General features: G+C 64.2%; 46 protein-coding genes and 1 pseudogene (1 of these 47 running past the window's edge). 27 read left to right on the plus strand and 20 right to left on the minus strand.

Translation table 11 applies throughout. The features are described from left to right. Positions 1–170: 170 nt before the first annotated feature. The 6 genes from AC0L3K_RS07115 to AC0L3K_RS07140 all read left to right on the plus strand — a co-directional run bounded on the left by AC0L3K_RS07115 (position 171) and on the right by AC0L3K_RS07140 (position 6,139). The gene (locus tag AC0L3K_RS07115; RefSeq protein ID WP_007601366.1) at positions 171–659 is read left to right on the plus strand and encodes a c-type cytochrome, methanol metabolism-related; all 489 of its coding nucleotides are present in this window, start codon (positions 171–173) and stop codon (positions 657–659) included. A gap of 61 nt (positions 660–720) precedes the next feature. Next, entirely contained in the window at positions 721–1,830 is a 1,110-nt protein-coding gene (locus AC0L3K_RS07120; RefSeq protein WP_007601365.1) for an S-(hydroxymethyl)glutathione dehydrogenase/class III alcohol dehydrogenase, read from the plus strand. Between the two features lie 33 nt (positions 1,831–1,863). Beyond that, positions 1,864–2,427, plus strand: a complete 564-nt coding sequence (gfa, locus tag AC0L3K_RS07125) for an S-(hydroxymethyl)glutathione synthase (protein WP_473365664.1) — start codon at positions 1,864–1,866, stop codon at positions 2,425–2,427. A gap of 627 nt (positions 2,428–3,054) precedes the next feature. Further along, a complete protein-coding gene (locus tag AC0L3K_RS07130) occupies positions 3,055–3,507 on the plus strand; it encodes a (2Fe-2S)-binding protein (RefSeq protein ID WP_007601363.1) in 453 nt (150 codons plus the stop codon). A gap of 1 nt (position 3,508) precedes the next feature. Further along, positions 3,509–5,821 (plus strand): xanthine dehydrogenase family protein molybdopterin-binding subunit, encoded by a 2,313-nt coding sequence (locus tag AC0L3K_RS07135; protein WP_473365665.1) that lies wholly within the window; start codon positions 3,509–3,511, stop codon positions 5,819–5,821. Between the two features lie 57 nt (positions 5,822–5,878). Next, complete coding sequence (locus AC0L3K_RS07140) at positions 5,879–6,139, plus strand: hypothetical protein (RefSeq protein WP_354201189.1); 261 nt, start codon at positions 5,879–5,881, stop codon at positions 6,137–6,139. Between the two features lie 308 nt (positions 6,140–6,447). Here the strand turns inward: AC0L3K_RS07140 and AC0L3K_RS07145 are convergent, their stop codons facing one another. From AC0L3K_RS07145 to AC0L3K_RS07165, 5 genes are all read right to left on the minus strand, one after another. After that, positions 6,448–8,187 carry a methanol/ethanol family PQQ-dependent dehydrogenase gene (locus AC0L3K_RS07145; RefSeq protein WP_354201190.1) on the minus strand — a complete coding sequence of 580 codons (1,740 nt, stop codon included), beginning with the start codon at positions 8,185–8,187 and terminating at the stop codon, positions 6,448–6,450. Between the two features lie 116 nt (positions 8,188–8,303). Then, complete coding sequence (locus tag AC0L3K_RS07150) at positions 8,304–8,957, minus strand: QcrA and Rieske domain-containing protein (protein WP_473365666.1); 654 nt, start codon at positions 8,955–8,957, stop codon at positions 8,304–8,306. Between the two features lie 264 nt (positions 8,958–9,221). Next, entirely contained in the window at positions 9,222–9,686 is a 465-nt protein-coding gene (locus AC0L3K_RS07155; RefSeq protein WP_007601358.1) for a group III truncated hemoglobin, read from the minus strand. 137 nt (positions 9,687–9,823) lie between these two features. Beyond that, positions 9,824–10,675, minus strand: coding sequence for a 3-hydroxybutyryl-CoA dehydrogenase (locus tag AC0L3K_RS07160; RefSeq protein WP_007612992.1), 852 nt, complete (start codon positions 10,673–10,675; stop codon positions 9,824–9,826). A 262-nt stretch (positions 10,676–10,937) separates the two neighbouring features. Continuing rightward, positions 10,938–12,416, minus strand: coding sequence for an FAD-binding oxidoreductase (locus tag AC0L3K_RS07165; RefSeq protein ID WP_473365667.1), 1,479 nt, complete (start codon positions 12,414–12,416; stop codon positions 10,938–10,940). Positions 12,417–12,637: 221 nt separating this feature from the next. Between AC0L3K_RS07165 and hisC the strand changes: the two genes are divergently transcribed. Beyond that, positions 12,638–13,690, plus strand: a complete 1,053-nt coding sequence (hisC, locus tag AC0L3K_RS07170; RefSeq protein ID WP_473365668.1) for a histidinol-phosphate transaminase — start codon at positions 12,638–12,640, stop codon at positions 13,688–13,690. A 224-nt stretch (positions 13,691–13,914) separates the two neighbouring features. Then, complete coding sequence (locus AC0L3K_RS07175; RefSeq protein WP_007601350.1) at positions 13,915–14,613, plus strand: ABC transporter permease; 699 nt, start codon at positions 13,915–13,917, stop codon at positions 14,611–14,613. On the opposite strand, the gene AC0L3K_RS07180 is transcribed toward AC0L3K_RS07175, so the two are convergent. Then, entirely contained in the window at positions 14,587–15,396 is an 810-nt protein-coding gene (locus tag AC0L3K_RS07180; RefSeq protein WP_007601348.1) for an ABC transporter substrate-binding protein, read from the minus strand. The two genes, AC0L3K_RS07175 and AC0L3K_RS07180, sit on opposite strands and share 27 nt — an antisense overlap. A 173-nt stretch (positions 15,397–15,569) precedes the next feature. Here AC0L3K_RS07180 and AC0L3K_RS07185 point away from each other — a divergent pair, with 173 nt between their 5' ends. Together AC0L3K_RS07185 and AC0L3K_RS07190 are read left to right on the plus strand one after the other, a co-directional pair. Then, the gene (locus AC0L3K_RS07185; RefSeq protein WP_007601345.1) at positions 15,570–15,842 is read left to right on the plus strand and encodes a hypothetical protein; all 273 of its coding nucleotides are present in this window, start codon (positions 15,570–15,572) and stop codon (positions 15,840–15,842) included. 292 nt (positions 15,843–16,134) lie between these two features. Then, complete coding sequence (locus tag AC0L3K_RS07190) at positions 16,135–17,232, plus strand: hypothetical protein (protein WP_473365669.1); 1,098 nt, start codon at positions 16,135–16,137, stop codon at positions 17,230–17,232. Between the two features lie 17 nt (positions 17,233–17,249). Here the strand turns inward: AC0L3K_RS07190 and AC0L3K_RS07195 are convergent, their stop codons facing one another. Continuing rightward, a complete protein-coding gene (locus AC0L3K_RS07195; protein ID WP_473365670.1) occupies positions 17,250–18,566 on the minus strand; it encodes an alpha/beta hydrolase in 1,317 nt (438 codons plus the stop codon). Between the two features lie 277 nt (positions 18,567–18,843). On the opposite strand from AC0L3K_RS07195, the gene blaBJP reads away from it, so the two are divergent. Together blaBJP and AC0L3K_RS07205 are read left to right on the plus strand one after the other, a co-directional pair. Continuing rightward, the gene (blaBJP, locus tag AC0L3K_RS07200) at positions 18,844–19,728 is read left to right on the plus strand and encodes a BJP family subclass B3 metallo-beta-lactamase (RefSeq protein ID WP_473365671.1); all 885 of its coding nucleotides are present in this window, start codon (positions 18,844–18,846) and stop codon (positions 19,726–19,728) included. Positions 19,729–20,054: 326 nt separating this feature from the next. After that, the gene (locus AC0L3K_RS07205; protein WP_473365672.1) at positions 20,055–22,061 is read left to right on the plus strand and encodes a putative bifunctional diguanylate cyclase/phosphodiesterase; all 2,007 of its coding nucleotides are present in this window, start codon (positions 20,055–20,057) and stop codon (positions 22,059–22,061) included. 12 nt (positions 22,062–22,073) lie between these two features. On the opposite strand, the gene hutU is transcribed toward AC0L3K_RS07205, so the two are convergent. The 3 genes and pseudogenes from hutU to hutI all read right to left on the minus strand — a co-directional run bounded on the left by hutU (position 22,074) and on the right by hutI (position 26,389). Next, positions 22,074–23,741, minus strand: a complete 1,668-nt coding sequence (gene hutU / locus AC0L3K_RS07210; protein ID WP_473365673.1) for a urocanate hydratase — start codon at positions 23,739–23,741, stop codon at positions 22,074–22,076. A gap of 13 nt (positions 23,742–23,754) precedes the next feature. Continuing rightward, a pseudogene (gene hutH / locus AC0L3K_RS07215) lies at positions 23,755–25,167 on the minus strand (histidine ammonia-lyase); the annotation flags it as partial. Positions 25,168–25,174: 7 nt separating this feature from the next. Further along, entirely contained in the window at positions 25,175–26,389 is a 1,215-nt protein-coding gene (gene hutI / locus AC0L3K_RS07220; RefSeq protein ID WP_473365674.1) for an imidazolonepropionase, read from the minus strand. Between the two features lie 99 nt (positions 26,390–26,488). On the opposite strand from hutI, the gene AC0L3K_RS07225 reads away from it, so the two are divergent. From AC0L3K_RS07225 to AC0L3K_RS07250, 6 genes are all read left to right on the plus strand, one after another. After that, on the plus strand, positions 26,489–27,847 hold the full coding sequence (locus AC0L3K_RS07225; protein WP_473365675.1) for a formimidoylglutamate deiminase: 1,359 nt from the start codon (positions 26,489–26,491) through the stop codon (positions 27,845–27,847). Further along, positions 27,844–28,572, plus strand: coding sequence for a histidine utilization repressor (gene hutC, locus AC0L3K_RS07230; RefSeq protein WP_219678701.1), 729 nt, complete (start codon positions 27,844–27,846; stop codon positions 28,570–28,572). The genes AC0L3K_RS07225 and hutC overlap by 4 nt, the downstream gene beginning before the upstream one ends. 106 nt (positions 28,573–28,678) lie before the next feature. After that, positions 28,679–29,623 (plus strand): ABC transporter substrate-binding protein, encoded by a 945-nt coding sequence (locus AC0L3K_RS07235; RefSeq protein ID WP_473365676.1) that lies wholly within the window; start codon positions 28,679–28,681, stop codon positions 29,621–29,623. Positions 29,624–29,696: 73 nt separating this feature from the next. After that, positions 29,697–30,470 carry an ABC transporter permease gene (locus AC0L3K_RS07240; RefSeq protein WP_027519414.1) on the plus strand — a complete coding sequence of 258 codons (774 nt, stop codon included), beginning with the start codon at positions 29,697–29,699 and terminating at the stop codon, positions 30,468–30,470. Continuing rightward, the gene (locus tag AC0L3K_RS07245) at positions 30,467–31,252 is read left to right on the plus strand and encodes an ABC transporter ATP-binding protein (protein ID WP_354170523.1); all 786 of its coding nucleotides are present in this window, start codon (positions 30,467–30,469) and stop codon (positions 31,250–31,252) included. The genes AC0L3K_RS07240 and AC0L3K_RS07245 overlap by 4 nt, the downstream gene beginning before the upstream one ends. After that, positions 31,245–32,477, plus strand: coding sequence for a hydantoinase/carbamoylase family amidase (locus AC0L3K_RS07250; RefSeq protein WP_473365677.1), 1,233 nt, complete (start codon positions 31,245–31,247; stop codon positions 32,475–32,477). The genes AC0L3K_RS07245 and AC0L3K_RS07250 overlap by 8 nt, the downstream gene beginning before the upstream one ends. Before the next feature lie 1,009 nt (positions 32,478–33,486). Here AC0L3K_RS07250 and AC0L3K_RS07255 read toward each other — a convergent pair. Then, complete coding sequence (locus AC0L3K_RS07255) at positions 33,487–34,512, minus strand: glycoside hydrolase family 5 protein (RefSeq protein WP_473365747.1); 1,026 nt, start codon at positions 34,510–34,512, stop codon at positions 33,487–33,489. Beyond that, the gene (locus AC0L3K_RS07260) at positions 34,509–35,819 is read right to left on the minus strand and encodes an O-antigen ligase family protein (protein ID WP_007593052.1); all 1,311 of its coding nucleotides are present in this window, start codon (positions 35,817–35,819) and stop codon (positions 34,509–34,511) included. Before AC0L3K_RS07260 ends, AC0L3K_RS07255 begins: the two co-directional genes overlap by 4 nt. A gap of 226 nt (positions 35,820–36,045) precedes the next feature. On the opposite strand from AC0L3K_RS07260, the gene AC0L3K_RS07265 reads away from it, so the two are divergent. Beyond that, positions 36,046–37,182 carry a GNAT family N-acetyltransferase gene (locus AC0L3K_RS07265; RefSeq protein WP_473365678.1) on the plus strand — a complete coding sequence of 379 codons (1,137 nt, stop codon included), beginning with the start codon at positions 36,046–36,048 and terminating at the stop codon, positions 37,180–37,182. Between the two features lie 29 nt (positions 37,183–37,211). Here the strand turns inward: AC0L3K_RS07265 and AC0L3K_RS07270 are convergent, their stop codons facing one another. Next, entirely contained in the window at positions 37,212–38,435 is a 1,224-nt protein-coding gene (locus AC0L3K_RS07270; protein ID WP_473365679.1) for an FAD-dependent oxidoreductase, read from the minus strand. A 431-nt stretch (positions 38,436–38,866) separates the two neighbouring features. Here AC0L3K_RS07270 and AC0L3K_RS07275 point away from each other — a divergent pair, with 431 nt between their 5' ends. Further along, positions 38,867–40,213 carry a lipopolysaccharide biosynthesis protein gene (locus tag AC0L3K_RS07275; protein ID WP_473365680.1) on the plus strand — a complete coding sequence of 449 codons (1,347 nt, stop codon included), beginning with the start codon at positions 38,867–38,869 and terminating at the stop codon, positions 40,211–40,213. A 58-nt stretch (positions 40,214–40,271) separates the two neighbouring features. Here AC0L3K_RS07275 and AC0L3K_RS07280 read toward each other — a convergent pair whose 3' ends face one another. Beyond that, positions 40,272–42,365, minus strand: a complete 2,094-nt coding sequence (locus AC0L3K_RS07280; protein ID WP_473365681.1) for a GumC family protein — start codon at positions 42,363–42,365, stop codon at positions 40,272–40,274. A 282-nt stretch (positions 42,366–42,647) separates the two neighbouring features. Here AC0L3K_RS07280 and AC0L3K_RS07285 point away from each other — a divergent pair, with 282 nt between their 5' ends. Together AC0L3K_RS07285 and AC0L3K_RS07290 are read left to right on the plus strand one after the other, a co-directional pair. Beyond that, a complete protein-coding gene (locus AC0L3K_RS07285; RefSeq protein WP_473365682.1) occupies positions 42,648–43,823 on the plus strand; it encodes a glycosyltransferase family 4 protein in 1,176 nt (391 codons plus the stop codon). A gap of 46 nt (positions 43,824–43,869) precedes the next feature. After that, positions 43,870–45,402, plus strand: coding sequence for a glucosamine inositolphosphorylceramide transferase family protein (locus AC0L3K_RS07290; protein WP_473365683.1), 1,533 nt, complete (start codon positions 43,870–43,872; stop codon positions 45,400–45,402). On the opposite strand, the gene mdlC is transcribed toward AC0L3K_RS07290, so the two are convergent. From mdlC to AC0L3K_RS07320, 6 genes are all read right to left on the minus strand, one after another. After that, positions 45,399–47,006 carry a benzoylformate decarboxylase gene (gene mdlC / locus AC0L3K_RS07295; protein WP_473365684.1) on the minus strand — a complete coding sequence of 536 codons (1,608 nt, stop codon included), beginning with the start codon at positions 47,004–47,006 and terminating at the stop codon, positions 45,399–45,401. The genes AC0L3K_RS07290 and mdlC overlap by 4 nt on opposite strands. Positions 47,007–47,041: 35 nt before the next feature. Then, positions 47,042–48,490, minus strand: coding sequence for an aldehyde dehydrogenase (locus AC0L3K_RS07300; RefSeq protein ID WP_473365685.1), 1,449 nt, complete (start codon positions 48,488–48,490; stop codon positions 47,042–47,044). Between the two features lie 33 nt (positions 48,491–48,523). Further along, complete coding sequence (locus AC0L3K_RS07305; RefSeq protein ID WP_473365686.1) at positions 48,524–49,843, minus strand: MFS transporter; 1,320 nt, start codon at positions 49,841–49,843, stop codon at positions 48,524–48,526. Between the two features lie 88 nt (positions 49,844–49,931). After that, the gene (locus AC0L3K_RS07310; RefSeq protein WP_473365687.1) at positions 49,932–51,641 is read right to left on the minus strand and encodes an FAD-dependent oxidoreductase; all 1,710 of its coding nucleotides are present in this window, start codon (positions 51,639–51,641) and stop codon (positions 49,932–49,934) included. A 46-nt stretch (positions 51,642–51,687) separates the two neighbouring features. Next, positions 51,688–52,155: a MarR family winged helix-turn-helix transcriptional regulator gene (locus AC0L3K_RS07315; RefSeq protein ID WP_473365688.1), complete on the minus strand. Its 468-nt coding sequence runs from the start codon at positions 52,153–52,155 to the stop codon at positions 51,688–51,690. A 43-nt stretch (positions 52,156–52,198) separates the two neighbouring features. Further along, a complete protein-coding gene (locus AC0L3K_RS07320) occupies positions 52,199–53,122 on the minus strand; it encodes a LysR substrate-binding domain-containing protein (protein WP_473365689.1) in 924 nt (307 codons plus the stop codon). 108 nt (positions 53,123–53,230) lie between these two features. Here AC0L3K_RS07320 and AC0L3K_RS07325 point away from each other — a divergent pair, with 108 nt between their 5' ends. The 5 genes in view from AC0L3K_RS07325 to AC0L3K_RS07345 are tightly spaced (at most 20 nt apart) and all read left to right on the plus strand, a layout consistent with a single transcriptional unit that may run on beyond the window. Further along, the gene (locus AC0L3K_RS07325; protein ID WP_007593067.1) at positions 53,231–53,554 is read left to right on the plus strand and encodes a Dabb family protein; all 324 of its coding nucleotides are present in this window, start codon (positions 53,231–53,233) and stop codon (positions 53,552–53,554) included. Further along, positions 53,551–54,630, plus strand: coding sequence for a maleylacetate reductase (locus AC0L3K_RS07330; RefSeq protein WP_473365690.1), 1,080 nt, complete (start codon positions 53,551–53,553; stop codon positions 54,628–54,630). Before AC0L3K_RS07325 ends, AC0L3K_RS07330 begins: the two co-directional genes overlap by 4 nt. Positions 54,631–54,634: 4 nt before the next feature. Next, positions 54,635–56,008: an amidohydrolase family protein gene (locus AC0L3K_RS07335; RefSeq protein ID WP_473253356.1), complete on the plus strand. Its 1,374-nt coding sequence runs from the start codon at positions 54,635–54,637 to the stop codon at positions 56,006–56,008. Between the two features lie 20 nt (positions 56,009–56,028). Next, the gene (locus tag AC0L3K_RS07340; protein WP_354127570.1) at positions 56,029–56,931 is read left to right on the plus strand and encodes an NAD(P)-dependent oxidoreductase; all 903 of its coding nucleotides are present in this window, start codon (positions 56,029–56,031) and stop codon (positions 56,929–56,931) included. A gap of 15 nt (positions 56,932–56,946) precedes the next feature. Further along, positions 56,947–57,671 carry the 5' portion of an intradiol ring-cleavage dioxygenase gene (locus AC0L3K_RS07345; RefSeq protein ID WP_473365691.1) on the plus strand. 160 nt of this gene lie beyond the right edge of the window, so 725 of the gene's 885 nt are visible here — the first part of the coding sequence; it begins with the start codon at positions 56,947–56,949; the stop codon falls past the right edge of the window.

Genomic DNA, 57,671 nt, shown 5'->3' on the forward strand with positions numbered 1-57,671 from the left:
ATCGGCCTGTTGCACATGAAGCGCATTGCTATCCGCATCCGAATAGGCCGCGACGACGCCGAGGCCGAGCCGCCGCGGGGGGGGGCGCCCCCCCCCCCCCCCCCGGCTCGTCTCACCGAATGCCTTCCGAGGAAAATCTCTTGCGTAAAATCTGCTCTGCCATTGCTGCGATGTTCTTGGTCGCGTCCGGGGGAATTGCCGTCGCGGACGGCTCAGGCGATCCGACTGCCGTCAAGCAGAACGAAACCGGCGAATGGTCCGACAAGGAAGGCAATCCAACCTATAAGATCACCGACGGATCCGTCGACTGGTACACCTATTCCGGATACCGCCGCTATCACTCGGACTGCCATGTGTGTCACGGCCCGGATGGCATGGGCTCGACCTACGCCCCGGCGCTGAAGGATTCGCTGAAGACGATGAGCTATGCCGACTTTCTCGGCGTCGTCGCCTCCGGCCGCAAGAACATCTCGACTGCCGCAGAGAACGTGATGCCGGCTTTCGGCGATAACCCGAACGTCGCCTGCTACATGGACGATCTCTACGTCTATCTGCGCGCCCGATCCAACGAGGCCTGGGGCCGCACAAGACCCGGCAAGCACGAGGACAAGAACGACGCCTATACCAAGAACGAAGATTCGTGCATGGGCAAGAAGTGAACGAGCGGAGCCCGACCAGGACCTGGTTCTTGGCGCCCTGCTGGAATTTGAGGAGCTTAAGATGAAGACACGTGCCGCCGTCGCTTTCGAAGCCAAGAAGCCGCTCGAGATCGTCGAAGTCGATCTGGAAGGACCGAAGGTCGGCGAAGTCCTGGTCGAGGTCAAGGCGACGGGCATCTGCCATACCGACGCCTACACGCTCGACGGCTTCGACAGCGAGGGAATTTTCCCGTCGATCCTGGGCCATGAGGGCGCGGGCATCATTCGCGAGATCGGTCCTGGCGTGACCTCGGTGAAGCCGGGCGACCATGTCATCCCGCTCTACACGCCGGAATGCCGGCAATGCAAAAGCTGCCTTAGCCAGAAGACCAATCTCTGCACCGCGATCCGCGCGACGCAGGGCAAAGGCGTGATGCCCGACGGTACCAGCCGCTTCTCCTACAAGGGCAAGCCGATCTACCACTATATGGGCTGCTCGACCTTCTCGAACTTCACCGTGCTGCCGGAGATCGCGGTCGCCAAGATCCGCGAGGACGCGCCGTTCGACAAGAGCTGCTACATCGGCTGCGGCGTCACCACCGGCGTCGGCGCCGTCGTCAACACCGCCAAGGTCGAGCCGGGCTCCAACGTGGTCGTGTTCGGGCTCGGCGGCATCGGCCTGAACGTGATCCAGGGCGCCAAGATGGCTGGCGCGGACAAGATCATCGGCGTCGACATCAACGACTCCAAGGAGGAATGGGGACGCCGGTTCGGCATGACCGATTTCGTCAATCCCAAGAAGATCACCGGCGACATCGTCCCACATCTCGTGACCCTGACCGACGGCGGCGCCGACTACACCTTCGACTGCACCGGCAACACCACGGTGATGCGCCAGGCGCTGGAGGCCTGCCATCGTGGATGGGGCACCTCGATCATCATCGGCGTTGCCGAATCCGGCAAGGAGATCGCTACCCGCCCGTTCCAGCTCGTCACCGGGCGAAACTGGCGCGGCACCGCCTTCGGCGGCGCGCGGGGCCGCACCGACGTGCCGAAGATCGTCGACTGGTACATGAACGGAAAGATCCAGATCGACCCGATGATTACCCACACGCTCAAGCTCGAAGACATCAACAAAGGCTTCGACCTGATGCATGAGGGTAAATCGATCCGTTCAGTCGTCGTGTTCTAGCTCGAAAAGCGTCACCCCAAGGAGGATCGACCCATGACTGTTGCACTCCATCCCTCGATCGATAACGGCATTAAACAGGGCAGCGGCAGCTTCGCCGGCGGCACGCTCGCATGCAAATGCAGCGACCATCAGGTCAAGGTCGCCGTCAAGGGCGACGTCGCGCATAACCATGCCTGTGGCTGCACCAAGTGCTGGAAACCGCAGGGCGCGAATTTCTCCGTCGTCGCCGTGGTACCCCGCCAGAACGTCACCGTGCTCGAGAACGGCGACAAGCTCCAGATCGTCGATCCATCGGCGGCGATCCAGCGCTACGCCTGCAAGGCCTGCGGCACGCATATGTACGGCCGCATCGAGAACAAGGGTCACCCGTTCTACGGCCTCGATTTCATTCACCCCGAACTGTTCCAGGAGCAGGGTTCGCAGGCGCCGCAATTCGCCGCCTTCGTCTCGTCGGTGATCGAATCGGGCGTGAAGCCGGAGCAGATGGGCGGAATACGGGCTCGGTTCAAGGAGCTTGGACTTGAGCCCTATGACTGCCTGTCGCCGGCGCTGATGGACGCGATCGCGACCCACGTCGCGAAAGCCAAAGCCGCCTGAGCAAAGGCCGCCTGACGTTTGCCGCGCCCCATTCGCTCGCTGGTTCCACCACACCCAGCGAGCGGACGGAGCCGGCCGGGACGATCGCGGCGATGCCGCCGCTTCTCGACTGCACCTGTGTGGGGGCCGTCAGCTCCCTCAGTCCTGGTCACTGAATGACTGCGCAGGGCCACCACTTCCCGCTTGAAGTGCGCGGCGCTTGCGTTTCTCCCTCCCTCGACTGAGGCATCCTGCTTCGTCCGCACAGGTGTTCTGGCGGACGAAGCTTTTTTTCGTTGTCCCCCATATCGAGATGCGCGCGGCGAGATGCGGCGCCCTGCTTTTGACAAACCTTCGTTGCAATCTTTTCCCATCGAGAACAGCTGACTAGAGAACACTTGGCTGTGAATGCTAGACCGAAGCGATCCTTGCTAAGATCGCGACGTGACGATGCCGCGCGAATTCAATAATCAAGAACACGACGGGAGGTATCGAACACATCCGGACATGACATTGGCATTCCTGAGTCCTGCCGGGATCTGCCCGCGCGGGATGACCGCTGGAATGCGACGCCGCGCAGCGGACATTGCACCGACCGGCATCTGGAAAATCTGAAATCAACAAGCTTATGAAGAGCGAGGGACGATCATGATCAAGGTGAAGATCAACGGCCAGGAACAGAGCTGGGACGGCGACCCGGATCTCCCGCTACTCTGGTTCCTGCGCGACGAGGCCGGTCTGACCGGCACCAAGTTCGGCTGTGGCCAGGCCCTGTGCGGCGCCTGCACTGTCATCGTCGACAAGGAAGCCGTGCGCGCCTGCATCACGTCGATCAACGACGTCGCCGGCCGCGAGATCACGACGATCGAGGGACTGCATCCGAACGGTGATCACCCGGTGCAGAAGGCCTGGCGCCAAGTCAACGTTCCCCAATGCGGCTTCTGCCAGGCGGGCCAGATCATGCAGGCGGCTGCGCTGCTGATGGACAACCCAAAGCCGTCGCACGACCAGATCCGCGAAGCGATGTCCGGCAACATCTGCCGCTGCGGCTGCTACCAGCGCATCGAGAATGCGGTCCATCTCGCATCGACGGGAGTGTGACATGAATTTCATCGACAACCCGAAGAAGCTTCGTGGCTTCGAGAAGAACATCAAGGTCGAGAAGGTTTCGCGCCGCAGCATCCTGAAGGGGCTCGGCATCACAGGCGGCTTCGTGCTCGCGGCGCCCGTGATGTCGCGCCAGGCGTTCGCCTACGAGACCGGCGCCGGCAAGATGCCGCACGGCGTCGTGGTCGATCCGCGCGTATTCGTCGCGGTCGCACCCGACGGCACCGTCACCATCCTTGCTCACCGCGCCGAGATGGGCACAGGCGTGCGCACCAGCCTGCCGCTGATCGTGGCCGAGGAGATGGAAGCCGACTGGGCCAGGGTCAAGGTGGAGCAGGCCCATGGCGACGAGGTCAAGTTCGGCAACCAGGACACCGATGGCTCGCGCAGCACGCGGCATTATTTGATGCCGATGCGCCAGATCGGTGCCTCCGCCCGCACCATGCTGGAGCAAGCCGCCGCGAAACGCTGGGGTGTGCCGGCAACCGAGGTCAAGGCCGTCAATCACGAGGTCGTCCACAGCGCAACGAGCCGCAAGCTTGGCTTCGGCGAGCTCGCAGCCGATGCCGCCAAGGAACCGGTGCCGAGCATCGAAGGGCTCAAGCTGAAGGACCCCAAGGACTTCCGCTATCTCGGCAAGGGCCAGATCGGCATCGTCGATCTCCACGACATCACCACCGGCAAGGCGCGTTACGGCGCCGACATCCGGCTGCCTGGCATGAAGTATGCCGTGATCGCGCGCCCGCCAGTGACCGGCGGCAAGCTGGTCTCGTTCGATCCGGACGCGGCGTTGAAGGTCCCCGGTGTCGAGAAGGTGATGCAGGTGCGCGGCTGGCCGTGGCCGTCGAAATTCCAGCCGCTCGGCGGCGTTGCCGTGATTGCGCGCAACACCGGTGCGGCGATCAAGGGACGCGACGCGCTGAAGCTGACCTGGGACGACGGCGCCAACGGCAAATACGATTCCGTCGCCTACCGCAAGGAGCTCGAGGAGGCCTCGCGCAAGCCGGGCCTTGTCGTGCGCCAGGAAGGCGACGCCGAGGCTGCTCTGAAGGGCGCCGACAAGGTCGTCGTCGGCGAATATTATCTGCCGCATCTTGCCCATGTCAGCATGGAGCCGCCGGTGGCGGTCGCCGACGTCAAGGGCGACAAGGCGGAGATCTGGGCGCCGGTGCAGAGCCCGGGCGGCACGCGCGAGGACGTTGCGAAGACGCTCGGCATTCCCGAGGGCAATGTCACCGTCAACGTCACGCTGCTCGGCGGCGGCTTCGGCCGCAAGTCGAAATGCGACTTTGCGCTCGAGGCCGCGCTGCTGTCGAAGGAGCTCGGCGTCCCGGTCAAGGTGCAGTGGACGCGCGAGGACGACGTCCGCCACGATTTCCTGCACACGGTCTCCGTGGAACGGATCGAGGCGGGGCTCGACAAAAGCGGCAAGGTGATCGCGTGGCGCCATCGCAGCGTGGCCCCGAGCATCGGCTCGACGTTTGCGGCAGATGCAAAGCACCAGGCGCCTTTCGAGCTCGGCATGGGCCTCGTCGACATGCCCTTCGAGATCGCCAACATCTCCTGCGAGAACCCGGAGGCCGCGGCGTTCACCCGCATCGGCTGGTTCCGCTCGGTCTCGAACATCCCGCGCGCCTTCGCGGTCCAGTCGATGGTGGGCGAGATCGCCCATGCAACCGGCCGCGACCAGAAGGAGACGCTGCTCGCGCTGATCGGCAGCCCGCGCATCGTCAAGCCCGCAGTGAAGGACATGTGGAACTACGGCGAGCCCTTGGACAGCTATCCAATCGACACCGCGCGCCTGCGCAAGGTGGTCGAGCTGGTCGCCGAGAAAGGCGAATGGGGCCGTCAGGTGCCGAAGGGCCATGGCCTCGGTATCGCCGTGCACCGCAGCTTCGTCAGCTATATCGCGACCATCGTCGAGGTGGCCGTCGACGACAAGGGCAAGCTGACGGTGCCGCGGGTGGACACCGCCATTGACTGCGGCACCTATGTCAACCCGGAGCGCATCGCCTCACAAATCGAGGGCGCGGCGATCATGGGGCTCAGTCTCGCAAAATACGGCGAGATCACCTTCAAGGACGGCAAGGTGCAGCAGAAGAACTTCGACGACTTCCAGGTCCTCAGGATCGATGAATCCCCTGCGGTGACCAACGTCTACATCGTGCCGCCCGGACCCGACACGCCGCCGAGCGGCGTGGGCGAGCCCGGCGTCCCGCCATTCGCGCCGGCGCTGATGAACGCCATCTTCGCCGCGACCGGAAAGCGCATCCGCAGCCTTCCGCTCGGCAAGCAATTGGAAGCATAAAGGCGGGAACACAAGGCGGCCTCGCGCCGTTTGCATTGATCTGACAGGAGCAGATCGATGACCAACATCTCAAGGGCGCTCGCAGTCTCCTTGCTGTCGAGCGCCTTTTTCTTGACTGCCGCAGGCGCATACGCCCAGAGCAACGCCACGCCGCCGACAACGGCGACGCGCCCCAGCACGCCGGACCAGAACTCTCTGCCCAACGCCAATGCCACGCCGCCCTCGACCAGCCAGACCACCGGGCAGCACAATCCCGATCCCAAGGTTCGCGAGATGAACCAGAAGGCAAAGGACAAGGTCGAGCGCGAGGGGAAGTAGCGATCTCGCGCATCGGCGTTTTGACGCCGTGATTGTCGGATCTACTTCTTCGCCGAAGCGCAGCGATATGCCTTCTCCCCTTGCGGGAGAGGGCAGCGACGCCGGTTGCCACGACCCCGCTTGGGTGAGGGGTATGCCTGCGTGAGTCTCGCACATTGTGATGCGCGGATAGAACCCCTCATCCGGCGCTTCGCGCCACCTTCTCCCGCAAGGGGAGAAGGGAGGACGCCGACGCAAAATGCGGCGGACGTTGCCGTCCGCCGCATTTGCCCCCTGACACTCCGCTTCTTTCGATCCGCCAGCGGAGCTTACTTCTTCAGCGCGAACACCCAGATCACGCCGCCCTGCGGCACGTTGGCTTCGATGCCGATATTGTTGGTCACGAGTGCATCCTGGATGCGCTGCGCATCCACGCCCCATCCCGACTGGATCGCGATGTATTGCGTGCCGTCGATCTCATAGGACACCGGCATGCCCATGATGCCGGAGTTGGTCTTCTGCTCCCAGAGCAGCTCGCCACTCTTGGCGTTGAAGGCGCGGAAGTTGCGGTCGTTGGTCCCGCCCACGAAGACGAGATCGCCTGCGGTCGCCGTCACCGATCCGAACAGCTGCGACTTGGGGAAGTTGTGCTGCCACACCTTCTTGCCCGTGGCGGGATCCCAAGCCTGGAGCTCGCCGAAATGATCGGCACCCGGCTTCGTCTTCAGGCCGATGTCCTCCGGCTTGGTGCCGAGCCAGAGCTCGCCGGGCTTGAGCGGAACCTTCTCGCCGGTGAACCCACCGCAGAAATTCTCGTTGGCGGGCACGTAGACGAGGCCGGTCTTCTGGCTGTAGGCCGCCGACGGCCAATCCTTGCCGCCCCACAGCGATGGACAGAACTCCACGCGCTTGCCGACCACGGGCTTGTGCGCGGGATCGACGATCGGCCTGCCGCTCTCGGCGTCGATGCCCTTCCAGACGTCAGTGGAGACGAACGGCCAGCCGGCGACGTAGTTGATTTTGGTCGGCGTGCGCTCGAGTATCCAGAAGATCGCATCGCGTCCCGGATGGACCAGGCTCTTGATGTTGCGGCCGTCGCGTTGCAGGTCGATCAACATCGGCGCTTCGACTTCGTCCCAGTCCCAGGAATCGTTCTGGTGATACTGGTGATGGGTCTTGATCTTGCCGGTGTTCGGATCGAGCGCGAGCACCGAGGAGGTATAGAGATTGTCGCCGGGATGCATCTCGCCGGGCCACGGCGCGGCGTTGCCGACGCCCCAATAGATCGTCTTGGTGTCCTTGTCGTAATTACCGGTCATCCAGGCCGAGCCGCCGCCGTTCTTCCAGTCCTCGCCCTGCCAGGTGTCGTGGCCGGGTTCGCCTTCGCCCGGGATGGTATAGGTCCGCCACAGCTCCTTGCCGTCCTTGGCATCGTAGGCGGCGACATAGCCGCGCACGCCGAACTCGCCGCCGGAGCCGCCCACGATGACCTTGCCGTCGACGATCAGCGGCATCAGGGTCATGTACTGGCCCTTCTTGTAGTCCTGCACCTTGGTGTCCCACACCACCTTGCCGGTCTTGGCATCGAGCGCGACGACATGGTCGTCTGTGGTGGCGAGATAGAGCTTGTCCTCCCATAGGCCGACGCCGCGGCTGGTCGGATGCAACTGGAATAGGTCGTCGGGAAGCTGCCGCTTGTAGCGCCAATATTCGTCGCCCGTTTTGGCGTTCAGCGCGATCACCTGCCCCATCGGGGTCGCAACGAACATCACGCCGTTGTTGACGATCGGCGGCGCCTCGTGACCTTCGACCACGCCGGTCGCGAAGGTCCAGACCGGGGTGAGGTTCTTCACATTCGAGGTGTTGATCTGGTCGAGCGGGCTGTAGCCCTGCCCGTCATAGGTCCGCCGGTAGAGCATCCAATTGGCGGGTTCCGGGTTTTCCAACCGCTGCGCGGTGACCGGCGCGTAGTTCTCGATCTGGCCTGATACGGCGGCGGTCGAGGCAAGAGTCGATGCAAGACACGTGAAGGCGACGAAGCCGGACAGTAACCACTGCTTCCTGGTCATGGCGTTCCCCTTTTTCATCCGTTTTGAATTCTTGTTTTGAATTCTTGTCGTTCGTCCCGTCGTCCACCCATCGGCGGATGCGGTCTCTCATGACGCGGGCACAACCCGCACGCCCATCATCCCGGCTGCGCGCCACCTACCTTTCCGACGAAGTTTCCGGCGACGCTGAGCGAGCCGTCAGCCAGCGCCAGCGGCAGCGCAGCGAGCCGTCGCGGCGCCGGCCCGAACACGACCTGCGCGCCCGCGCGAGGATCGTATTCGGAGTTGTGGCACATGCATTTGAGCACTTCCTTGTCGCCGACATCGCTCTTCACCCACGCCGTGACAGGACAGCCGGCATGCGAGCAGATTGCCGAATAGGCGAGGATGCCGTCGACGGCGCGCGCTTTTGTCTGCTCGTCGAGCTCGGCGGGGTCGAGGCGGATGATCAAGATCTCGTTGAGGCGCGAGGCGCTGCGCACGACCGATGTCTTTGGATCTTTCGGCCAGGCATGCACCGGCGGTCCGCCGGCCGACAGAGCGGCCGCGGTGACGGGCTTTCCCTCCTGATCGCCTTCGGAGAACACGAGCAGATCGCCCTTCTGAGGCCGCTCGTCGGAGCCGGGCCCATCCTCGCCCGCGTGGACCTGCGTGGAACAGGCGAAGCACGCCGTGGTGGCCAGCGCACTCTTCAAGAGTGCCCGCCGGGTTTGCTCCGTGCAAGCGTCAGCTTCGGATTCCGCTGTGTTGTCGGAGGATGAAGAGGATGGGTTGAACGATGCACTCGACATGTTCACAAGCAGGCGCTGGAACTCTGCCGAAAAAAAGGCAAAGATTTTTTCCCGCAGTGCATCACACGGTTATGCTCGCACTGATTGAACGCGAACACGCGCATTTGCGCGCATTTTTCTAATTGCAACGTCACGCTACGCGACCGGCATGATGATTTTGCAGATCAGATCAATGCTGCCGGTATTGGTGCAATGCGCCGACGCTCGGCGCGATCGTAGCGCCATCAATGCGGCTGCGCATTTCTCAGGCAGGCATTCTGTATTCTAGGAGCGGAGCACGTGACGCGGCGCAGCGATGCGTCCGGCCAAGGTCGCCGACGCCATCTCGAAACTGTCGGCGATGCGGCGCGCCCTGTCGATGAACAGCGCGGCTGCCTGCGGCGGGCAGACCTCGCGCGCGGTCTGTTCAAACAAATCGAGCCAGCGGTCGAAATGATCCCCGACCAGGTTCAGTGGCATATGCGCCCGCATCGGCGAACCATGGTAGCGGCCGCTCATCAGCACGACCGACGACCAGAAATCCCGGAGCTTGGCCAGATGCTCGTCCCAATTCTGCACGATCGCGAACACCGGCCCCAGCAGCGCATCCTCGCGGACGCGGCCATAGAAACGGGTCACGAGTTCCCCGATCATCTCTTCGGTGATCCCCGTGCGCTCGATCGCGTCCTGGGTCAGCAAATTCCGCCGCGCGGCCGCAGCCTCGCGCTCGGCCTTCAGTCGATCCGACATGTCCCTTGTTATCCGTTCCGTTGTTCCCGCAGGACGCCCGTTCGACATTGTCAGGCCGATTGCGCGCGGCGTCTTTGTCGCAGCGCAAATCGCGGGGGCCGGCGGCGAGCACTCAACGCCCGCCGCCTGCGCCATTGTCAGGCGCCGTAGGTGTAAAAGCCCTGCCCCGTCTTGCGGCCGAGATGGCCGGCGTCGACCATTTCCTTGAGCAGGGGAGCTGGACGGTATTTGGGGTCGTTGAAGCCTTTATAAAAGACCTCCATCACCGACAACATGGTGTCGAGCCCGACGAGATCGGCGAGCGCCAGCGGCCCGATCGGATGGTTGCAGCCGAGCTTCATGCCGGCATCGATCTCTTCCGCCGTCGCAATCCCCTCCTGCAGCGCGAAGATCGCCTCGTTGATCATCGGGCACAGGATGCGGTTGACGGCAAAGCCCGGGCTGTTCTTGGCCGTGATCGCCACCTTGCCGACGCGCTTGGCGAAATCGAGCGCCTTGGCGTGGGTGTCGTCGGAAGTCTGCAAGCCGCGGATGAGCTCCAGCAGCGCCATGACCGGAACCGGATTGAAGAAGTGCATGCCGATGAAGCGGTCGGGGCGGTCGGTCGCGGCGGCGAGCTTCGTGATCGAGATCGACGAGGTGTTCGTGGCGAGCAGCGTGCGCGGCGACAGCGTCGCACAGAGATCCTTCAGGATCTTGACCTTGAGTTCCTCGTTCTCGGTCGCGGCCTCGATGACGAGATCGCAATCGACGAGCTTGGCGCGATCGGTGGTGCCGGTGATGCGCTTGAGCGTGGCGTCGCGATCGCCCGCCGACATCTTCTCCTTCTTGACCAGGCGCTCGAGGCTGCCGCCGACCGTCGAAATCCCGCGGTTCACCGCCGCATCGGAAATATCGACCATCACGACCGAAAGCCCGGCCGCGGCACAAATCTGCGCGATGCCGTTCCCCATGGTCCCTGCCCCGATGATGCCAACGGTTTGGATCATTGCCTCAAATCCTTTATCCTTACGGACGTGCCCTACCGGCCCCGCCCCATTGTTCCTGCATCAGGGTCTAGCACCGCCCCCGGGCGGGTGCGACCTGATCTTGTCCCTTCCTTAAAGCATCCAAGGCGGGAATAAAGCCGCCTTTCGGTCGCGAAACGACATGATTTGGCGACCTCCTGGCCTGTTTGGCCCGGCCATCCGCGGCATCCCGTCTCCGGGAGCGCCGAGCGTTCGGGAGCACCGGGCTCAAGGTGGGCGCGCCTCAACCGAGACGAAGCACCTTGCCCGGATTCATGATGTTCTTGGGATCGAGCGCCCGCTTGATCGTGCGCATGATGTCGAGCTCGATCCGGGAGCGATAGTGCTGGAGCTCGTCGAGCTTCTCGATGCCGATGCCATGTTCCGCCGAGATCGAGCCGCCCATCGAGGTGACGAGGTCGTTGACGGCCCGTGTGATCGCCGCGGAGTACTGGTTGAGCGTATCGAGGTCCATGCCCTTCGGACCCATGAAGGAGAAGTGCACATTGCCGTCTCCGATATGGCCGAGCGGATAGGGGCGGATCGCCGGCAGGATGGCGAGCACGGCCTCGAGACCGCTGTCGATAAACTCGGGAATCCTGGAGACCGCGACGGACACGTCGTAGCTCAAGCCCGGCCCTTCGGTGCGCGATGCCTCGGCCACGCTCTCGCGAATCCGCCACATGTTGCGCGACTGCGTTTCGGTTTGCGCGATCACCGCATCCAGCACCCGGCCGGCCGCGAGTTGGTCGGCCAGGAACTGCTCCATCCTGTCCGACATGCCCGTGCCTCCGTCCTGCCGTGGCCGAGCCGACGACCATTCGAGAAGGAGATACCATTCGGTCTCAGCCTTGAGAGGATCCTGAGTGCCGGGAATGTGGCGCAGCACCATGTCGGTGCACGCACGGCTGATGAGCTCACAGGAGCCGACATTGTCATCGGAAGCGGCATGCGCCTCCGACAGAAGGTCGATGGCAGCCTTGGGATCGCGGATTGCAAGCCATGCCGTGCATACGTCTTTCGGCGCTGGCCAGAGTTTCAGCACCGCCTTGGTGATGATGCCGAGCGTCCCTTCGGCGCCCATGAACAGATGCTTGAGGTCATAGCCGGTGTTGTCCTTCTTGAGCGCACGCAGGCCGTCCCAGATATCGCCATTAGCCAGCACGACCTCCAGACCCAACACCAGATTTCGCGCATTGCCATAACGCAGCACCTGCACGCCGCCGGCATTGGTCGACAGATTGCCTCCGATCATGCACGAGCCCTGAGCACCGAGGCTGAGCGGAAAGAGCCGGTCGTGGCGCGCGGCTGTGTCCTGAAGCGTCTCGAGGATGCAGCCTGCCTCCACAGTCATGGCATAGCCGACGGGATCGATATTCAACACCTGGTTCATGCGACCGAGCGACAGCACGATGCCGCGGTGCATGGGCCACGGCGTAGCGCCGCCCATCAGGCCGGTGTTGCCACCTTGCGGAACGATGGCAATGCCGTTGTCGTAGCAGAGCTTGACGACAGCGGAGACTTCCGTGGTGCTGGCCGGACGCACGACCGCCGCCGCCTGCCCCGCCAACTCGCCGCGCCAGTCGGTCACGAAGGGCAGCTTGTCCTGCTCGTCCAGGATCAGGCCTTTGTCGCCGACGATGGCCCGCAAGCGGTCGAGAACGGCTGAGGTCACTGGCGCGGTCGGAATCGAGGGAGCGGTGGGAAGGGCTGCACCCGGCATGTGTTCCTCTCTTTTCGGCCGTTCCGCGCCTGGGGCGCGTCAGCCTTCGTTCTTGTTTTCATTCTGGGCGGTGGTGCGATGACCCTAGCATAGGGGGCGCGCTTGGGAACGTCTCCGGCAGTAAGCCTCGTGCAGATTTGCCTGGGATTGCTGAATGCAGGCGCACTTCCGCGGAGCTCCCGTATACCCTACTGTGCCCGATCACATTCGGATTGGAGATCATGAGCCGTTTCTGGAGTCCGGTCGTCCACACGCTTTCGCCCTACGTCCCCGGCGAGCAGCCCAAGCAGGACGGCATCGTTAAGCTCAATACCAACGAGAATCCCTACCCGCCCTCGCCGCGCGTGCTGGCGGCGATCGCAGCGGCCGTGGAGCGGCTGCGCCTTTATCCCGATCCGCGCGCAACGCGCCTGCGTGAGGCGATCGCGGCCCATTGCGATGTGGCGCCCGAGCAAGTGTTCGTCGGCAACGGCTCCGACGAGGTTCTGGCCCACACCTTCCAGGCGCTTCTGAAGCACGAACCACCGCTTCTATTCCCCGACGTCACCTACAGCTTCTACCCTGTTTATTGCGGCCTCTATGGAATAACGCATGACGAGGTGCCGCTCGATGCTGCGATGAGGATCGATATCTCCGACTACAGGCGGCCATCGAGTGCCATCCTCCTCTGCAATCCGAACGCTCCTACCGGCATTGCCCTTCAGCGCGACGCAATCGCATCGCTGCTCGCCGAACAGCCGGACCGGCTGGTGGTGGTGGACGAGGCCTATGTCGATTTCGGCGCCGAGAGCGCCGTGCCGCTGGTTGCACGCCACGACAATCTGCTGGTCATCCAGACCTTCTCGAAGTCGCGCTCGCTCGCTGGCCTGCGGGTTGGTTTTGCCATCGGCCAACGACCGCTGATCGAAGCGCTGGAACGCGTGAAGGACAGCTTCAACTCCTATCCCGTCGATTGCCTCGCGATCGCCGGCGCCGCCGCCGCCATCGAGGACGACGGCTGGTTCCGAGACACCCGTGCCCGTATCATCGCGAGCCGCGAAACCTTGGCCCGCGACCTCAGACAACTCGGCTTCGAGGTGTTGCCGTCGCTCGCCAGCTTCGTCTTCGCGCGCCATCGAAGCCGGAGCGGAGCAGATCTCGCGGCAGCGCTTCGCCAGCGTGGCGTTCTGGTCCGGCATTTCGGCAAGCCACGCATCGAGAACTTCCTGCGCATCACGGTCGGAACGGAGGCAGAGTGTGCCCGGCTTATTGAAGTGCTGCGCGGCTTGATCTGAGCCCCGACGGTCCCCGCATCGGGCAAAGTCAAAACGATGAGGCCGAACGCCACCTCGTGCCATGCTGCGCAAGGCTTTGATTTCCGGTCCAATTCGGGTTACCAAACCGCTCCGCCGCCTGCTTTGCAGGACGATCCCCTCAGGGAAATAAACGTGAATCACCTCCGCAGTCCCGAAATCGGCGCACGCGAGACATCGCGGCGGGCGCCGAAGCTCAGGCACGGATGAACGACTTCGCGCGATCCGTCGGCGCCGCGTTCACGCTGATCGGCGAGGCCGATGCGGAGCTTCTGGCCATCGTCGGGCTGTCGGTGCGCGTCAGCCTCACCGCCAGCATCCTCGCGCTTCTGATCGGGGCGCCGTTCGGGGCGCTGCTTGCGATCACCCGGTTCCGCGGGCGGCAGGTCATCATCGTCCTCACCAATGCCTTGCTTGGTCTTCCGCCGGTCGTGGTCGGGCTCGCACTCTATCTTTTGCTGTCACGATCCGGCCCGTTCGGGGCCGCCGGCCTGTTGTTTACGCCAACGGCCATGGTGATTGCGCAATCGCTGCTCGCAACACCGATCGTGGTTGCACTCGTCCACCGGCCGGCGAGCCTGCTGTGGGCGGAGTATGGCGACCTGGCGCGGATCGACGGGCTGTCGACGTTGCGCAGCATCGGCTTGCTGTTCGCGCTGGGCCGGACCTCGCTGCTGACGGCCTTTCTAGCAGCCTTCGGGCGCGCGATCGCGGAGGTTGGCGCCATCCTCATCGTCGGCGGCAACATCCGCGGTTTCACGCGCACGATGACGACGGCGATCGCGCTGGAGACCAGCAAGGGCGACCTGCCGCTGGCGCTCGGGCTCGGGCTGATCCTGCTCGCACTCAGCGTCGCAGTGTCCACCGTCGCCTTCCTGCTAGTGGGACGCGTTGGGGAAAAATAGCTGCTCGCCCCCGACCTTGTAGCCGGCGATGGCCTCCTGCCCCCCAGGAGAGATCAGCCAGTCGATGAAGGCCTGCCCGTCCTGCGCCTTCACGTTCGCATGCTTGGCCGGATTGACCAGCATGACGCCGTACTGGTTGAACAGCCGCTTGTCGCCTTCCGTCAGGACGGTAAGCTCGCCGCGGTTCTTGAATGACAACCAGGTGCCGCGGTCAGACAGCAGATAGGCATTGGACGACGACGCCATGTTCAGTGCCGGGCCCATGCCCTGACCGATCTCGCGATACCAGCCGTCCTTGGCGGCACCGAGGTCGATGCCTGCCTCCTTCCACAGCCGTAGCTCGGCCGCGTGCGTGCCGGACTTGTCGCCGCGCGAGATGAACGGCGCCTTCGCGGCGGCGATCTTGCGCAGCGCATCGGCCACGTCCTTGCCGCCGGCGATCTTCGCGGGATCGCTCTTCGGCCCGACAATGACGAAGTCGTTGTACATGACATCAAAGCGCTTCACGCCCTCCCCTTCGGACATGAACTTGTCCTCGGCGGGCCTGTCATGGACGAACACGACGTCTGCATCGCCGCGCCGCCCGATGTCGAGCGCCTGGCCCGTACCGACGGCAACGACCTTCACGTCGATGCCCGCGGCCTTCGAGAACAGCGGCAGCAAGTAACCGAACAGCCCCGACTGTTCCGTCGACGTCGTCGAGGCCACGGTGATGGCGCGCTCCTGCGCGACTGCGATCGTGGACCAGAGCAGAATCGCTCCGAGAGTCATTATCTTTTTCATGCCTCGTCCTTACACCAGATGCCCGATGTTCCAAACTCTACCGTCGATAGAGCCGTACAGGGAACCTCGACAAGCACCGCAACGTGCTTGGTCATGATCCTCGCGACGCTTCCCTGTGAGGAACGTCCGCTCCGCGCGCAAGTTGTCTTCAAGTCAACCCAGGAGGAAACCAGATGAAGAAGATCATTTTGGCATCCGCATGCATCATGGCGCTGGCGACCGGCGGCGCCTTTGCGCAGACACAACCCGCCCCAGGCGCATCCGGCCATGGCGACGTCGGCCCTTCGTCGCGGGGCCCCGCGACCAAGGGCATGACGACCGGCGCGTCGTCGAACATGCAGAACGAGGCCGCCGACAGCAAGGGCAAGCAGACTCCGTCGGCCGGCGGCAGCAACACGAACAACATGGGCAGCCAGGCCGGCGGCGGCGCGGGCTCCGGAAAGTAGGCTTGCATCGATCGGAAGTCCGGAGAGGGGCGATCGTCCCCTCTCCAAGAGTCTTCGTGCCGCCAAAGCTCGCCGATGTCATACGCGAAGGTCTTGGTGTCGAACGAAGCGTGTTGGCGGGGCTGCAGCTTGACTAAAGTCACGCCGGCTAACTCGCAGCCGCGCGCTCTAAAGGCTTGGATGTTCTGCAATTGGTCCCACCTACATTGACATCAGTGTGACAGCCGGGGATTTTTACATTGCTGGCGAATCAGCGATGGCCTCAAGCCGAGTACCTCTTGGACAACTCCCAGTGCTTTCGAGACTGATATCGTTGCTGCGCCGCATCCCCGCGGTGAAATGGGCGTTGACCCGGCTTCGGCCTGCGCCGCACGGCGGCAGCATCGCGGTCGCGCCTGATACCGCAGACGCCTCATCCGCCATTGTTGCTGACATTGCAGTAGCCGCGGAGGTTCTCGACACCAGCATCGGCGTGGATACGTCGCACTGCGACGCCGCGGTCGCGGCTTCGGCCGAAGACGACAGCGCCAGCCCTGTCATCGCGGAGAGCCCGTCGGAAGCGGCAGCCGATATCAGCGGCAGCGACGAATCCTCCCGGGAGACGGCGGCGGGCGTCGAGCCGGTCGTCGTGGAGGAAGCGTCGGTCGCGACCATCGAGGTCGTGCGCGAGCCGGTCGACGTCCCCGAACTCATCATCAACAGCGATCTATCTTCCGAACTCGCGGACGGCGTTGAGCCCGTTGTCGCGGAGGAGGCCTCGTCCGCCGATGCCGCGGTCGAGATCGTCCCGGTTGATGCCCCCGCTCTCGCCGCCAACGACGAGCATTCCGCTACCGTCGACGTGGATACTCGCTCAACTCTTGACGATGCGTGTGTGGCGCTTGCCGATCGCGAAATCTCGGCGGAGCATGTCGCTGAGGATAGCATCGACAGCGATTCCTCCCCCAGCGCCGCGAAAGTCGCCGACGACACGCCCAGCGTCGTCACGGATGTTGCGCCGGAGCCGGCCCTCGAGGCCCCCGCTCCGGAGATCACTGGCGCACCGAAGATTCGTGCAAAGATCGCAGAACCCGCCGACCGCGCCGCGCTGATCCGGCAGCGCTGGGCGGAGACCGGGATCAGGATGTGGAATCCGCGGCTTCACGGCGCCGGTGATGCCACGCTGAACATCCAGGGGAGCGTCGGGCTGCTGCCGCCGGCGCCCGGCGAGACGATGCCGCGCTACGACAAGCTGGAATTCAGGATGCTCGGCGGACAGATCGTTTGCGAGGGCGTGATTGTCGAAGCACCCGCGCATGCAAGCCAGCGCAGTTTTACGCGGCTCGCCGAGCCGGGCAAACCCGACCGGGTCCGCGAACCAATGCGGGAACGCCAGGCCGCTCTCGCCTGACCCTTTATGCCTTTCGCTTAGGGAATAGGATAGCCCTTCCAGACCCACTCCAGCGCCGACGGCAGCGTCTGCGCGATCGTGGGGCGGTCGACGTGCTTGGCGTTGCGCACGAACAGAAACTGATAGTGGTAGCCCTTCTCGGCCAGCACCTTGGCCATCAGCGCGTTGGAGAGGGTCCAGTCGTGCATGCCGTCGGGAATGGTGGGGTTCGGATAGAACAGGTCCTGGTCGCCGCCGAAGAACCAGAAGCGGATCGGCTTGGCCGGCGCAGCGACGATCAGCGGCACGCCGGGCGGCTCGGCCGGCGTGAGCACGCCAGCCTTGGAAATGAGATTGGGTGTGGCCGGCCCCGTCCATGCGCTGTGATATTCCCAGGCGCCGCCGCGCAGCGACGGGTCGTGCGGCCATTGCTGGTTGACCATGGTCGGCGAGAACGCCAGCACGCGGTGATAGAGATCGGGATAGAACCACGCCATGGTGAAGGCTGCCACACCGCTCGAACTCAGCCCCATGGTCGCACGCCCATCGGGATTTCTGGTCAGCTTGACGTCGGCATTCTTTTCGACCAGCGGCAGCACTTCACGCTCGACGAACTGCGCGTAGGCCCCTGACACCGCGTCATATTCGCGGCCGCGCTGACTGCCCTGCGCGTCCTGCCCGCCATTGCCGATCTGGATCGCGATCATCGGCGGCACGCGCCGCCGCGCGATCAGATTGTCGAGCGTAGTGGCGAGATCCTTGTAGGCGTTCGAGCCGCCGTCGCCGACCACGATGAACGGCGCCTCGGTGCCGCGCACATATTGCGCCGGCACATAGACGTCGATGGTGCGCGACCAGACGCCGGGATGGCTGGTGGTGACGATCATGTGCGACTTGTCCTCCGGCGCCGTGACGGTCGTCATGATCGAGGAGTTGGTGCAGCCGGCGACGTCGTCGCGGATCAAGCCGGGATTGTAGATGGTGCTCTCCTTCGACGGCAGCGTGAAGGATTTTGTCGTCCCGCGCGGCACACCCTCCCTCGCGATCGTCTCCGGCGCAGGATTGTGGGTGGGGCCGATGATAAAATTGCCCTCGGCACCCGGTGGCGGCAGCGTTCCGTCAGGAAGCTCGGTCGCGCGCGGGTAATTGGGATTGGATGGATCGCGCGTCGGAGGCGCCGTCTTGAAATCGAGACCCGTCGTATCGATAAAGAACGGGGCCGCCTTGTCGGTGCTGTTGGCCCCAGGCGGCATCACCATGTTCTGGGTGACGCAGGCCGGCTGCGAGTAGGCAATTGAAGTGAAGGAGACGAGGAAACTCAGCGTCCCCGCAAGGACGGAGGATGATCTGGTCATTTCAGCTCCCGATGCCGACGAGTCTTTCTGGCTCGCCTTGGGGCAAAGTATGGCGAGCCGACTGCGCGCGGTCAAACCCCAACCGGCCGCGTTGCAGCGATGGCCGCCATGCTCAAAACGGACGGGCACGGTTATTCCGCGCATGCCACGACATTTTTCAGACATGTGGCCGTTGCTGCCGCACCTCGCACGACGTAGCTTGCCGGCCGGCCGCGCGAAGGCCGCGCCCGATCAAGACGACAAGAACAATCTGCAAGAACAATCTGGGAGACAAACGATGAAAAAGCTCAGGGCCGCGCTCTGTGCATTGGCGTTCCTCGCAACCGGCGCGCAGGCGCAGACCGTCAAGGATTTCATTGCGGCGGTCACCAAGAAATGGACCACGCCGTTCGAGCCGTTCCAGCTGATCGGCAACATCTACTATGTCGGCAGTGACGGCATCGCCGTCTACATCATCAAGACCTCACAGGGCCTGATCCTGATGGATACGGCGCTTCCGGAATCCACCGGCATGATCAAGGACAACATTGGCAAGCTCGGTCTCAAGGTCTCCGACATCAAGATCATCCTCAATACGCACGCGCATTTCGACCACACCGGCGGCTTCGCCGAGATCAAGAAGGAGACCGGTGCACAGCTCGTGGCCGGTGAACGCGACAAGCCGCTGCTGGAGGGCGGCTATTATCCTGGCGACGAGAAGAACGAGGATCTCGCCTTCCCCACAGTGAAGGTCGATCGCGCCGTGAAGGAAGGCGACCAGGTCACGCTCGGCGACACCACGTTGACCGCGCATGCGACTCCTGGCCACTCGCCGGGCTGCACGAGCTGGGAAATGACCGTCAAGGACGGCAATCAGGACCGCAAGGTGCTGTTCTTCTGTAGCGGCACGGTGGCTCTTAACAAGCTGGTCGGCCAGCCGACCCATGCCGGAATCGTCGACGACTACCGTGCGACCTACGCCAAGGTGAAGGCGATGAAGATCGACGTGCTGCTCGGGCCGCATCCGGAGGTCTATGGCATGCAGGCCAAGCGTGCCGAAATGAAGGACGGCGCACCGAACCCGTTCGTCAAGCCGGGTGAGCTCGCAGCCTACGCCACAACCCTGTCGGAGGATTTCGACAAGCAGCTCGCCAAGCAGACCGCCGCGCTCGAGAAGAAATAGCGGTCATCCGGGCATCCGCACACCTTTCCTCGACAAAGAGAGGTGTGCGAGCAGATCGCCTCGCACCATTGGCGATGCGACAGAATGCTGCGCCGACACCGATGGTTAGCAGAGCGTCACCAACGTTTTTGCGGTCTTTTGCAATCGATACGCTCGTTTTCGCCGCCACATATCGTTAACCCGGCCTCACCAATGCAGGCGGCCGGAAAACTCCCGGTAGCGTACAACCTTCGCCGGCTTTTCCTGCGAGACCCGCCTAACGCGACCTTTACCCTCGCCGTGCAACATCCCCAGCGTTTTGAAGGGGATCCGGGGCTCGTATTGCAATGCCTGTCACCAATTTGAAGTCTCATCTCGCCGCCGCGTTGCAGCTGTTTCGCGTGCCCGCTGACCCCGACCTCACGCGCGCGCAATTCGACGCCTTCTCCAAGCAGATCCCGTTGCTCTATTTCATCCTCATGAGCAACACGATCGCTGTCGCCTATACCTATGTGAGCGTGGCGCCGGACTGGTTGACGCTCATCGTGCCATCCGTGCTGACCGCGCTCGCGGCGCTTCGCACCTTCTGGTGGCTGCGCCAACGGCACCTCGTGCGCACCGATGCCGACATCCTACGCAATCTGCGCGCCACCAACTGGATGACATTGCCGATCGGCGCGGGCTTCACAGTCTGGTCCTTCGCGCTCTACCCTTACGGCGACCCCTTCGCCAAGAGCCAGGTTGCCTTTTACATGGCGGTGACCGTGATCGGCTGCATCTTCTCGCTGATGCATCTGCGCTCGGCGGCACTGATCGTGACGCTGGTCGTCGACGTGCCCTATGTGCTGTTCTTCTGGGCCACCGGCGAGCCGACGCTGAAGGCGATCGCCGTCAACAATCTGCTCGTGTCGGGGGCGATGGTGACGGTGCTGTTCATCTACTATCGCGACTTCGCCGATCTCGTCGCGAGCCGCAAATCGCTGCTGGCGCAGCAGGCGGCGACCCAAGCCCTCTCGGACGAGAACTTCCGCCTCGCCAACCTCGATTCCCTGACCGAACTGCCGAACCGCCGCCGCTTCTTCGCCGAGCTGTCGAGCGCGTTCACCGATGCCGAGCGCAGGAACGTTCGCGTCGCGGTCGGGATCATCGACCTCGATGGCTTCAAGCCGATCAACGACAATTACGGCCATTCGGTCGGCGACCGCGTTCTGATCGAGGCGGGCCGGCGCATCCGCGAAGTCTGCGAGGGCTTCGGCCCGCAGCGGGTGGAATTCGCCAGGCTCGGCGGCGACGAGTTCGGCCTCGTCGTGTGCGGCGACCCTGACGATGCGAATCTGATGCGGCTCGGCGAACGCGTTGGTGACCAGGTCAAGCTGCCCTACCAGCTCGACACCGCCCATACCGGGCTGTCCTGCTCGATCGGCTTCGCGCTATTCCCGCAATCGGCAACGACGGCGGAAGCGCTCTATGAATGCGCCGACTATTCACTTTATCACGCCAAGCGCCATCTGCGCGGCCGCACCGTGATCTTCTCGGGCGAGCTCGAGGCCGAGATCCGCAGCCGCGGCGTCATCGAGAATTTGCTGCGCACCGCCGATTTCAGCACCGAGATGGACTTGGTGTTCCAGCCGATCGTGGACGCCATGAGCGAGCACACCGCCGGCTTCGAGGTTCTGGCGCGCTGGCGCAGCTCCCGCCTCGGCCTGGTTTCGCCGGCCGACTTCATTCCCGCCGCCGAGCGCATCGGCCTGATCCGGCCGCTGACGCAGGCGCTGCTGGTGCGCGCGCTCGCGACGGCCAGGACCTGGCCCGACCACATCCGCCTGTCGTTCAACCTGTCCGCCCACGACATCTGCTCACCCGAGGGCGTCCTGCCTCTGATCACCATCGTGGAGAAGAGCGGGTTGCCGCCGCACCGGATCGATTTCGAGATCACCGAGACCGCCGTCACCTTCGATTTCGTACGCGCGCAGCAGTCGATCGCGGCATTGAAGGCGATGGGCTGCGGCATTTCGCTGGACGATTTCGGCACCGGCTATTCCTCGCTGAGCCACGTGCACTGGCTCCCGCTCGACAAGATCAAGATCGACCGCAGCTTCATCGCCGACGTCAATGACAATGCAGTGAGCCACAAGATCATCAAGTCCCTCACAGGCCTCTGTGACGACATGGAGATCGCCTGCGTCGCCGAGGGCGTCGAGACCCGCGCTCAGCTCGACACCCTGCGCCGGCTGGGATGCGACTTCATCCAGGGCTACTACTTCGCCAAGCCCATGCACGGCGACGCGATCGACGAGTATCTCGCAAAGGAACGCCAGCGCCTTGGCGGCGCCGGAGCCAGGGTCGTGGCCTGAGTCGCGCCTGGACTAGCGCAGGCTCGGCAGATCGAGCCCCTTGTCGCGGGCACATTCGATCGCGGTGTCGTAGCCGGCGTCGGCGTGGCGCATGACGCCGCTGGCAGGGTCGTTCCAGAGAACGCGCGCGATCCGCTTCGCCGCCTCCGGCGTCCCGTCGGCGACGATCACCATGCCGGCATGCTGGGAATAGCCGATGCCGACGCCGCCGCCATGATGCAGCGACACCCAGGTCGCGCCGCTGGCACAATTGAGCAGCGCGTTGAGCAAGGGCCAGTCGGACACGGCGTCCGACCCGTCCTTCATCGCTTCGGTTTCGCGGTTGGGGCTCGCCACCGAGCCGCTGTCGAGATGATCGCGCCCGATCACGATGGGGGCCTTCAATTCGCCGCGCGCTACCATCTCGTTGAAGGCAAGGCCCAGGCGATCGCGATCGCCGAGCCCGACCCAGCAGATCCGCGCCGGCAGGCCCTGAAACTTGATGCGCTCCCTGGCCATGTCGAGCCAATTGTGCAGGTGCTTGTCGTCAGGCATCAGCTCCTTGACCTTGGCGTCGGTCTTGAAGATGTCCTCGGGATCTCCCGACAGCGCCGCCCAGCGGAACGGCCCGACGCCGCGGCAGAACAACGGACGGATATAGGCGGGGACAAAGCCCGGAAAATCGAAGGCATTCTTCAGGCCCATGTCCTGGGCCATCTGGCGGATGTTGTTGCCGTAGTCGAGGGTCGGGATGCCTTGCGCATGGAAATCCAGCATGGCCTGGACGTGCTCGACCATCGAGGTTTTCGAGGCGCGCTCCACGGCCTTGGGGTCGGCGGCGCGCGTGGCTTCCCACTCCGCGAGCGTCCAGCCCTTCGGCAAATAGCCGTTGATCGGATCGTGCGCGCTGGTCTGGTCGGTGACGATATCGGGCCTGACGCCGCAGCGGACCAGCTCGGGAAAAATCTCCGCGGCATTGCCGAGCAGACCGACCGAGACCGCCTTCTTCGTCTTGGCCGCCTCCGCCGTGATCGCAAGTGCCTCGTCGAGCGTGGCGGCCTGGCGATCGAGATAACCGGTGCGCAGACGCATCTCGATGCGGCTCGGCTGGCATTCGACTGCCAGCATCGAGGCTCCCGCCATGGTCGCAGCCAGCGGCTGCGCGCCGCCCATGCCGCCGAGACCGGCCGTCAGAATCCATTTGCCGGCGAGGCTGCCGCCGTAATGGCGACGCCCGACCTCAACAAAAGTCTCGTAGGTGCCCTGCACGATGCCCTGGCTGCCGATATAGATCCAGGAACCCGCCGTCATCTGGCCGTACATCATCAGGCCCTTGCGATCGAGCTCGTTGAAATGATCGAGCGTCGCCCAGTGCGGCACGATGTTGGAGTTGGCGATCAGGACGCGCGGCGCGTCAGCATGGGTGCGGAACACGCCGACCGGCTTGCCGGACTGGACCAGCAGCGTCTCGTCGGCTTCGAGCTTGCGCAACGTCGCAATGATCCGGTCAAAGCTCTCCCAGTCGCGCGCGGCGCGGCCGATGCCGCCATAGACCACGAGCTCGCTCGGACGTTCTGCAACGTCGGGATCGAGATTGTTCATGAGCATGCGCAAGGGCGCTTCCGTCAGCCAGCTCTTGGCGCTGATTTCGCTGCCGCGGGGCGCGCGGATGGTGCGGTCATTGTCCAGTCGGCGGTTCATGCGGAACACCTCGTCAGGCAAGCGTCGGAAACGGGTCGGTTGAAAGTACGGCGAGCGCCGCAGCCGGCAGCGCGTCGGCCTCGATCATCGCTGCAGCCTTGGCGAGATCGCCGGCCATGTAGCGGTCTGCGCCGAGCGGCGCTACCTGCTCGCGCAGTGCCGCAATGACGGCAACGAGCGGCGCACTCGTCGCATGCGGCGCGCGTAGCGTGATGCCCTGGGCGGCGACCAGGAACTCGATGCCGAGGATGGCAGCGAGATTGTCGGCCATATCGGACAGCCGCCGTGCGGCATGCGCGGCCATCGAGACGTGGTCTTCCTGGTTGGCACTGGTCGGCGTCGAGTCGATCGAGCAGGCGGCCGCGCGCTGCTTGTTCTCGGCATAGAGCGCGGCCGCCGTCACCTCGGCGATCATGAAGCCGGAATTGATACCGGGATCGGGAGTGAGGAACGGCGGCAGGCCGAAATTGAGCGCGGGATCGACCAGCGTCGCGATGCGCCGCTCGCTGATCGCACCGATTTCCGACAGCGCAAGCGCGATGGTATCCGCGGCAAAGGCCACCGGTTCGGCATGGAAGTTTCCGCCGGAGACGATCTCGCCGGTCTCGACCAGCACGAGCGGATTGTCGGTGACGGCATTGGCCTCGACGATCAGCGTCCGCGCCGCCTGCACGATCAGGTCGAGCGCCGCGCCCGCGACCTGCGGCTGGCAGCGCAGGCAATAGGGATCCTGCACGCGCTCGTCGCCTTCGAGATGCGACAGGCGGATGTCGCTGCCCTCGAGCAGCGCCATCAAGGCTGCCGCGGCCGCGATCTGTCCCGAATGGCCGCGCAGCGCCTGGATTTCGGGGCGGAACGGCGCCGTCGAGGCCATCGCCGCATCGACCGACAGCGCGCCGGTGACGAGCGCGGCGCGGGCCAGGCGAAATGCGCGCAGCACGCCGGAGACGGCGTAGGCAGTGGAGAATTGCGTGCCGTTGATCAGCGCGAGCCCTTCCTTGGGACCGAGCGTCAGTGGCGGCAGGCCGGCCGCGGCGAGCGCCTCGCGGCCCGATACGATCTTGCCATCGACGATCGCCTGCCCTTCGCCGATCATCACGGCGGTCATATGCGCGAGCGGCGCGAGGTCACCGGAAGCGCCGACCGAACCCTGCTGCGGCACCAGCGGTGAGACGCGCCGCGCCAGCATGGCCTGCAGCTGCTCGATCACCTCGCGGCGCACGCCGGAGGCGCCGCGCCCGAGCGAGATGATCTTCAGTGCCATCATCAGGCGGACGATGGGCTCGGGCGTCGCCGCACCGACGCCGCAGCAATGCGAGACGATGAGGTTGCGCTGGAGCAGCGCGGTCTGGTCCGGCGGAATGCGCTTCGAGGCAAGTTTGCCGAAGCCGGTGTTGATCCCGTACACGGGAGCGTCGGCGCGCGCTTCTCCGTCATTGTCCCCTCCACACCCGGCGGTGCAGCGGATTGAAGCCGATACGGTAGACCAGCTCGGCGGGGCACTCGATGTCCCAGATCGCAAGATCACACCATTTGCCTGCCTCTAACGTGCCGGTATCATGGAGCACGCCGAGCGCTCGCGCGCCTTCCCGGGTGACGCCGGCAAGGCATTCGGCCACATTCATCCGGAACAGCGTCGCGCCCATGTTCATGGCAAGCAGGAGCGAAGTCAGCGGCGAGCTGCCCGGATTGCAGTCGGTCGCAAGCGCCATGGCAACGCCGTGCTTGCGGAACGCCTCGACCGGCGGTTTTTGCGTCTCGCGGATGAAGTAGAAGGCGCCGGGCAGCAGCACGGCCACCGTTTTAGCTTTTGCCATCGCCGCTGCACCGGCTTCGTCGGTGTGCTCGAGGTGATCAGCCGATAGCGCCGAGAATTTCGCGGCAAGCGCAGCGCCGCCGAGGTTCGAGAGCTGGTCGGCATGCAGCTTGACCGGCAGTCCAAGCCGCCCCGCTGTCTCGAACACCTGCGCCGTCTGCTCGCCGGAAAATGCAATCCCCTCCATGAAGGCATCGACGGCATCGGCCAGGCCGGCCTTTGCAATCGCAGGCAACATCTCCCTGCAGACGAGATCGATGTAACGATCCTTGTCGCCCTCCGCCTCGATCGGCAGCGCATGCGCGCCGAGGAAGGATGTGCGGATCGCGACCGACCGCTGACAGCCGAGGCTTCGCGCGGCGGCCAGCTGCCGCATCTCGGTCTCGGTATCCAAGCCGTAGCCGGACTTGATCTCGACCGTGGTGGCACCCTCGGCAATCAGCGCATCGAGCCGCGGCAGCGCGTGTGCTACGAGCTCGGCCTCGCTTGCCTTGCGCGTCGCGGCCACTGTCGAGACGATACCGCCGCCGGCGCGCGCGATCTCCTCGTAGCTCGCGCCCTTCAGGCGCAGCTCGAATTCATGGGCGCGGTTGCCGCCATAGACCAGATGGGTGTGACAATCGACGAGACCGGGCGTGATCCAGCGCCCTCCGCAATCGATCCGTTCGGCTGCATCGGCATCCGCCGGAAAATCAGTCTGCGCACCTGCATAGACGATACGGCCGGCGCGCGCGGCGATCACGCCATGCTCGATCTCACCAAGATCGGGGCGGTCGGCCCGCATCGTGGCGAGCCGGGCGTTATACCAGATCCGGTCGAAGCGCTCTGCCATGCAACTGTCCCTTCGCGGATGCCCCTGCGCCCTGGGATGCTTGACTTATATGTCTAGACATATAATCGTGTCGCGGTTCTGTCCAGCCGGCATGGAAACATGACACGACTGCATTTCGCCTCCGCGCTCCTGCCCTCGGGCTGGGCCAATGACGTGCAGGTGGTGATCACCGCCGGCGCGATCGCCGAGGTGACGCCGGGCGTGGCCCCGGCCTCCGGGGACGAACACCACGACATCGCGCTTCCGGGACTTGCGAGCCTGCACAGCCACGCCTTCCAGCGCGGCATGGCGGGTCTCGCAGAACTGCGCGGCGACAGCACCGACACCTTCTGGACCTGGCGCGAGGCGATGTACCGCTTCGCGCTGGCGATGACGCCTGACGACGTCGCAGCGGTCGCGACACTGCTTTATGTCGAGATGCTGGAGCAGGGTTTTACCCGCGTCGGCGAATTCCATTATCTGCATCATGACCGCGATGGCTCGCCCTACGCCGACATCGGCGAAATAGCCGCACGCATCGCGCAGGCCGCCGAAGCCTCGGGTATTGCACTGACATTGCTGCCGAGTTTTTATGCGCACGGCTCATTTGGTGGCGCAGCACCGCATGCCGACCAGCGCCGCTTCATCTGTACGGTTGATCAGTTCGCCGCGCTGGTGAGCGCCTCGCGCAAGGCGATTGAACAATTGCCGGGCGCAAATATCGGTATCGCGCCGCACAGTTTGCGCGCTGTGACGCCGGCCGAGCTTGCAGCGATCATTCCGCTCGCGGACGGCGGCCCGGTGCACATTCATGCCGCCGAGCAGGTGAAGGAGGTCGAGGATTGCCTGGCCTGGTCTGGACAGCGTCCAGTGCAATGGCTGCTTGAGCACGCGCCAGTCGACCGACGCTGGTGCCTCATCCACGCGACCCACACGACGGATGAAGAAGTCACTGCATTCGCCAAGACTGGCGCGGTCGCGGGACTCTGCCCTGTCACCGAGGCAAGCCTTGGCGACGGCATTTTCTCGGCTCGCGAATTCGTCGGTGCCGGCGGTGCCTTTGGCATTGGCACGGATTCCAATGTGCTGGTCGGCGTCGCCGACGAGCTGCGCCAGCTCGAATACGGCCAACGGCTCAAGCACCGCGAGCGCAACGTGCTCTCCGCCGGCGCAGGCCGCTCGACGGGACGCGCCCTGTTCGATCATGCGCTTTCAGGCGGCGCGCGGGCACTAGCACAGATGTCAGTCGGTCTCACGCCAGGTGCGCGCGCCGACATCGTCACGCTCGACACCACGCATCCCTCGCTGGCGGGGCGCGCGCGCGACGCCGTCATCGACGGCTGGATCTTTGCCGCAGGCAGCGGTGCGGTCGATTGCGTCTGGGCCGGCGGCGACAAGGTCGTCGAGGGCGGACGGCACCGGCTGCGCCAGACCGCACGCGAACGCTTCAACGCGTCGGTCCGGAGGCTCGTCGCATGAGCCTCGCCACAGATGCCGCCGACAAGCCGACGCTCTACAAACGGATCCGCGCCGACATCGAGAAGCGCATCCTGACCGGGGAATGGCCGCCGGGCCATCGCATCCCGTTCGAGCACGAACTGGTCGCGCGCTACGGCTGCTCGCGCATGACCGTGAACAAGGCGCTGTCGGAGCTCGCCCAAGCCGACCTGATCGAGCGGCGGCGACGTGCCGGCTCCTTCGTCCGCCGGCCGCAACACCAGTCGGCCGTGCTCAAGATCGCCGACATGCGCGCAGAGATCACCGGGCTTGGGCGCGCTTACGGCTACGAGCTGATCGGTCGCAAGCTCCGCGCCGCAACCGCTGCCGACCGCGACCGCCTCGGCGTCAAGAAGGCGGGCAAGGTGGTCGCGATCACCTGCCGCCACAGCGCCGACAACGTGCCTTTCGCCGTCGAGGACAGACTGATCGATCTCGCGTCGGTGCCGGATGCGGCGACCGCGGATTTTTCGCGTGAGCCACCCGGCTCATGGCTGCTTCACCATGTTCCATGGACAGAGGCAGAGCATACGATCAGCGCTATCGTTGCGGACGATCGCACGGCCGAAGCGCTCGACATCGCCGTCGGCGCACCCTGCCTCGTGATCGACCGCTATACCTGGCGCAGCGCGCGCACGATCACCGCCGTGCGGCTGCTCTATCCCGGTGACTCTCACCGCCTTGTCGCCCGATTCAAGGGAGGTTGAGAGGACGATGTCGGCACAAATCGTGCAACGTTTCGGGCAACGGTCCATTGGGACTGACAATGATCAACAGGACGTCAATCCATCGATCGGCAAGAGGACGACAATCATGCGTAGTTCGAAAGTATTTGCGGCAGTCATTGCGCTTACGGTCTCCACCCCCGCGCTCGCCGACGACGTCAAGGTCGGCGTCGGCATCTCCGGATGGACCGGCTTCGCGCCGCTGACGCTGGCGAAGGAGGCCGGCATCTTCAAGAAGAACGGCCTCGACGTCACCATCAAGAAGATTCCGCAGAAGGATCGCCATCTCGCGATCGCGTCCGGCGACGTCCAGTGCGCGGCAACGACCGTGGAGACCTGGATCTCCTGGAACGCCAACGGCGTCGCGACCAAGCAGATCTTCCAGCTCGACAAGAGCTACGGCGCCGACGGCATGGCCGTGCGGAACGAGCTCGCCGCGATCAAGGATCTGAAGGGCAAGACGGTTGCGGCTTCCGCGCCCGGCACCTCGCCCTATTTCGCGCTGGCCTGGATGCTCAAGAAGAACGGCCTGTCGGTGAAGGACGTCACCGTCGTGAACCTCGAGCCGGCCGCGGCCGCGCAGGCCTTCGTCTCCGGCCAGAACGATGCCGCGATGACCTACGAGCCGTATCTGTCGACGGTTCGTGCCGCCCCCGACAAGGGCAAGATCATCGCCACCACGCTCGACTATCCGATGGTCATGGACACGTTCGGCTGCACGCCGAAATTCCTCACCGAGAACCCGAAGGCCGCCAAGGCGCTCGCCGACAGCTATTTCGAGGCCCTCGATATGATCGCCAAGGACCAGGCCAAGGCCTACGAGATCATGGGCGCCGACGTGAAGCAGAGCGGCGAGGCATTCGGCAACTCGGCGAAGTATCTGCGCTGGCAGGACAAGGCCGCGAACCAGAAATTCTTCGCCGGCGACTTCCTGACCTTCAACAAGGAGGCTGCCGACCTCCTGCTGGAGATCGGCATCATCAAGGCCGCGCCGAAGGTCGAGGATCTCTTCGACGCGAGCTACATCAAGTAAATCTCCCAGGAGCCGCCGGCCCCGTCTCGCGGCGGGGCCGGTAGACTTGTTCACCACCCGGATACACAGTTTGATGCGTCCCCTCGATCCCGTGACGTCAAGGCAGCGCGTGGCTTACGGCCTTGCGTTCTTCGTGGTGTTCGTTGCCCTCTGGTCCTGGGCAACCTTCGGCGGCCACGTGTCGAAAGTGTTCCTCGCCAACCCGCTGACCATGGTGCAGGAAGGCGTCGATCTGATCGTCAAACAGGGCTTCCTGTTCGACATCGGCATGACGATCTGGCGCGTCGTCGGCGGCTTCGTACTGGCCGCCATCATCGCCGTGCCGTTCGGCGTGCTGATGGGGGCCTACAAGCCGGTCGAGGCATTCCTTGAACCGTTCGTCTCCTTTGCGCGCTATCTGCCGGCCTCCGCTTTCATTCCCCTCCTGATCCTGTGGGCCGGCATCGGCGAGCTGCAGAAGCTGCTCGTCATCTTCATCGGCTCGGTGTTCCAGATCATCCTGATGATCGCGGTCACCGTCGGCACGACGCGGCGCGACCTGGTCGAGGCGGCCTATACGCTCGGGGCCAGCGACCGCGGCATCATCCGCCGTGTGCTGCTGCCCTCCTCCGCGCCCGAGATCGCGGAAATCCTGCGGCTGGTGCTGGGCTGGGCCTGGACCTATGTCATCGTCGCCGAGCTGATCGGCTCCTCCTCCGGCATCGGCCACATGATCACCGACAGCCAGGCGCTGCTCAACACCGGCCAGATCATCTTCGGCATCATCGTGATCGGGCTGATCGGCCTGGTCTCGGACTTCCTGTTCAAGGCGTTCAACGCGTGGCTGTTTCCCTGGAGGCTCGCATGACGATCCTCAAGATCGAACAGGTCTCGCGAACCTTTCCCGCGCGCCACGGCAACGCCCCGACGAGGGCGCTGGAGCCGACCGATCTTGTGATCGGCAACAACGACTTCGTTACTATCCTTGGCCCTTCCGGCTGCGGCAAGTCCACGCTGCTTCGCATCGTCGCCGGCCTCGATCGCCCGACCGGCGGACGCGTGGTCCTCGACGGACGCGAGGTCACCGGCCCAGGCGCCGATCGCGGCATGGTGTTCCAGTCCTACACGTTGTTTCCCTGGCTGACGGTGCGCGAGAACATCGCCTTCGGCCTGCGCGAGCGTGGCGTGCCCGAGGCGGAGCGAAACAAGATCGCCGATGCCTTCATCCGCCAGGTCGGCCTGTCTGGTTTCGAGAACCATTGGCCAAAGCAGCTCTCCGGTGGCATGCAGCAGCGCACCGCGATCGCACGCGCGCTCGCCAATGATCCCAAGATCCTGCTGCTCGACGAGCCCTTTGGCGCGCTCGACAACCAGACGCGAGCCCTGATGCAGGAAATGCTGCTCGCGATCTGGGAGCGCGACCAGAAGACCGTGCTGTTCGTGACCCACGACATCGAGGAAGCGATCTTCCTCGGCAGCCGCGTCATCGTCATGAGCGCGCGTCCCGGCCGCATCAAGGCCGAGATCAACGTGGACCTGCCGCATCCGCGCTCCTACAAGATCAAGACCACGCCCGAATTCGTCCAGTTGAAGGAACGGCTGGTCGAGGAGATCCGCACCGAGGCGTTGAAGGTTGCCGAGCATGCCTGAGACCTTTTCACGCGCAAACGGCGAGCGGGTTCTCGCCGATCTCAATGCGCTCCGTGCCATCGGCGCCTACAAGACCGGCGTGCACAAGCCGACTTTCTCCGAGCCGCACAAGCTTTCGCTGGATTGGCTGGTGCGGAAGCTACCCGACGCGAGCCTCACCGCCGCGATCGACGGCATCGGCAATGTCTTCGGCACCAGCGCAAAGTCGGGACCCAAGCTGCTGGCGGGATCACATCTCGAAAGCCAGAACTACGCCGGCTGGCTCGACGGGCCGCTCGGTGTCGTCTACGCGCTCGAAGCGGCCCGCGTGCTCAATGCCGATCCCTCGCTCGAAGGTGCGGTCGAACTTGCCGCCTGGTGCGACGAGGAGGGACATTTTGGACACTTCCTCGGTTCGCGCTCCTATGTCGGGCAAGTGACCGAGGCCGACATTGATGTCGCACGCGACCGTACCAGCGGCCGCACCATGCGGGACGCACTCGCCGACATGGGGCTCGCAGGACGACCGCGCACTACCGCCGAGCCGGGCCGGCATGTCGGATATCTGGAAGCCCATATCGAGCAGGGCGACACGCTCGAGAGCGGCCGCCTTGCGATCGGCGTTGTCACCTCCATCGTCGGCATCTGGCAATACCAGATCAATTTCGTCGGTGAGCAGAATCACGCCGGCACGACCCGCATGGCTGCACGGAAGGATGCCGGGCTGGCGCTGGCAAAGTTCTGCGTCGCGATCGACGAGCGTTTCCCCGATAGCTGCGGGCCGCGCACGGTCTGGACCACCGGCCGCATCACGCTCGATCCCGGCGCGCCCAGCATCATTCCGGGGGGAGCCGAAATGCTGTTCCAGATCCGCGACGACGATCCTTTTGTCATCGCCCGCCTGGAGCAACTGCTGCGGAGCATGGCGGACGAGGCCAGCGCGAACGGTCCCTGCACCGTCACCGTGGAAAAGATTCGCACTGGCGCGCCGGCCATGATGAACGCGGGCATCCAGGACGCGATCGAAGCCGCGAGCAAGGCCCTGGCCGGCGGACGATCCATCCGCATGCCCAGCGGCGCCGGCCACGATGCGCAGATGCTTGCGGCCGTCATGCCCGCGGGCATGCTGTTCGTACCGTCGATCGGCGGCATCAGCCATCACTGGACCGAGAACACCGCCGACGTCGACATCGTCACCGGCGCGCAGGTGTTCGTCGACGCCTGCCGGCGGATACTCGGCGGCTAGAACGACGTGCTGCCCCACTCTCTCCCCATCGTCTTTGCGAGCGCAGCGACGTGTCCGCCGAAGCTTTAGCGAAGGCGGAAGCAATCCAGAATCCCTCCGCGGCGGCCGACTGGATTTCTTCGCTGCGCTCGCAATGACGGCGTATGAGGCGGCAGCTTCGTCCTCCCAGCACCACTGTCATTCCCCGCGAAAGCGGGGAATCCAGTACGCCGCGGCTTCTCGGTTCAGTCATAAACTGTCTCGGAATACTGATCGCCCGGTCAAGCCGGGCGATGACAGGGAGTCTGTAGCCGCAGACACGGCTTCGCGTCCTCGCGGCGCGTTCGCCCGAGCTTTGCCTGGTGATTCCACCCTCTTGTCCAAGAGGGCGCAGGGAAGGCCGGGTGCCGGCCGGCCCCCGCGGTCCGCTGCGCGAAAAGCACACGCAGGAAAACCGCACAGCAGCATACAGGTGTAGCCAATCACTCGGCCTTCCCTGCGCGATGGTTGGACGGCTTATGCCGTGCTCTCCCGGGAGCCGAGTTCTCTTTGGCCTCCCTCGCCTTCGCGAAATTCACCGGCACCGCGCCGGTTGACGCAGATGCCGCATTCGCTAGGGCTTGACCGTAGCAACGACGGCCAGGACCACACGGTTTTGCCGTACGCACGGCTCGCCATTTCGCCGCAGTTTTTCCAGCCCTGTCGACGGAGCCGGAAACTTACAGACGAGACGAGCCTAGCAGCGCCGCTCGTCGGAACGAAGCCTTGGGCTCACGGAGAGCAATCCGCCCTGCCCTTGGCCACTCGTACCCGAACGCTGCCGCGTCCACCGCAAGCCCGGCTCGCGAACGTGACGACCACAAGATCGCCCCTCAAGGATGAGCCGGGATGGACGACACATACGTCAAAACCGAATTTCGGTAAAGTGGAATATTTTTGCGAAGAGGGGTTGACGCGGTGGCGGGTGTTTTGCCCGACGGGTCAAGGCCCGACACTCCTTCCGTTACATGAGCGGGCTTGGGACCCGACTTCAACGCGTCGGCGGCATCAGCGCACGCAGAATACCTGGCTTCCAGGCCTGACGCGCGCTGTCGAAGGCGGCAAAGTCGTGATCGAACTGCCAGTAGGCCCATGACCAGCCGAGCCTGTCGGCGCTTCTCGCCACGAATGACAAATATCGCTGCCGGCTGTCGGATGGCGCACGCTCGTACACTCCGAACTCGCCGACATAAACCGGGCGCTGTTCTTTCTCCGCCCAGAGGCTCATCTTCCTGAAGTCCGCGGCAGCCTTCGCTTCATCCTCCGGGCTGCCCCAGTCCAGGGGCCCGATCCGCGAAAAAGTCGGAGACCACGGCGCGCCCTGATGGGTGAACCGTATCGGCGCGTAATAATGAAACGTGACGATGAGATGCCTGTCCTCTGGCGGCAGAGCCAGCGCGTCGACAGGGATCTCGTCGGTGTTGAGAACGGCGGCGATGACCGGCCGTTCGGGATTGGTGCGGCGGATAATGCCGAGACATTCATTGAGGAGCGAATTCCAGCCGGCGGACATCATTTCCCCACCAGGCTCGTTCAACACCTCGAAAACGAGTGCCGGATATTTTCCGGCATAGCGCTCGGCGATCTGCCGCCAGAACGCCTTGAGCTTCTCGGCGCATTCGGAAACGTCGCGCTGGCAAAGATGAGTATCGTGCTCGTCGACGATGGGAACGAGCTTCCTCGCGAGAACCTCCTCGATGACGGCGTCGAGCCGCCTCAGGACGATTTCGTCCATGACATTCCCCGGCCCCATGAACTTGAAGCCGAAGAAATTGATCCTGACATGCGCGAACCCGGCTTTCTTGATGGCGGTCAGATTGTCCAGGCGAAATGGCGCGTTTTGGCCGCCTTCCCAGATACCATCGTAGCCGAGAATGTTGATACCGCGACCCAGTTTTGGCATGTAACGGGCGGCGGTCTGCTCGGCCCCGTGGGCGTGGGAGAACAGCGATGCAAGGAAGAACGCCGCTACCGCGAGATTGAAGCTTCTCGACCAGCGAGCGCGCGTGGCGGTCATACCGCTTCCATTCCTAGAGCCTGGAATTCCGTCGGTCGCACCGGCCTGCACGTCGCGAAGAAAAATCCCACCAGGAGCACCGATGTGAACATCGTCGAGCGAAGGAACGTCGTCTCCGTAAAATTGGTCTGAAAGCTGAGGACGACAAATCCGATGATGAGGGCACAATGCGATCGGTCGATCGTGCGAGCGGAAATCAGATGAAGGATCTTGTGCGAAAACAGGAGGACGCTCGCAGCAAAGAGCATGTACCCCAGGAAGCCGGTTTCCATCAGGATCGCGATGTAGCCGCTGTGATAATTGTCGAGCACCCAGCCGTGATTCTGTTCGAAATAATCGTAGATCGACGGGATGGTCCAGAAGCCGTTGATGCCGAAGCCGAGCAGCGGCGCATCGTTGAAATGGCTTATCGCGTAATGCCAGATGAAGGTTCGTTCGGTGAAATCGATACTGGCATCGCCGATATGGATCGCGTCGTATCCCGTCACGTAGAAATACAGGATCAGAAGTCCGGCCAGAACGCACATGACCGACGGCAGGAGCGCATAGAGCCTCATGCAGCCGACCGACCACATCGAGGTCACGAGCATGGCGCAGGCGGCCAGGGCGACAGCGCCGGCGCCGCGCGATTCCGACGCGAGCACACATGTCGACGCCAACAGGAACACGGCGAGGAAGGCCAGCCACCCCTGCCCCGTCATCTTTTGATAGCAGGCCAAGAACATCAGATACGCGCCGACGAAGCCGAGCGTCTGCTTGGATTCGTAGACGCCCTGCCATTGACCGTTGTGCATCCAGCTGTGGTCGATCCCGATGTCGGGCACGGCCAACGCACAGACAGCCGACGCGGCGACCAATATGAAGAGCCCAAGGGCCGTGGCTCTCACGATGTCGTCCACGTCGACGCGCGTGACGAGGCAAAATGCGCCGAACGTCGTCATCGCAAGCGCCGCGCTCTTCATGATCGCCGCGACGCTCAGGCTGGACCAGAACACCGAGAGAATAGCGAAGGCATAGAATGCGACCAGCGCCACCAGATCGGGATTGACCTGCAACCGCAGGCGCGGCTGCACGAATGCACTTGCGTAGATCAGGATAGCCCACATCAGAAGGGCTATGGCCTGTTGCAGAAAGCTCAGCTCCGCCGGCACTAGCGCAGCGTTGAAGATGCCCATCGATGCGACCACGTTGATGGTGATCGAACAGCTGATCGCGATCCTGGCTATCCTCTCGACGCCAACGCTGCGCGTCGTCCAGATCGCGCGCCCGGGTGCCCCGGAATCCACCTCGGTCTGCAGGCTGGCCATGAGATGACCTTCCTTAAGCGCGGTTAATAATTCGCTAGCGCAGGTCGATCTTCACCCCGCGAGGCGGCGCCGTTGCGAGAAATTAACGGTTTGGTAACGATACGAGCTCTGCTTGAAGCATTAGCGCAAATCACACGCCGCCGGTGTCTCGCCTGTAATGACCCTGCTATAAAGCGCAGATCCGGTTCGATCGACGGTCCCGAGCTATCCGGCTTCCCTGGTTATCATGAACAGACCTAGCAACACATTCGACATCGCCATCGAGCAGGGATTCGACTTCCTGTCGCCTGATTACGCGGAGCTGTTCGACAACTCGGCCGCCACCGCGTTCCAGCATCCGCTCTGGCTCGACACCCTCTATACCAGGCTCGCGTCTCATGCAGGCGCAACGCCTCTGGTTGTCGTGGTCCGCCACCGCGCGACGGGCGCCCTTGCGATGGTGCTGCCCTTGCTGCGGATCCGGCGCGGCCCGATACGGACCGTCGAATTCGCCGACCTTCGCGTCTCCGACTATCTGGCTCCGGTGTGCAGTCCGCAGGTCTTTTCCGAGCTGCTCAAGGACGAGAGCGCGTGCGCAGAAATCAGGTACCTTGTCCGCCCGTTCGATCTGCTCCGAATGACCAAGCTCCCGGATGGACGGCTTCCGATCGAGAACCTCCTGGCTACGCCCCGCCGCGCCGCGATGGACTCCAACGCCTACGCGACCGTTCTCGTCGCGCCGTTCGAGCAATGGCGCGCCAGCGCGATGGACCGTTCCTACCAGAAGGAGCTCGCAAAAAAATCCCGGCAGCTCCAGAAGAAGGGCGATCTGAGTTTTTCATGCTGCGGCGACAGCGCCTCCGTGATCGAGGCGCTGGACGTGATGCGAAAATTCCGCGGTCCGCGCTTTCAGGCGCAAGGCGACGGAGATCTGCTCCAGCGCTCCGAATATTACGGCTTCTATTCCGAGATGGCGCAGCGCGGCCTCGGCTCCTTTGTCCGGCTCTATGCCATGAAGATGGATGGCGAGGTGATTGCCGCCGTGCTCGGGCTCTGCCATCGAGGCAGCTTCCTTGTTATCATGAGCACCTTCGACATTGCCGGATACAAGAGCCAGTCCCTGGGCGCGCTGATGTTCGAGCAAGTCGCGAAGGACTGCATTGAGCGCGGGGATCAGATGCTCGATTTCACCATCGGTGACGAGCCCTACAAGAAGCAGTTCGGCGCACAGCCCGCGCCGATGTGGGTGGTCACGCAGGCCGGCAGCACCGTGGGCGCCATTTCCTTGTTCGCACTGAAGCAGGCGCCCTGGCTCAAACTGGCCGCCAAGCGAATGTCGGAGTTCCGGCTCCTGCCGACCCGGACCTCAACGCCCACGCGCTGACCGGCGCGAGGCCCCGATGAGTGCGGCTCTCAGGCGCGTAGCGCGCCTCGAACATGCGCGAGCCAGCCCGGCCGCATTTGATCGACCCGGTGGGTGATCCTGCGTCGCAGGAAGTGCAGGCGCCGTCGCACGTCCCAGCCGATATCGTTGCGGGACGTCAGCGCCTGCCGGAAGTGCGCCATCTTCAGCGACTGCTGGTCCGCCGCGACCTTGTCGACATCGGAATAGAATTCCGAAATCTTGTCCTGGCTCATGCCTTCGGTCACGAGCCAACGCGGCGCATATTCGGTGCAGAGGCGGTCGACATCGACCAGCAGGCGGGCAAGGCCGGTGCCGGCGGCAGGGCAATTGGTCTGGAACGCATCGCCGATGAGCACGACGCCGGGCTGGAGATGTCCTTCCACGACGGACAGGTCCATCACCCAATTCTGCACCCGGTCGATCACGTGGAAATCGCCGAGGTAAGGCCGCAAACCCGGCAGCAGGCGCAACACCGTCGCTTCCGGTTCGCGGCGCAGCTCGCGCATGATCGGATCGGCCGCGTCGCGGAACATGAAGAGATTTGCCCGCATGCCGGCACGCACGGGAAACAGGCTGAGATAATCGATGCCGTCCGCCGTGCGCTCGCCGTAACAGGTCAGCGCCTCGAAATCGAACGGCGCATCGTCTCGGCGCGCGATCGTGAATCCGAACGTGACCGAATGACGCTCGGCCAGCACCCGCCGCTTGATACCGAGCTTGTAACCGAGAACGCCCGCCATGCCCGTGGCCAACACGACGAGGCGCGCTGTCATGCGTCTCCCGGACGCGAGCTCGATATGCTGGATATGGTCGCTACAGTTGACGGCAGTGACCTCGTCGACGATCAGGCTGGACGGATCAGGCAGTTGACTGCGCGCCATGGCGACGAGATCGGCATAGGCTAGTCCGTAAGCCCGGCCGACGCTGATATCGACCACCTTGCCTTCCCTGATATTGAGCACCTGATCATATCGGCAGGCGACGCTGTCGAGCGCGTCGAGGAAGCCCAGCTTGCGCAACATCTCCAGCTGATGGCCGCCAATTTTCTCGACCCGGAACTCGTCCGGATAGACCGCGCGCTTGTCGACGAGCGCGACACGATGCCCTGACCGCGCGAGCACGGCCGCCGCGAGCGAGCCCGCGAGGCCGCCGCCAACGATCACAATGTCGGCGACGATCGTCGAAGGGCCGGCTGCGGCAATCGGCTCGGGCGCGTTGCTATCCGCCGTCATGGTCCAGGCTCCAACGGTCAACGATGATTGCCCGTGCAATTCTCTCGCCTGATGTCGCATCGCAGGACCAAACGCGATCATTTCTCGATATCTCGGTTAATGCAGCGGAGACCTGCCCGGCCCGACGAGATCCGGCACGCGGCTTGCTCGGGATGACCAATCCCGGCGAGCCGGTCCGCATTCCAGCGGCTCATCTCGCCTCATTGGCCGTCGATGCGGCGCTATGCCGCCACGCGATCAGGCCGCACTTTGCTCTATCTGGGACAATGGGATCAGCAATGTTCCATAGTGAAGCAACAGGCATGCCGCGACATCGCCGCGGTCGGCAGGATCATGGAGGCCGTCCATTAACACTCGCGGTTTTTCGGCATGCTAGGCTTTTGCAGGTAATCTGAAATGTCTCTTCAGGGGAAGTTGCCCCTTAAATCTCCATGATTGAATCCATCGTCCAATTCATGCGGCGCGACGTGACGCGCGGTGTTGCCGGAACCATCCTTCTCAAGGTTGGTAGCGGCGCGCTTGCGTTCGCGTTGTTCTCGCTTGCGGCACGAACGATGTCGCCCGATGGGTTTGGTATCTTTGCGACCTGGCTTTCGGTCGCCCAGATGGCAGCGGTCGTCGGACTGGTGGGCCAGGAATCGCTGCTGGTGCGATTTCTGAACGAGTATCGGGTGGGAAATCAGCCCGATCTCACCAAAGGCGTGCTGCTATCGAGCCTCAAAATTTCCTCCGTCGCGATGCTGATCGCGATCGGCACAATGGCGATCGGCGCGAACATCAAAGGCGCCTCGTGGCTGCTGGTTCTCGCGGTGTCGGCCTACACGGCCGTGAATGCGGGACTGATGCTTGGCAGCCAGATCGCACGCTCCCTGGTCAGCATTCTCATGGGAGAAGGAAACAGGGAGTTCTTCTGGCGCGTCAGCGTCGTGCTGTTCCTGCTTGCAATCATGTTCGGCCATCGCCAGCTCGATCCCGCCGAATTGATCGCCGTGATGACGATTGCCATGTCGGTCGGACTGATTGCACAGATCATCGCGATTGCGCGAACCCTGCCGGATTTCCGCGGCACGGCGGTGGGGTCCGAGACGTCGCGCTGGAGATCGAGCGCGCTTCATTTCTGGGTCGCATCCATCCTCGAAGCCGCGAACCAGTATTTCGACGTCATTCTGGTCTATTGGATGCTGGACCCCACAACCGCCGGAATTTACTTTGCCGCTTCGCGGCTGGCCAACATCTTCGCCATGCTGTCGGCCGCACTGTTCAGTTTTGGCGCACGTCGGCTTCCCTCGCTGTACTTCAGCAAGAACCATCAGGAATTCGAGCGAACGTTGCGGCTCATGGCGGAAGTGACCGCGGTGTGCGTGGTCAGCGGACTTCTCCTGATCTGGGTTGGAGGTCCCCATCTGCTCAACCTGTTCGGGCCGCATTTCGCCGCGCAGCACTGGGTCCTGATCGTGCTCGCGATTGGAACGGCGTTCCAGGCAGCGGGCGGTCCTTCTGCGGCGATCTTGCAGCTGACCGGCTATGAGCGCGAGTACGTCCCCGTGATCGCCGGGAACGTAGCGCTGCGGCTAGTCGGATTTCTCGTCCTCATTCCCTGGCTCGGCGTTCTTGGTGCAGCGATCTCGGCCACTGTGTCGCTGGCGCTGGCGACCATTGCGCTCAACATCCTCTGTCGCCGGCGAACCGGGGTCGATCCTTCGATTTTGGGGCTTTTGCGCTTCTCGGCATCGAAGCCCAGCGCCTACGCGGTCCGTGGCGCGGACTCCGGCGAATAGACCTCTGGTCAGCCGAGGCAATGGCACGGCTCGGCTCGGCAATCCGTTGCCGGTGGCGTCAACCAGCCAGCCCCAGCACTTCGCCGCGACGCGACGCCGACGGGCCGGCCGGCACACGATTGACGACGATGCCCGTCGGCACGCCGGCAAACCGGGAGAGCGCAGCGATCGCCCTGCGCATTGCGGCCGAGTCGACTGCGTCTTCGCGCGCGACCAGCATGACAAGATCGGCGTGAGCAGCCAGCGCCGCCGCCTCCGGCTGCAAGGCCAGGGAGGTGGCGTGGACGACAATCAGATCGAACTCCGAACGAATATCGTCCGCGGGCTGTGGCTGGGGCTTCTTGCTGGCGCTCAGGAGCTCATCGACGCTGCGAAAGTCCGCAATGATCATGCCGTCGGCTTGGCCCTTGGTGAGCCCTGCCCCGGCACCGCCGAGGTCCGGCTCGACCCGGATCAACACGCTCAGCTTCCCCGTGTTCAACGCCCATCGATTCAGCGACCGCGCGACGGTGTTGCCGCCGGCGCGCTTCCCGACCGACATCACGAGGACGACCTTGCCACGAGGTCCCGGCACCTTCTCCAGCCGCTCCAGCAGCGGACGCAGGTGGAGACCGAGATCGAGTTCGGTCGTCGCGGACACCGGAGCTTGCCAGATGTTTCTGGGGGCTTCGCCTGGCGCCAAGTCGGGAATGCGGGCCCAAATGGGCGGACGCGACCACGTCGCGGGCTGGCGCGGAGCCGGTTCGGGGTCGCGGATATCGGGAGCGGATTTGTCCGATCCGCGTCCCGTGGCGGCAACGACCGCCGTCGATGTCAGCAGCGAACCGATCGCGAGAGCGGCGAGCAGCAAGGACAGCGGTGGAAGGGTCGAGCGCAGCGGCGGAATGGCGGACGACGCAATCTTGGTCTGGGAGCTCTGCAAGAGGCGCTGCTCGTTCGTCGTCTTGGAGCGCGAGAGGAACTGCTCGTAGATGTTTCTGTTGGCCTCGGCGTCGCGCTGCAGCTCCTGGAGCCGGACCAGTGCCTGACCATCGACCAGAAGCTGCGATTCCGCCGCCTTCATCTGGCCTTCCAGCGCCCTCTGCTGTTCGCGCTGGGCCTCGTATTCCGATTTTGCGGTGTCGATGCCCTTCGTCCGCTCAACCTCGATCTGCCTGTTGAGATCGGTCAACTGGCTGTACGACATGACGAGGTCGGGATGGCGATCGCCGAACACCGCCCGCTTCTGCGCAATCTGGTCATTGAGCGCCGACCGCTGCGCGCGCAGGGCGCTCAGCAGATCCTGCTTGACGGGACTGTCGACATTCGCCTTCACGTCGCGCTGTGCCTGCTCGTAGCGGGCCTTCGCCTCTTCGGTCCTGGCGCGCGCAGCGGCAACCTGCTGCGACAGTTCGGTGACCCGCAATTGCTGGGTGGTGGAATCCTTGCCCGCGTTGACGATCCTGTGCTCGAGCTTGAACGTGGCCACGGCGTCCTCTGACGCCTTCAACCGTTCGCTCAATGATTTGAGCCGGCCACTGAGCCAGTCGGCGGCCTCGTCGGTCGCATCGGTGCGGCTGCGGCCCTGGCTGGCGACGAACGCCTCGGCGATGGCATTGGCGTAGTAAGCGGCCCGCTCCGGCCGGTTCGACGTGAAGCGGATGGCGATGACATAGGTCAGCCCGCGCCGGGAAATGTCGAGGCGGTTGCGGAATCTCTCGAGCAGGCGCGCGGGGTCGGTATGTCCCCCGGAAATGTCCTCGTCGTCCCGAATCTTGAGCTGCTCGATCAGCGGCTTGAGAAAGCCGTCGGACTTCGCCACTTCGACCAGGCTTTGCAGCGCAGCGCTATCCTGCCCGATGCCCGGCAGAACGTCCTGCTCCGAGGTCACGCGTTGCTCGCGTGGATCGACCACCACCAGCGCGGTCGCCGCAAATCGCACCGGGATCACCAAGAGAACGATGACGCCAAGGGAAAAAATCGCCAGAGCAAGCGTCAGGATGCGGCGAGCGTTGTTCCGCATGAAAGCGAGCGCACCCGCGGCCGTGAGCGCACCGCCCAAGCGCGCGGCGGATTCGCGCGACTCGCCGTTTGACGCATGTCGCGTCTGCCACGACGCGGCGGCACCGGTCGATCCGGAACTTGTCGGGTCTGCGCGGCGACCGAACGTCATGGATTTTACTCGGATTCAACTGGCGAACACTGTTCAGTGCCTGCTCCAACGTAAATATCTATGGTTAATCCGCGGTTACCCGCGCCTGGCGCGGCCGTGACCAATTGGTTAACGCGCGCGCTTCATTTCGTCGGGAACCAGCGGAATTCCCTCGCGAACGATGCCCTTGCGACAGGGCGCGCATTAACTCCGTTTATTGCTAGTCGGTGTCCGCGCGAGGCCTCCATGGTAAGCACGGGGTTAAGAATGTGAAAAATTCGTTTCTCTAGTGGGTCGGGATCCGTGCTCCATTACCAGCCAAACAAGGCGTTGGGCGAGACGACTGCGACAGCACTCCCGCCGCCCAACGGTGGCGGACGAAAGCCGCACGTGCTTCTCGTACAGACCCAGGCCGAGAACGCGGGCGCGCAGGAGATCTCGCGCCTGCTTGGCGCCAGGCTGACCGCCCGCGGCTATCGGGTCACCAATCTGTTCTTCTTCCGCAAGTCGGATTCGTTCGATGAGCCCCCCGACACGATCTATTGCGCGTCGAGCCGGCCGGGAAATCCGCTGGCGCTGCTGCAAATGCTGTGGACGCTCGGCGGCCATGTCAGGGCCACCAGGCCCGACGCCGTTCTGACGTTTCAGCACTTCGGCAATGTCATCGGCGCCGGCGTGGCGCGCCTCATCTGCCGCGCGCCTGTCATCGCCAATCAGGTTTCATCCGCGCTGTCGATGAGCTGGCCGGTCCGTATGGCCGACATCGCCATGGGCAGCCTCGGCTTCTTCGACCGCATCACGCTCAACTCGCTGGACATGCAACGCGAGTATTCGCGCTACCCCAAGGCTTATCGCGCGCGCATGGTGCATGTCCCGCACGGCTTCGACGACAAGGCGCTCACCCTGACGAAGCAAGCTGCGCGACAGAAGTTCAATCTGCCGCCGGATCGCACCCTGCTCGGCTGCGCAGCAAGATTGCACCCGCACAAGCGGCTCGACGCGGCGATACGTCTGTTGCCGGATCAACCATCCTGGCACCTCGCGCTGGCCGGCCAGGGAGCCGACGAGGCCCGGCTGCGGCAGTTGGCGGATGAGCTGAGAGTATCGGACAGGCTGCATCTGCTCGGCGAAATCACCCCGCGCCAGATGGCGGAGTTTCTCGCCGCTCTCGACGTATTCGTATTTCCGACGCAGGCGGAGACCTTTGGCTTGGCCGCTGTGGAGGCCGCAAACGCCGGCGTTCCCTCGGTCGTCACCGATCTCCCGGTCTTGCGCGAGGTGTTGTCCGTCGAAGGAAAACCGACAGCGCTGTTCGTCGATGCCTCCGATCATACCAAGCTGTCGGCCGCCGTCTCCAGGCTCCTGACGGACCAAAAACTGAGCGACGAACTGCGACAAAACGCCAAAGGCCTGAAGCTGCGCTATTCAGTGGACGCCATGGTGGAGGAATACGTTCGAATTCTCGGCCAGGTCATTTGATCGGGGCGCATTTAAACGGATCGACTCGGAAACGGATCGGCTCGACATGATCATCGAGTTTCGCTGTGAAATTGAGCATGCGCGGCGGTGGATGGCCCGCGAGACGCTGTCGATCGACTTCCGGGATGTACCGGTCCAGATCGCATGGACGGCAACGGCGGAGCCGCGGCCGACGGGTCTCGACATGCTGTTCGAGCTCGAACGTTTGGTGTTGCACAAGGGCAAACACAGCGGCGCCGACAGGCTGAAGATCAGTCCCGAACGGATGCAGGCTCGCACCGGCACAGCGGACGTCATTGTCGATTTCACCGGTGCCGCGCGGGATCCGAACTGCTCCGCCCGGCAGTATCTCCGTCCGCTGTTCAATGGAGCCGCAGGCGAAAACGCAGCCCTTGCCGCCATTCTCGCTGGCGATCTGCCGGTGATCGAAATCGTCGACGAGGTCGACGGTGCAGTCCTCGATCGCGGCCACCCCTCTGCCGAAATCGCGGCCGGTCTGAGCGGCGGACTAGAAACGGTCATGGCGCGAACCCTGACCATGGTGGCGGCCATCCTGTCGGGACGGCCGCGCATCCTGCCGCAGCTGGCGCGACCGGCCCGAATTGGTAACGGCCTGCCGGCGGCGTACGTCGCGCGCGGCCTAGCGACATCGATCGCCAAGGAGATCTATCGCCTCTGCTGCTATGCCCCGCATTGGCATGTCGGATGGCGCTTCAATGATGGTGCCGGCGTCTGGCAGACCGGAGATCTGTCAGGGCCCCGCTGGAATGTCCTTTCCGACCCCGGAAATCACTTCTACGCCGATCCTTTCCCCATCACATGGCAGGGAAGAACATTCGTCTTCTTTGAAGATCTCGATCACCGGGTTGGGAAAGGAATCATTTCCGCGATCGAGTTCGACGATACGGGCCCGGTCCGAGCGGTCGTGCCCGTACTGGACGAGCCCTGGCACCTCTCCTATCCCTTCCTGATCGAGGACGATGGCGCGTTGTGGATGATCCCGGAGAGCTCGACCAATGGGGACGTCGCCATTTACAAATGCGTTCGGTTTCCAGACAAATGGGAGCGGCACGAGACGCTGCTTTCGGGACTTGAACTCGCCGATGTGACGATCACGCGGCACAACGGCCTGAACTATCTGTTCGGAGCTTGGCGCGACGGCACCGGCGGATATTCGGATTCGCTGGCGATCTATTACGCCGAGCACCTCATGGGCCCGTGGTTGCCGCATGCCAGCAACCCCGTCCTCATCGACCGCGCGAGCACGCGGCCTGCGGGGAATTTCGTCACCATCAATGGCAAATTGTGGCGGCCGGTCCAGGATTGTGCCGGCGGATACGGCGCAGCGCTCGCCCTGGCGGAAATCGTCGAACTGTCGCCGACGACGTTCAAGCAGATTGTCCGCCACTCTCTGCGGCCCGGACCGGCATGGCCCGGCAGGAAGTTGCACACCTTGAACCGCTGCGGCCGGCTCGAGGTGATCGACGGATCGCGTGTCCAACCCAAGACCAGCGCCTTCACGAGCAAATTGCCATCGGCCGTTTTGTCGCCGCGGACCAGTGCCTCCACCGCCAGCTAGCGGGGGTGGCTGAACAAGTCCGTCGTGGCGTCGTCGACGGCGATATCGACCAGCGCGGGACCAATCGATGCCAACGCTTCGGTCAAGATGGGATTGACGTCACCGGCATCGGTCACGCGCCGCCCCGGACAACCCATTCCCCTTGCGAGCGCCACGAAGTCGAGCCCGGGCAGGTCGATCCCGGGCGGGCGATGCGCCTGCATCAGCTGGCTGAAGGCGCGCATCGCGCCATAGCCTGAATTGTTCATGATCACGAAGGTGATCGGCAAGCGGCGTTGCACCGCGGTCCAGATCGCCTGGATGCAATACATCGCCGATCCGTCACCGATCAGGGCGACGATGCGGCGACCGGGCCGCGCCAGCGCCACGCCGACGGAGGCCGGCAGGCTGTAACCAAGTCCGCCGCTCGCCATCGTATAGAAGCTGTCCGCACCCGGCCGCGGCAGGAATTGTTGAATGGCGGGACGATGCGACGGCGCTTCCTCGACCACGATCGCATCGCCCGGCATCAACGCCGAGAGCCGGGCGAGCGCATAGCCCGGCGGAATCGGATTTTGCGCGGCAGGAGCGGCAGGCCGCATCCGCGCGGCCGGCACTTCGCGCTCCGCGATGTCAGGCATCGCCGACAGCAGTCCAGCCAGCGCCTTCGGGAGCGTGCTGATGATGGTGTCGCCGACAGAAGCGGCTGCGGCTTCCGTCGGATCATCCGTGATCTGCCAGACCAGCGTTCCGTCGTCGAGCAATTCGCATCGTCCTTCGACATGGAAAGTAAACACCGGCGCGCCGACCACGACGATCAGATCGGCGCCGCGCAGGGCGCGGGCGAGCCCTCCTGGTGCTGCCGGAAGGAAGCCGGCAAACAGCCGATGCAATTCCGGAAAGCTCGAACGGCTCGACATCGGGCTTGCCCAAACGGCCGCGCTCGCCTGCTCGGCCACAGCGACCATCGCGTCGACGCAGCCGCTGCGATCGATCTCGGGTCCGACAACGAAGATAGGTTTTTTGGCGGCCCGGATCGCCGCGCCGAGCCGAACGATCGCCGCCGGATCGGGCGCAAACTCCGTCGCGATGTGGCGGACCGGCGGTGCGATTGCGGGCCGCGCCCAATCATCCGACGGGACCGACACGAATGTCGGACCGCACGGATGCTGCATGGCGGTGAGGAAGGCCTGCGCGATCGCCGCTGGAACATCTTCGGCCCGCGCCGGTTCGGCGCTCCATTTCACATAGGGCTTTGGAAACTGTGCGGCGTCCTCGGCGAAGAGATAGGGTCGCATCCGCAACAGGCTGCGCGCCTGCTGCCCGGCTGTCACGACCATCGGCGTCTTGTTGCGGAACGCGGTGAAGAGATTGCCGAGGGCATGACCGAGTCCGGCCGCCGAGTGCAAATTGACGAAAGCCGGACGTCCCGTCGCCTGCGCATAGCCATCCGCCATGCCGACGACGCAGGCTTCCTGCAGACCGAGCACGTAGTCGATGTCGTCGGGCCAGTCGCCGAGGAACGCAAGCTCGGTCGAGCCCGGATTGCCGAAAACGCGATCGACGCCAAAGGAGCGAAGCACACCGAGGGTCGCTTCCCGAACCGTGAGAATTTTCGAATTCATGAATGGACGTCCTGGTGGCTTCGCTTGCTGCGCGATCAGAAAGGATAGTGCTGCGGCTGGGTCTCGATGGTGATCCAGCGCAGATCGGTGAACTCGGCGATCCCGGCCTGGCCGCCGAAGCGGCCGTAGCCCGATCCCTTGACGCCGCCGAACGGCATCTGCGCCTCGTCATGCACGGTCGGGCCGTTGACGTGGCAGATACCGCTTTCGATCCGCTGCGCCACCGTCAACGCACGCGCGACGTCGCGGCCGAACACGGCGGCCGAGAGGCCGTACTCGGTATCGTTGGCGACCCGAACGGCATCGTCCACGCCACGCGCGCGTACCACCGAGACGACGGGACCAAAGCTCTCCTCGGTGTAGATGCGCATGCCCGGCACCACGCGGTCGAGCACGGTGGCTGGGACGACCGTGCCAACCCGGTCGCCCCCCGCGAGCTTGACGGCGCCTTTCGCGATCGCGTCGTCGATCAGTGCCACGACCTGCTTGGCCGGCGCCTCGTCGATCATCGAGCCGACCACGACCGGACCGGAGCGCGGGTCGCCGGCCGGAAGCGCAGCCGTCTTCTTCGCAAGCTTATCGAGAAAGGCGGCCGCCACCGCCTCGTCGACGATCACCCGCTCGGTCGACATGCAGACCTGGCCCTGATTGATGAAGGCGCCGAACGCGACCGCCGCTACGGCGGCATCGAGGTCGGCATCGTCAAGCACGACCAGAGGCGCCTTACCGCCAAGCTCGAGCAGCACCGGCTTGAGGTGCCGCCCGGCGAGTTCGGCGATGACGCGGCCGACCCGGGTTGAGCCGGTGAAGTTGATCCGCCGCACGGCCGGATTGGCGATCAGGCGCTCGACCAGAGCAGGCGCATCGGCCGGTGCGTTGGTCAGAACATTTACGACACCGGGCGGAAAGCCTGAGTCCTTGAAGACCTCGCCGATCAGTCGGTGCGTTCCCGGGCAAATCTCGGACGCCTTGAGCACGACCGTATTGCCGCAGGCAAGCGCCGTCGCCACGGCGCGAACGCCGAGAATGATCGGCGCGTTCCACGGCGCAATGCCGAGGCACACGCCGGCCGGCTGGCGGACGGACATCGCGAGACATCCAGGCTTGTCCGACGGGATCACCTCGCCGGCGATCTGCGTGGTGAGCGACGCCGCTTCGCGCAGCATGCCGGGCGCGAGCTTGACGTTGAAGGCCGACCAGATCTCCGTCGTGCCGATCTCGGCCATCATGATCCGGATGAAGGCGTCGCGCTTGGCCTCGAGCGCATCTGCGGCCTTCAGCAACAGAGCGCGCCTCGCGTTCGGGCCGAACGCCGACCATGCGGCAAACGCGGCGGAGGCCGCCGCCACCGCAGCGTCGGCATCGGAAGCGGTCGCGGCGGCCGCGCGGCTTGCGACCTCTTGCGACAGCGGATTGCGGCGCTCGAACACTTTGCCGCCGGAAGCGGCCTGGTCCTGCCCGTTGATGAGAAGACTGACGTCCATGAAAACCTCCCTGATGTTGGTGATGGCGCCTGCTCAGCCGAGCAGCCGCGACTTGCCGGTTTCATGCGCGAAGCCGAGCGCGATCATCGCTGCGAGCGCGAGCGCGACGTAGTATCCCGTGATCGCGTAGGTGGAGCCCGTCTGCGCAAACAGGCTGGTGGCGACCAGCGGCGCGATGCCGCCGCCCAGCACCGTCCCGAGCTGCTTTCCGATCGACACGCCCGTGAAGCGAATGCGGGTCGGAAACAGTTCCGGGAAATAGCTCCCTTCGCTGCCGAACATCAGCGGATGGATCACCCCCGCGGCGAGGATCACCGCGCCCGTCACCAACATCGTGTCACGGCTCGCGACTACACCGTAGAATGCAAACATCGAGATGGCTGCGAGCACGATTCCGGTCAGGAACAGACGCTTCCGTCCGATACGATCGGACCATGCGCCGATGAGCGGCATCGCAACAAGCCCGACGAGATTGGCGAACAGCACGGCCTGCGTGATGACGTCCTTCTGGACGCCGAGCTGACGGGTCGCGAAGGAGATGGTGAAGATGGCTGTCAAATAGAAATAGGATGTCTGCGCCATTTCGGCGAAGAACACGATAAGGATCGGCCGCCAATGCTCCCGCAGTGCCTCGACCACAGGCGCCGCTTCGGTCACCTTCGCCTTTCGGAACGTCGCGCTCTCCTCGATGCGCAGGCGCATGTAGACGCCGAGCGCGACCAGCACCGCACTGATCAGGAACGGAACGCGCCAGCCCCATGACAGCAGGTCCGCTTCCGGCAGCCGTGAAATCGTGAGCGCCGCGAACGAGGCGAGCACGACACCGACGGGTCCTGCGGCCTGGATCACCGCGGCTGAGAACCCGCGCTGGTGGCCGGGCGCCGTCTCGATCGCCATGAGGATCGCCGCGGTCGACTCGCCGCCGAGTGCAAAGCCCTGCACGAAGCGCAGCATGACGAGCGCGACGGTCGCGGCCACGGCTGCACTGGCGTAGGTCGGCAACAATCCGATCGACATGGTCGCAAGTCCCATCATGAGCAGCGTACACAGCAAGACGGACTTTCGGCCGAGGCGGTCGCCGAAATGACCGAACACCAGTCCGCCGAGCGGACGCGCCAAAAATCCGACAGCAAACGTCGCGAACACCGCAATGGTCGCCGTGAGCTGGTCGAACTTCGGAAAGAACAGCTGATCGAATACCAGCGGCGCGATCAGGCCGTAGATGAAGAAGTCGTACCATTCGATCGCGGTGCCGATGGTGCCGGCGATCAGGATACGCCGGCGGCTGCTCGCCGTCTGCTCGGCAGTGGCGACGGTCGCAACGTCGTAGTCCTCCAATGCTCTTATCGTCACGGCTTCCTCCTCCGATGTCATTTGTCGTTTTGTTGTCTTGTTGTTATTGGCCGCGCCGCCGCTGATCGGATGCGACGGCGAGAGTCGATCAGCTTGCCAGCCGTGCGCTGTCGCTCCCATTGTGTCCGAGTGCGCGGGCAAGGACGCGCCCCATCGTGCCAGCCTGTGACGCGCTGCCGCGCCAGGCCACGATCTGGTCGGGGCGTATCAAGGCGAGATCGGCGGCGTAGAGATCGCGCAGCGATTTCGGCAGCGTGACGAGTTTCACATCAACCCCGATCGCGCGGATGGTCTCGGCGAATGACGCATGCGCGGACATGACCTCGCCGAACTGGAGCAGCGTCCACTCGAACCCGAACAGATCGTACAAGGAAACGCCGTCGTCCAACCACGCATGCGGGGCGCGCCCGCCGGGACAGGCGCTCGGAACGTAGACGTTCGCGGCGTCCGGCGGCGGCTGGCTACCATCGGAGACGATGATCGGCGAGCCGTCGTAACGCCCGCCGAAGGTTATGCCGGGGATGTTGAATTCGGCGCGGGCGTGCTGTTCGAGATAGACGCCAGCGATCCGCCGCGCCTCGTCGCCGGCCTCGGTGGGGTCCTCGATCTCAGGCGCGGGAGCGAACAGACCGAGCGAGTCGGCAAAGCGACGCGCATAATCGGTGTTGCGCAGCGCCACCGGACGCCGCTCGACCTCATAGCTGTCGAGCAGCCCCGCCGGGCTCACACCCCTGACGACGCTTGCGACCTTCCAGCCGAGATTGACCGCATCCTCGATCGCGGTGTTGTAGCCGAGGCCTCCGGTCGGCGTGAACAGATGCGCCGCGTCGCCGCCCAGGAACACCCTGCCCCGCTGCATGGCATTCGCAACCAGCGCGTGGCCGGCGGTCCAAGTCAGGAACGACAGCACTTCGCAGTCGATCGGCGCGCCGCAGGCGCGCTGGAACGCGGCCATGGCCTCGTCGGCCGTGATCGCGCGTTCGTCCTCGCCCGGCCGGAGCTGGGTGTGAAACGCGAATTCGTCGCGACCGTTCACCGATGCCATGAAGGCGCGGCGGTCGCCGTTGAAGCAATTGTACATCCACGCCTTGGCGTGCGGGATGCTCGCGTAGAAGCCGGGCGAACGGAGATAGACCGCCAGCATGCGGCCGCCCATGAAATCGCGCTGCGTTCCGGTTTCGCCGCCGTAGACAATGCCGAGCGACTGCCGGACCATGGAGCGCGGCCCGTCGGCCCCGACCAGGAAGTCGGCCCGGACCTCAAAGCGGCTGTTGTCATCGAGACGTTCGATCTGGGCGACGACGCCGTCATCGCTCTCGACGTAGCTGATCAGACGATGACCGTAGCTGAGCCGTATTCCGGGAAGCCGTTCGGCATGGCGGCGCAGCACCGCCTCGACATATTTTTGCGAGACCCGATGCGGCAGCTCGGCCGCGCTCCAGGAGCCCGACATGCCCTTGACGAGCTCGCCCGCGCGTGACGATGACGGCAATTGAAATCGGGCCAGCTCGTATCCGGTGTAGCGCGTGAAATATGCAACGTCGGTCGGATAATCCGCAGGCAGTCCTTCGCGTCGGATCTCGTCGGCAAAACCCAGCCGCCGATAGTGCTCCATCGAGCGCGCCTGCGTCGCATTGGCTTGCGGATTGAATGCCGTGCCCGGCTTTTCATCGACCAGGATCGCGGACACGCCGCGCCGGCCGAGCTCGTTGGCGAGCATCAGGCCGCAGGGCCCCCCGCCCACGATGAGCACCGAGGCCTTCAGACATGTTTCCAAGACGCTTCTCCCTACCAGCATTATTCTGCATGGTAAGGTCGCCTGATGATATCGTCAAGTAGCCTGACTATCTGATGTCGTCGAGCGTGTCGAACGTCGAGCCATAGACCGCCAGCCCCTTCACGATCGCATCCATCGTGGCCTTGCCGAGCTCGGCGCGCATTTCCTGCTCGGCGACGTCGACCGCGTCGCGGAACGCATCGAGCCATTTGCGCCCGGCCGGCGTGAACATGACGATGCGCGCGCGCCGATCGGTGGGATCGGCGATGCGATCGACCAGGCCGAGCTCGGCGCATTGATCGACCAGCTCGCCCATCGCCTGCTTGCTCATGGAGGCGCGGCGGGCGAGCTCCGTCAGTCTGGTCCCCTCCACGTCGAGATTGCGTGTGAGGCCGACATGCGCGATCCGCGTTTCGCCATGCCCCTTCTCGCTCATCAGTTCGAGCACACGACCTTCGAAGCGCCGCACTGCGTTGTTGAGCAGCCGACCGATGTTGGCATGCCGCCATGCGGTGCCGGATGTCCTGGCTTTCAATGGATGTGCCTTCTGCAAAGCCGCCTGAATTCGAAAATGTCGCTCACTTCGCCGCGTCGATCCAGATCCCCGGCTGCGAATGCTCGCGGATGTGGCTGACCAGGAAGTCGGAAAAGACCCTGATCTTGGCGGGCAGTCCGGCACGGTTCTGGTAGGCGATGTTCATCGTCAGCAGCGGCAGCTCCCAGTCCATCAGAACCTGGACGAGACGGCCCGCCGCGATATCGCTTTGCACGATATAGAGCGGCTGGATGAGGATGCCGAGCCCCGCCAGCGCGGCGCCGCGGATGACCTGGCCGTCATTGCTGTCGAGCGTCGGCGTGACGCGGACAGTCTGCGCGCCGTTGCCTCTGCGCAGGCGCAGCGAATAAGGATCGTTGGCGAGATTGTAGACCAGCATGTTATGGCGCGCGAGATCGACGGGCTGTTCCGGCTCGCCGCAGCTTGCGAGATATGAGGGCGCAGCCGCGAGCACACGCCGCATCTGACCGATGCGGCGGACGATGATGTTGGAATCCGGCTCCTGCTCGCGCGTCCTGATCGCCACGTCGATGCCGGCCTCGATGAAATCGGAGTAGCGGTTGGCGGTGGTGATCTGCATATTGAGCTTCGGATAGCGCGCGCGAAAGGCCGGCAGCATCGGCGCCAGATAGATCACCGCAAAGGACAGCGAGCTCGTGACCCGCAGCGTGCCCTGCGGCGACAGCGCGCGATCGCTGACGATGTCCTCGGCCTCCGCCAATTCGCTCAAGATGCGACTGGAGCGCTCCAGCAGTTCCTGCCCCGCCTCCGTCAACCACAGCCGCCGGGTGTTGCGCTCGATCAGCCGGACCGCAAGGCGCTCCTCGAGCGCGCTGAGATGGCGGCTCGCGGCAGCATTCGACATGCGCAGGGCTTCGGCAGCTTTGGACAGGCTGCCGAGCTCGGCCGTCTTGGCGAATACTTCCAACTGGAGCAGGCGGTCCATTTTTTCGCAAACAGGAAAAGAGACTTGCGATTATTGACCTTTATTTCCGTATCCCGCAAGCCAAAATGGCCCAAACACAAGCAAGATAGCAGGCGAGGAAACAGGGAAATGTCGGGCCCGATCAGGCACATCGTGATGTGGCGGCTGCGCGGGGAGACGCCAGCGGAGCGTTCCGCCGCCCGGGTCAAGGTCAAGACCCTGTTCGAGGGCTTGCGCGGACGGATCGACGGCCTCACCCATATCGAAGTCGGGCTCGATGTCAGCGATGTCGATTACGCCTGCGACGTCGTGCTGTTCTCCGAATTCACCGACCACGCTGCGCTCGCGGCCTATGCCACCCACCCGGAACATTTGCGCGTGCGCGAGGCGCTGGGCGACTTGCGGATCGGACGCTTCCAGGTCGATTATCCCATCAAAGAGACCGGCACATGATCGGTTCGTTCACCTTTGAAAACCTGCCCTGCCGCGTCGTGTTCGGCAGCGGAACGCTGGCTGGCGCCAAGGCCGAAGTCGAGCGGCTCGGCGGCAAGCGCGCGCTGGTACTGACGACGCCGCAGCAGGAGGCGCAAGGCAAAAAGCTGGGCGCGGCGCTCGGTCCGCTCTACGCCGGCATCTTTCCCGGCGCGACGATGCACACGCCGGTCGAGGTCACGGAGCGGGCGCTTGCGGCGATGAAGGCGTGCGATGCCGACTGCGTCGTCTCGCTCGGCGGCGGATCCACGACCGGGCTCGGCAAGGCGCTGGCCTTGCGCACCGGAATCAACCAGCTTTGCATTCCCACCACCTATGCCGGCTCGGAGATGACGCCGATCGTCGGCCAGACCGAGAACGGCCTGAAGACCACGGTGCGCGATGCCGCCATCCTGCCCGAGACGGTGATCTATGATGTCGATCTCACTTTGACTCTGCCGGCGAGCCTGGCCGCGACATCAGGCATCAACGCGATTGCGCATGCGGTGGAGGCGCTCTATGCGCGCGATGCCAATCCGGTGACGTCGCTGATGGCGGAGGAAGGCATCCGCGCGCTCGCCCGAGCCCTGCCCGCGATTGCCACGAAAAGCGACGATCGCGATGCCCGCACGGAAGCGCTCTATGGCGCCTGGCTGTGCGGCGTCTGCCTCGGCACCGTCGGCATGGCGCTGCATCACAAGCTCTGCCACACGCTCGGCGGCACCTTCGACCTGCCGCACGCCGAGACCCACACCATCGTGCTGCCGCATGCGCTGGCCTACAACGCGCCGGCCGTGCCCGATGCGATGGCGCGGATCTCACGCGCAATCGGCGTCCCCGATGCATCGCAAGGACTCTTCGAGCTCGCGAAGCGGCTGGGTGCGAAGGTTGCATTGCGCGACATCGGCATGCCCGAAAGCGGCATCGACAAGGCCGCGGATCTCGCTGTCACCAACGCCTACTGGAACCCGCGCCCGCTCGAACGCAACGCCATCCGCGACCTGATCGCGCGCGCCTGGGCCGGCGAGCCGCCCGGCGCCATCAAAGCGGCAGTTTGATTCGATGCAGCGCACGCTGATCAAATCCGCGGTCATCATCAGCATGGATGACACGATCGGCGATTTACCTGGCGGCGATGTGCTGATCGAGGGGAACCGCATCGTTGATTTGCGTCCATCGATTGATCTCGGCAGCGGCGCGACTGAAGCCGAGATCATCGACGGCAAAGGCCGCATCGTCATCCCCGGTCTCATCAACGCGCATATGCACACCTGGCAGACGGGTCTACGCGGCTATGCCGCCAACTGGACGCTGCTGGAATATTTCCGCCGCATGCATGCCGGGCTCGCAACGGTGTTCGGGCCCGAGGACATCCATATCGCGACCTTGGTGGGCGCGCTGAACCAGATCAACCAAGGTACCACCACGCTGGTCGACTGGTGCCACAACAATCCGACGCCCGATCATACCGACGCCGCCGTGCGCGGCCTGATCGAGAGCGGTATCCGCGCGGCCTTCTTCCACGGCTCGCCCAAACCTGAACCGAAACCGGGCGAGCCGCATTTCTCGGAAATCCCGCATCCACGCCGTGAGGTCGAGCGACTGCTGGCGGGGCCCCTCGCCGACCGCGACGGCCTCGTCACACTTGGGCTCGCGATCCTCGGCCCGCATTATTCGACGCTCGACGTCGCCATGCACGATTTCCGCATGGCGCGCGAGTTCAAGCTGATCGCATCCATGCATCAGGGCGGTGGTCCCGCCAAGACGCCTGGTGGCTGGGAGAAGCTGATCGGGGCCGGCCTCGTCGGCGCCGGAATCAACATCGTCCATGGCAACGACCTGCCTGACGAGCTCCTGGACCGGATGGTCGACCTCGGCGTCTCCTTCTCGGTGACGCCGGAGAACGAGATGGTCCAGGGCCACGGCTTCCCGATCACCGGACGGCTGCTCAAGCGCGGCGTGCGGCCGACCATCGGCATCGATCTGGAATCCGTGCTGGCCGGCGACCTCTTCTCCGCCGCGCGCGTTGCGCTCTCGATGCAGCGGGCGCTCGACAACGCCGAGTCGCGCAAGGTCACCAGCACCATTCCAGCGACGACCACGATCCCCGTCCGCGAGGCGCTACGCTGGATTACGACGGAAGGCGCCCGCATGCTCGGTCGCGAGCACCAGATCGGCTCGCTGACACCGGGCAAGCTCGCCGACCTCGTCATCATCGATTGCTCCGATCTCAACCTCGTCCCAGTGCACGATCCCGTTGCCACCGTGGTGATGCAAACGAGCCTCGCCAATATCGAGGCCGTGATGATCGGCGGCGTGTGGAAGAAGCGGAATGGACGGTTGCTGGCCGACGGTCTGGAGGCGAAAAAGCAATTGCTCGCGCAATCCGGCCGGCGGCTGGTGCACGACATCGAACGACAGGGACACGCCGCCTGAGGGCGTCAAGGACAACAACAATGACTGACACGCCAAAGAACGTCGCTTTCATCGGGATCGGCAAGATGGGCCTGCCGATGTCGGTGCTCGTCGCCAAGGCCGGTTATGTCGTGACCGCGTTCGACCGGAGCACGACACGGCTCGACGAGGCGCGCGCGCAAGGCATTTCGATTGCCGCTTCGCCGGCGGAGGCCGTGGGCGGCAAGGTCGCGATCATCACGTCCTTACCCGATGACGCTGCCTTGCGCGGCGCGTTGCTCGGCTCCACCGGCCTCATCGCCGCGATGGCTGCCGGAACTGTCCTGATCGAGACCAGCACCGTGAGCGTCGAGGCGTCCGCAGAGGTCGACGCAGCTGCACAGGCGCGCGGTGTCTTCTACCTGCGGGCGCCGGTCTCGGGCAATGCCAGCATCGTTCACACCGGCGCGCTGAGCTGCTTCGTCTCGGGCCCGAAGGACGCCTACGAAAACGCAAAGCCGCTGCTCGCCGCCTTCACCCGCGCCCAGACCTATCTCGGGCCCGGCGAGGAAGCGCGATATGCGAAGCTTGCGGTCAATTTGATGATCGCTGTCTCGGCCGCCATGATGGCGGAAAGCCTGGCGCTGGCGCGCAAGGGCGGCATCGGCTGGCAGGACATTCTGAAAGTTCTCGACGACAGCGCGGTGGCCTCACCGATGGTGAAGTACAAGACCGCGCCGCTGCGTAACCGCGATTTCGACTCGACCTTTTCCTGCAGGCAGATGGCCAAGGATCTCGATCTGATCCTCGGCGCCGGCCACGCGGTCGGCGTGCCGCTTCAGCTCGCCGCCCAAGTGCGGGAGACCTATGGCTCGCTGGTCGCGCAAGGCGACGGCGACGCTGACTTCATCGCGACTGTCAAACACATCGAGCGGCTGTCCGGCCTCGGCGAGCCCAAACTCTGAGTTACGGAGGCATCTATGCGCAATTTCAACGAGAACACCATCACCGACGCCGTGCTGGAGCAGATCGCGGGCGCAACCGATCCGCGCATCAAGCAGGTCAGCGAAGCGCTGGTGCGCCACCTTCATGCCTTTGTCCGCGAGGTGCGGCCGACCCAGAAGGAATGGGAATACGGCATCGACTTCCTGACCCGCACCGGCCAGATGTGCGACGACAAGCGCCAGGAGTTCATCCTGCTGTCGGACGCGCTCGGCGTCTCCATGCTGGTCGACGCCATCAACCATCCGGTGCCGGAAGGCGCGACCGAAACCACGGTGCTCGGTCCGTTCTTCGTGCAGGCCTCGCCCGAGAAAGACAACGGCGCTGACATCTCCGGCCCGATGGAGGGCGATCCGATGCTCGTCACCGGCTCGGTGTCGACTGTCGACGGACGGCCGCTCGCGGACGCGGTCGTCGACGTCTGGCATTCCGACGACGACGGCTATTACGACGTGCAGCAGCTCGACAAGATCGGCGATCTTGCGATGCGGGCGCGCTTCCACACCGACCAGAATGGCCGATTCAATTTCTGGTCGATCAAGCCGGCCGCCTATCCGATCCCGCATGACGGCACGGTCGGCGACATGCTGGCGGTCCAGAGCCGCCATCCCTGGCGCCCGGCGCATGTGCATTTCATGATCTCGGCGCCCGGCTTCGAGCAACTCGTGACCCATGTGTTCGTGGCCGGCGACCAGTATCTCGA

The organism is Bradyrhizobium sp. MI1.10, assembly GCF_055811035.1.

Excerpts from the sequence above, each read along its gene's own strand:
- blaBJP (WP_473365671.1), top strand. The coding sequence starts at position 18,844 with ATGAAAAAGCTCAGGGCCGCGCTCTGTGCATTGGCGTTCCTCGCAACC.
- AC0L3K_RS07335 (WP_473253356.1), top strand. The coding sequence starts at position 54,635 with ATGCAGCGCACGCTGATCAAATCCGCGGTCATCATCAGCATGGATGAC.
- AC0L3K_RS07130 (WP_007601363.1), top strand. The coding sequence starts at position 3,055 with ATGATCAAGGTGAAGATCAACGGCCAGGAACAGAGCTGGGACGGCGAC.
- AC0L3K_RS07255 (WP_473365747.1), bottom strand. The coding sequence starts at position 34,512 with ATGACCGCCACGCGCGCTCGCTGGTCGAGAAGCTTCAATCTCGCGGTA.
- AC0L3K_RS07155 (WP_007601358.1), bottom strand. The coding sequence starts at position 9,686 with ATGTCGGATCGACTGAAGGCCGAGCGCGAGGCTGCGGCCGCGCGGCGG.
- AC0L3K_RS07260 (WP_007593052.1), bottom strand. The coding sequence starts at position 35,819 with ATGGCCAGCCTGCAGACCGAGGTGGATTCCGGGGCACCCGGGCGCGCG.
- AC0L3K_RS07330 (WP_473365690.1), top strand. The coding sequence starts at position 53,551 with ATGATCGGTTCGTTCACCTTTGAAAACCTGCCCTGCCGCGTCGTGTTC.
- AC0L3K_RS07265 (WP_473365678.1), top strand. The coding sequence starts at position 36,046 with ATGAACAGACCTAGCAACACATTCGACATCGCCATCGAGCAGGGATTC.
- AC0L3K_RS07300 (WP_473365685.1), bottom strand. The coding sequence starts at position 48,490 with ATGGACGTCAGTCTTCTCATCAACGGGCAGGACCAGGCCGCTTCCGGC.
- AC0L3K_RS07150 (WP_473365666.1), bottom strand. The coding sequence starts at position 8,957 with ATGTCGAGTGCATCGTTCAACCCATCCTCTTCATCCTCCGACAACACA.
- AC0L3K_RS07275 (WP_473365680.1), top strand. The coding sequence starts at position 38,867 with ATGATTGAATCCATCGTCCAATTCATGCGGCGCGACGTGACGCGCGGT.
- AC0L3K_RS07165 (WP_473365667.1), bottom strand. The coding sequence starts at position 12,416 with ATGCCGGGTGCAGCCCTTCCCACCGCTCCCTCGATTCCGACCGCGCCA.
- AC0L3K_RS07135 (WP_473365665.1), top strand. The coding sequence starts at position 3,509 with ATGAATTTCATCGACAACCCGAAGAAGCTTCGTGGCTTCGAGAAGAAC.
- AC0L3K_RS07175 (WP_007601350.1), top strand. The coding sequence starts at position 13,915 with ATGAACGACTTCGCGCGATCCGTCGGCGCCGCGTTCACGCTGATCGGC.
- AC0L3K_RS07240 (WP_027519414.1), top strand. The coding sequence starts at position 29,697 with ATGCGTCCCCTCGATCCCGTGACGTCAAGGCAGCGCGTGGCTTACGGC.
- AC0L3K_RS07205 (WP_473365672.1), top strand. The coding sequence starts at position 20,055 with ATGCCTGTCACCAATTTGAAGTCTCATCTCGCCGCCGCGTTGCAGCTG.
- AC0L3K_RS07320 (WP_473365689.1), bottom strand. The coding sequence starts at position 53,122 with ATGGACCGCCTGCTCCAGTTGGAAGTATTCGCCAAGACGGCCGAGCTC.
- AC0L3K_RS07180 (WP_007601348.1), bottom strand. The coding sequence starts at position 15,396 with ATGAAAAAGATAATGACTCTCGGAGCGATTCTGCTCTGGTCCACGATC.
- AC0L3K_RS07340 (WP_354127570.1), top strand. The coding sequence starts at position 56,029 with ATGACTGACACGCCAAAGAACGTCGCTTTCATCGGGATCGGCAAGATG.
- AC0L3K_RS07310 (WP_473365687.1), bottom strand. The coding sequence starts at position 51,641 with ATGCTGGTAGGGAGAAGCGTCTTGGAAACATGTCTGAAGGCCTCGGTG.
- AC0L3K_RS07250 (WP_473365677.1), top strand. The coding sequence starts at position 31,245 with ATGCCTGAGACCTTTTCACGCGCAAACGGCGAGCGGGTTCTCGCCGAT.
- AC0L3K_RS07195 (WP_473365670.1), bottom strand. The coding sequence starts at position 18,566 with ATGACCAGATCATCCTCCGTCCTTGCGGGGACGCTGAGTTTCCTCGTC.
- AC0L3K_RS07140 (WP_354201189.1), top strand. The coding sequence starts at position 5,879 with ATGACCAACATCTCAAGGGCGCTCGCAGTCTCCTTGCTGTCGAGCGCC.
- AC0L3K_RS07145 (WP_354201190.1), bottom strand. The coding sequence starts at position 8,187 with ATGACCAGGAAGCAGTGGTTACTGTCCGGCTTCGTCGCCTTCACGTGT.
- AC0L3K_RS07225 (WP_473365675.1), top strand. The coding sequence starts at position 26,489 with ATGACACGACTGCATTTCGCCTCCGCGCTCCTGCCCTCGGGCTGGGCC.
- AC0L3K_RS07235 (WP_473365676.1), top strand. The coding sequence starts at position 28,679 with ATGCGTAGTTCGAAAGTATTTGCGGCAGTCATTGCGCTTACGGTCTCC.
- AC0L3K_RS07160 (WP_007612992.1), bottom strand. The coding sequence starts at position 10,675 with ATGATCCAAACCGTTGGCATCATCGGGGCAGGGACCATGGGGAACGGC.
- AC0L3K_RS07325 (WP_007593067.1), top strand. The coding sequence starts at position 53,231 with ATGTCGGGCCCGATCAGGCACATCGTGATGTGGCGGCTGCGCGGGGAG.
- AC0L3K_RS07120 (WP_007601365.1), top strand. The coding sequence starts at position 721 with ATGAAGACACGTGCCGCCGTCGCTTTCGAAGCCAAGAAGCCGCTCGAG.
- hutI (WP_473365674.1), bottom strand. The coding sequence starts at position 26,389 with ATGGCAGAGCGCTTCGACCGGATCTGGTATAACGCCCGGCTCGCCACG.
- gfa (WP_473365664.1), top strand. The coding sequence starts at position 1,864 with ATGACTGTTGCACTCCATCCCTCGATCGATAACGGCATTAAACAGGGC.
- AC0L3K_RS07270 (WP_473365679.1), bottom strand. The coding sequence starts at position 38,435 with ATGACGGCGGATAGCAACGCGCCCGAGCCGATTGCCGCAGCCGGCCCT.
- hutC (WP_219678701.1), top strand. The coding sequence starts at position 27,844 with ATGAGCCTCGCCACAGATGCCGCCGACAAGCCGACGCTCTACAAACGG.
- AC0L3K_RS07245 (WP_354170523.1), top strand. The coding sequence starts at position 30,467 with ATGACGATCCTCAAGATCGAACAGGTCTCGCGAACCTTTCCCGCGCGC.
- hisC (WP_473365668.1), top strand. The coding sequence starts at position 12,638 with ATGAGCCGTTTCTGGAGTCCGGTCGTCCACACGCTTTCGCCCTACGTC.
- mdlC (WP_473365684.1), bottom strand. The coding sequence starts at position 47,006 with ATGAATTCGAAAATTCTCACGGTTCGGGAAGCGACCCTCGGTGTGCTT.
- AC0L3K_RS07280 (WP_473365681.1), bottom strand. The coding sequence starts at position 42,365 with ATGACGTTCGGTCGCCGCGCAGACCCGACAAGTTCCGGATCGACCGGT.
- AC0L3K_RS07185 (WP_007601345.1), top strand. The coding sequence starts at position 15,570 with ATGAAGAAGATCATTTTGGCATCCGCATGCATCATGGCGCTGGCGACC.
- hutU (WP_473365673.1), bottom strand. The coding sequence starts at position 23,741 with ATGAACCGCCGACTGGACAATGACCGCACCATCCGCGCGCCCCGCGGC.
- AC0L3K_RS07290 (WP_473365683.1), top strand. The coding sequence starts at position 43,870 with ATGATCATCGAGTTTCGCTGTGAAATTGAGCATGCGCGGCGGTGGATG.
- AC0L3K_RS07115 (WP_007601366.1), top strand. The coding sequence starts at position 171 with ATGTTCTTGGTCGCGTCCGGGGGAATTGCCGTCGCGGACGGCTCAGGC.